The sequence below is a fragment of the Streptomyces avicenniae genome (assembly GCF_000719135.1).
In the GTDB taxonomy this organism is placed as follows: domain Bacteria; phylum Actinomycetota; class Actinomycetes; order Streptomycetales; family Streptomycetaceae; genus Streptomyces; species Streptomyces avicenniae.
Map to the genome: position 1 here is coordinate 113,318 of NZ_JOEK01000006.1, position 55,526 is coordinate 168,843.

At 73.6% G+C, this 55,526-nt stretch carries 53 protein-coding genes and 1 pseudogene (2 of these 54 running past the window's edge); 29 read left to right on the forward strand and 25 right to left on the reverse strand.

What is annotated here, in order from left to right:
- The 3 genes from IF27_RS11880 to glnA form a co-directional block, all read right to left on the reverse strand.
- Positions 1-2,136, reverse strand: partial view of a bifunctional [glutamine synthetase] adenylyltransferase/[glutamine synthetase]-adenylyl-L-tyrosine phosphorylase gene (locus IF27_RS11880; protein WP_052849454.1) — the 5' portion only. The gene continues 849 nt to the left of window position 1, outside the view; 2,136 of the gene's 2,985 nt are visible here — the first part of the coding sequence; its start codon is at positions 2,134-2,136; its stop codon lies off the left edge, out of view.
- A 618-nt stretch (positions 2,137-2,754) separates the two neighbouring features.
- The gene (locus tag IF27_RS11885) at positions 2,755-3,159 is read right to left on the reverse strand and encodes a hypothetical protein (protein WP_052849455.1); all 405 of its coding nucleotides are present in this window, start codon (positions 3,157-3,159) and stop codon (positions 2,755-2,757) included.
- 898 nt (positions 3,160-4,057) lie between these two features.
- The gene (gene glnA / locus IF27_RS11890) at positions 4,058-5,419 is read right to left on the reverse strand and encodes a type I glutamate--ammonia ligase (protein ID WP_052849456.1); all 1,362 of its coding nucleotides are present in this window, start codon (positions 5,417-5,419) and stop codon (positions 4,058-4,060) included.
- A 341-nt stretch (positions 5,420-5,760) separates the two neighbouring features.
- Here glnA and IF27_RS11895 point away from each other — a divergent pair, with 341 nt between their 5' ends.
- The 5 genes from IF27_RS11895 (at position 5,761) to IF27_RS11915 (ending at position 10,350) form a co-directional block, all read left to right on the forward strand.
- Complete coding sequence (locus IF27_RS11895; RefSeq protein ID WP_052849457.1) at positions 5,761-7,275, forward strand: sensor histidine kinase; 1,515 nt, start codon at positions 5,761-5,763, stop codon at positions 7,273-7,275.
- Positions 7,276-7,363: 88 nt separating this feature from the next.
- Entirely contained in the window at positions 7,364-7,801 is a 438-nt protein-coding gene (locus IF27_RS11900; RefSeq protein ID WP_110945785.1) for a roadblock/LC7 domain-containing protein, read from the forward strand.
- Positions 7,798-8,235, forward strand: coding sequence for a DUF742 domain-containing protein (locus IF27_RS11905; RefSeq protein WP_110945786.1), 438 nt, complete (start codon positions 7,798-7,800; stop codon positions 8,233-8,235). Before IF27_RS11900 ends, IF27_RS11905 begins: the two co-directional genes overlap by 4 nt.
- Positions 8,216-8,863: a GTP-binding protein gene (locus IF27_RS11910; RefSeq protein WP_052849459.1), complete on the forward strand. Its 648-nt coding sequence runs from the start codon at positions 8,216-8,218 to the stop codon at positions 8,861-8,863. Before IF27_RS11905 ends, IF27_RS11910 begins: the two co-directional genes overlap by 20 nt.
- Positions 8,860-10,350, forward strand: a complete 1,491-nt coding sequence (locus IF27_RS11915) for a cytochrome P450 (protein ID WP_190232910.1) — start codon at positions 8,860-8,862, stop codon at positions 10,348-10,350. The genes IF27_RS11910 and IF27_RS11915 overlap by 4 nt, the downstream gene beginning before the upstream one ends.
- Here IF27_RS11915 and IF27_RS30985 read toward each other — a convergent pair.
- Positions 10,271-11,347, reverse strand: coding sequence for a terpene synthase family protein (locus IF27_RS30985; RefSeq protein ID WP_052849460.1), 1,077 nt, complete (start codon positions 11,345-11,347; stop codon positions 10,271-10,273). The genes IF27_RS11915 and IF27_RS30985 overlap by 80 nt on opposite strands.
- A 396-nt stretch (positions 11,348-11,743) precedes the next feature.
- Between IF27_RS30985 and IF27_RS11925 the strand changes: the two genes are divergently transcribed.
- Positions 11,744-13,507: an NAD+ synthase gene (locus IF27_RS11925; RefSeq protein ID WP_052849461.1), complete on the forward strand. Its 1,764-nt coding sequence runs from the start codon at positions 11,744-11,746 to the stop codon at positions 13,505-13,507.
- A gap of 59 nt (positions 13,508-13,566) precedes the next feature.
- On the opposite strand, the gene pspAB is transcribed toward IF27_RS11925, so the two are convergent.
- From pspAB to IF27_RS11940, 3 genes are all read right to left on the reverse strand, one after another.
- On the reverse strand, positions 13,567-14,154 hold the full coding sequence (gene pspAB / locus IF27_RS11930) for a PspA-associated protein PspAB (RefSeq protein WP_052849462.1): 588 nt from the start codon (positions 14,152-14,154) through the stop codon (positions 13,567-13,569).
- Positions 14,155-14,221: 67 nt separating this feature from the next.
- On the reverse strand, positions 14,222-15,115 hold the full coding sequence (htpX, locus tag IF27_RS11935; protein WP_052849463.1) for a zinc metalloprotease HtpX: 894 nt from the start codon (positions 15,113-15,115) through the stop codon (positions 14,222-14,224).
- 202 nt (positions 15,116-15,317) lie between these two features.
- Entirely contained in the window at positions 15,318-16,349 is a 1,032-nt protein-coding gene (locus IF27_RS11940; protein WP_052849464.1) for an endonuclease/exonuclease/phosphatase family protein, read from the reverse strand.
- A gap of 259 nt (positions 16,350-16,608) precedes the next feature.
- Here IF27_RS11940 and panB point away from each other — a divergent pair, with 259 nt between their 5' ends.
- Positions 16,609-17,490 (forward strand): 3-methyl-2-oxobutanoate hydroxymethyltransferase, encoded by an 882-nt coding sequence (panB, locus tag IF27_RS11945; protein WP_052849465.1) that lies wholly within the window; start codon positions 16,609-16,611, stop codon positions 17,488-17,490.
- Between the two features lie 64 nt (positions 17,491-17,554).
- On the opposite strand, the gene IF27_RS11950 is transcribed toward panB, so the two are convergent.
- From IF27_RS11950 to IF27_RS11960, 3 genes are read right to left on the reverse strand one after another with little or no spacing between them, the layout of a single operon-like run.
- The gene (locus IF27_RS11950) at positions 17,555-17,788 is read right to left on the reverse strand and encodes a hypothetical protein (protein WP_052849466.1); all 234 of its coding nucleotides are present in this window, start codon (positions 17,786-17,788) and stop codon (positions 17,555-17,557) included.
- Positions 17,789-17,838: 50 nt separating this feature from the next.
- The gene (gene npdG / locus IF27_RS11955; protein WP_052849467.1) at positions 17,839-18,525 is read right to left on the reverse strand and encodes an NADPH-dependent F420 reductase; all 687 of its coding nucleotides are present in this window, start codon (positions 18,523-18,525) and stop codon (positions 17,839-17,841) included.
- A gap of 45 nt (positions 18,526-18,570) precedes the next feature.
- Positions 18,571-18,888, reverse strand: a complete 318-nt coding sequence (locus tag IF27_RS11960; RefSeq protein WP_223291019.1) for a hypothetical protein — start codon at positions 18,886-18,888, stop codon at positions 18,571-18,573.
- Between the two features lie 33 nt (positions 18,889-18,921).
- Between IF27_RS11960 and map the strand changes: the two genes are divergently transcribed.
- The 6 genes from map to IF27_RS11990 all read left to right on the forward strand — a co-directional run bounded on the left by map (position 18,922) and on the right by IF27_RS11990 (position 25,640).
- Positions 18,922-19,788, forward strand: a complete 867-nt coding sequence (gene map, locus IF27_RS11965) for a type I methionyl aminopeptidase (protein ID WP_052849468.1) — start codon at positions 18,922-18,924, stop codon at positions 19,786-19,788.
- A 133-nt stretch (positions 19,789-19,921) separates the two neighbouring features.
- Positions 19,922-20,602 (forward strand): biliverdin-producing heme oxygenase, encoded by a 681-nt coding sequence (locus IF27_RS11970; protein WP_052849469.1) that lies wholly within the window; start codon positions 19,922-19,924, stop codon positions 20,600-20,602.
- Positions 20,603-20,715: 113 nt separating this feature from the next.
- Complete coding sequence (locus IF27_RS11975) at positions 20,716-21,999, forward strand: ABC transporter substrate-binding protein (protein ID WP_052849470.1); 1,284 nt, start codon at positions 20,716-20,718, stop codon at positions 21,997-21,999.
- 55 nt (positions 22,000-22,054) lie between these two features.
- Positions 22,055-23,134, forward strand: a complete 1,080-nt coding sequence (locus IF27_RS11980; RefSeq protein ID WP_223291020.1) for a carbohydrate ABC transporter permease — start codon at positions 22,055-22,057, stop codon at positions 23,132-23,134.
- A gap of 49 nt (positions 23,135-23,183) precedes the next feature.
- Positions 23,184-24,023: a carbohydrate ABC transporter permease gene (locus IF27_RS11985; RefSeq protein WP_052849471.1), complete on the forward strand. Its 840-nt coding sequence runs from the start codon at positions 23,184-23,186 to the stop codon at positions 24,021-24,023.
- 27 nt (positions 24,024-24,050) lie between these two features.
- Positions 24,051-25,640: an alpha-amylase family glycosyl hydrolase gene (locus IF27_RS11990; protein WP_052849472.1), complete on the forward strand. Its 1,590-nt coding sequence runs from the start codon at positions 24,051-24,053 to the stop codon at positions 25,638-25,640.
- Between the two features lie 46 nt (positions 25,641-25,686).
- Here the strand turns inward: IF27_RS11990 and IF27_RS11995 are convergent, their stop codons facing one another.
- Entirely contained in the window at positions 25,687-26,361 is a 675-nt protein-coding gene (locus IF27_RS11995) for a TetR/AcrR family transcriptional regulator (RefSeq protein ID WP_052849473.1), read from the reverse strand.
- Between the two features lie 101 nt (positions 26,362-26,462).
- Here IF27_RS11995 and IF27_RS12000 point away from each other — a divergent pair, with 101 nt between their 5' ends.
- Complete coding sequence (locus tag IF27_RS12000) at positions 26,463-27,170, forward strand: NAD(P)-dependent oxidoreductase (protein ID WP_052849474.1); 708 nt, start codon at positions 26,463-26,465, stop codon at positions 27,168-27,170.
- Positions 27,171-27,208: 38 nt separating this feature from the next.
- On the opposite strand, the gene IF27_RS12005 is transcribed toward IF27_RS12000, so the two are convergent.
- A complete protein-coding gene (locus tag IF27_RS12005; RefSeq protein ID WP_052849475.1) occupies positions 27,209-28,225 on the reverse strand; it encodes an alcohol dehydrogenase catalytic domain-containing protein in 1,017 nt (338 codons plus the stop codon).
- A gap of 203 nt (positions 28,226-28,428) precedes the next feature.
- Entirely contained in the window at positions 28,429-29,349 is a 921-nt protein-coding gene (locus tag IF27_RS12010) for an SDR family NAD(P)-dependent oxidoreductase (protein WP_052849476.1), read from the reverse strand.
- Positions 29,350-29,524: 175 nt separating this feature from the next.
- On the opposite strand from IF27_RS12010, the gene IF27_RS12015 reads away from it, so the two are divergent.
- On the forward strand, positions 29,525-30,526 hold the full coding sequence (locus tag IF27_RS12015; RefSeq protein ID WP_052849477.1) for an aldo/keto reductase: 1,002 nt from the start codon (positions 29,525-29,527) through the stop codon (positions 30,524-30,526).
- A 59-nt stretch (positions 30,527-30,585) separates the two neighbouring features.
- On the opposite strand, the pseudogene IF27_RS31555 reads toward IF27_RS12015, so the two are convergent.
- Positions 30,586-30,753, reverse strand: a pseudogene (locus IF27_RS31555) (IS5/IS1182 family transposase); the annotation flags it as partial.
- A gap of 408 nt (positions 30,754-31,161) precedes the next feature.
- Here IF27_RS31555 and IF27_RS12020 point away from each other — a divergent pair.
- Positions 31,162-32,826, forward strand: a complete 1,665-nt coding sequence (locus tag IF27_RS12020) for a TlrC/CarA/OleB/SrmB family ABC-F type ribosomal protection protein (protein WP_052849478.1) — start codon at positions 31,162-31,164, stop codon at positions 32,824-32,826.
- 352 nt (positions 32,827-33,178) lie between these two features.
- On the opposite strand, the gene IF27_RS12025 is transcribed toward IF27_RS12020, so the two are convergent.
- From IF27_RS12025 to IF27_RS12035, 3 genes are all read right to left on the reverse strand, one after another.
- Positions 33,179-33,682 (reverse strand): SRPBCC domain-containing protein, encoded by a 504-nt coding sequence (locus IF27_RS12025; RefSeq protein WP_223291021.1) that lies wholly within the window; start codon positions 33,680-33,682, stop codon positions 33,179-33,181.
- A gap of 166 nt (positions 33,683-33,848) precedes the next feature.
- Positions 33,849-34,460: a TetR/AcrR family transcriptional regulator gene (locus tag IF27_RS12030; protein ID WP_052849479.1), complete on the reverse strand. Its 612-nt coding sequence runs from the start codon at positions 34,458-34,460 to the stop codon at positions 33,849-33,851.
- A gap of 527 nt (positions 34,461-34,987) precedes the next feature.
- Positions 34,988-36,457: an MFS transporter gene (locus tag IF27_RS12035; protein WP_052849480.1), complete on the reverse strand. Its 1,470-nt coding sequence runs from the start codon at positions 36,455-36,457 to the stop codon at positions 34,988-34,990.
- A 150-nt stretch (positions 36,458-36,607) separates the two neighbouring features.
- Here IF27_RS12035 and IF27_RS12040 point away from each other — a divergent pair, with 150 nt between their 5' ends.
- From IF27_RS12040 to IF27_RS12045, 3 genes are all read left to right on the forward strand, one after another.
- Positions 36,608-37,174: a TetR/AcrR family transcriptional regulator gene (locus IF27_RS12040; RefSeq protein ID WP_052849481.1), complete on the forward strand. Its 567-nt coding sequence runs from the start codon at positions 36,608-36,610 to the stop codon at positions 37,172-37,174.
- A gap of 93 nt (positions 37,175-37,267) precedes the next feature.
- Complete coding sequence (locus tag IF27_RS30170) at positions 37,268-37,366, forward strand: CGNR zinc finger domain-containing protein (RefSeq protein ID WP_420822004.1); 99 nt, start codon at positions 37,268-37,270, stop codon at positions 37,364-37,366.
- Positions 37,367-37,371: 5 nt separating this feature from the next.
- A complete protein-coding gene (locus IF27_RS12045; RefSeq protein WP_052849482.1) occupies positions 37,372-37,767 on the forward strand; it encodes an SRPBCC family protein in 396 nt (131 codons plus the stop codon).
- A gap of 204 nt (positions 37,768-37,971) precedes the next feature.
- Here the strand turns inward: IF27_RS12045 and IF27_RS12050 are convergent, their stop codons facing one another.
- On the reverse strand, positions 37,972-38,190 hold the full coding sequence (locus tag IF27_RS12050) for a DUF397 domain-containing protein (RefSeq protein WP_052849587.1): 219 nt from the start codon (positions 38,188-38,190) through the stop codon (positions 37,972-37,974).
- Complete coding sequence (locus IF27_RS12055) at positions 38,190-39,053, reverse strand: helix-turn-helix domain-containing protein (RefSeq protein ID WP_110945792.1); 864 nt, start codon at positions 39,051-39,053, stop codon at positions 38,190-38,192. The genes IF27_RS12050 and IF27_RS12055 overlap by 1 nt, the downstream gene beginning before the upstream one ends.
- A gap of 137 nt (positions 39,054-39,190) precedes the next feature.
- Here IF27_RS12055 and IF27_RS12060 point away from each other — a divergent pair, with 137 nt between their 5' ends.
- Positions 39,191-39,589: a hypothetical protein gene (locus IF27_RS12060; RefSeq protein ID WP_190232911.1), complete on the forward strand. Its 399-nt coding sequence runs from the start codon at positions 39,191-39,193 to the stop codon at positions 39,587-39,589.
- A gap of 54 nt (positions 39,590-39,643) precedes the next feature.
- Here IF27_RS12060 and IF27_RS12065 read toward each other — a convergent pair whose 3' ends face one another.
- On the reverse strand, positions 39,644-40,417 hold the full coding sequence (locus tag IF27_RS12065) for a glycosyltransferase family 2 protein (RefSeq protein ID WP_052849485.1): 774 nt from the start codon (positions 40,415-40,417) through the stop codon (positions 39,644-39,646).
- A 128-nt stretch (positions 40,418-40,545) separates the two neighbouring features.
- Between IF27_RS12065 and IF27_RS12070 the strand changes: the two genes are divergently transcribed.
- The gene (locus IF27_RS12070; RefSeq protein WP_052849486.1) at positions 40,546-41,103 is read left to right on the forward strand and encodes a TetR/AcrR family transcriptional regulator; all 558 of its coding nucleotides are present in this window, start codon (positions 40,546-40,548) and stop codon (positions 41,101-41,103) included.
- A 73-nt stretch (positions 41,104-41,176) separates the two neighbouring features.
- Entirely contained in the window at positions 41,177-42,838 is a 1,662-nt protein-coding gene (locus IF27_RS12075; protein ID WP_052849487.1) for an alpha/beta fold hydrolase, read from the forward strand.
- On the opposite strand, the gene IF27_RS12080 is transcribed toward IF27_RS12075, so the two are convergent.
- Entirely contained in the window at positions 42,835-43,137 is a 303-nt protein-coding gene (locus IF27_RS12080; protein ID WP_052849488.1) for an ArsR/SmtB family transcription factor, read from the reverse strand. The two genes, IF27_RS12075 and IF27_RS12080, sit on opposite strands and share 4 nt — an antisense overlap.
- 156 nt (positions 43,138-43,293) lie before the next feature.
- Between IF27_RS12080 and IF27_RS12085 the strand changes: the two genes are divergently transcribed.
- Complete coding sequence (locus IF27_RS12085) at positions 43,294-44,238, forward strand: alpha/beta fold hydrolase (protein ID WP_052849489.1); 945 nt, start codon at positions 43,294-43,296, stop codon at positions 44,236-44,238.
- A gap of 58 nt (positions 44,239-44,296) precedes the next feature.
- The gene (locus tag IF27_RS12090; protein ID WP_052849588.1) at positions 44,297-45,037 is read left to right on the forward strand and encodes a class I SAM-dependent methyltransferase; all 741 of its coding nucleotides are present in this window, start codon (positions 44,297-44,299) and stop codon (positions 45,035-45,037) included.
- Positions 45,038-45,043: 6 nt separating this feature from the next.
- Here IF27_RS12090 and IF27_RS12095 read toward each other — a convergent pair whose 3' ends face one another.
- Positions 45,044-46,033, reverse strand: a complete 990-nt coding sequence (locus IF27_RS12095) for a threonine ammonia-lyase (protein ID WP_052849490.1) — start codon at positions 46,031-46,033, stop codon at positions 45,044-45,046.
- Between the two features lie 94 nt (positions 46,034-46,127).
- Between IF27_RS12095 and IF27_RS12100 the strand changes: the two genes are divergently transcribed.
- Positions 46,128-47,030 (forward strand): LysR family transcriptional regulator, encoded by a 903-nt coding sequence (locus IF27_RS12100; protein WP_052849491.1) that lies wholly within the window; start codon positions 46,128-46,130, stop codon positions 47,028-47,030.
- A 96-nt stretch (positions 47,031-47,126) separates the two neighbouring features.
- Here IF27_RS12100 and IF27_RS12105 read toward each other — a convergent pair whose 3' ends face one another.
- Together IF27_RS12105 and IF27_RS12110 are read right to left on the reverse strand one after the other, a co-directional pair.
- A complete protein-coding gene (locus tag IF27_RS12105) occupies positions 47,127-48,608 on the reverse strand; it encodes an HtaA domain-containing protein (protein WP_052849492.1) in 1,482 nt (493 codons plus the stop codon).
- Positions 48,605-50,053: an HtaA domain-containing protein gene (locus IF27_RS12110; protein ID WP_052849493.1), complete on the reverse strand. Its 1,449-nt coding sequence runs from the start codon at positions 50,051-50,053 to the stop codon at positions 48,605-48,607. The genes IF27_RS12105 and IF27_RS12110 overlap by 4 nt, the downstream gene beginning before the upstream one ends.
- Before the next feature lie 125 nt (positions 50,054-50,178).
- On the opposite strand from IF27_RS12110, the gene IF27_RS12115 reads away from it, so the two are divergent.
- The 4 genes from IF27_RS12115 (at position 50,179) to IF27_RS12130 (ending at position 54,999) form a co-directional block, all read left to right on the forward strand.
- Positions 50,179-51,192 (forward strand): heme/hemin ABC transporter substrate-binding protein, encoded by a 1,014-nt coding sequence (locus IF27_RS12115; RefSeq protein ID WP_052849494.1) that lies wholly within the window; start codon positions 50,179-50,181, stop codon positions 51,190-51,192.
- A complete protein-coding gene (locus IF27_RS12120; RefSeq protein ID WP_052849495.1) occupies positions 51,189-52,319 on the forward strand; it encodes an iron chelate uptake ABC transporter family permease subunit in 1,131 nt (376 codons plus the stop codon). Before IF27_RS12115 ends, IF27_RS12120 begins: the two co-directional genes overlap by 4 nt.
- Positions 52,316-53,152 (forward strand): heme ABC transporter ATP-binding protein, encoded by an 837-nt coding sequence (locus tag IF27_RS12125; RefSeq protein ID WP_052849496.1) that lies wholly within the window; start codon positions 52,316-52,318, stop codon positions 53,150-53,152. The genes IF27_RS12120 and IF27_RS12125 overlap by 4 nt, the downstream gene beginning before the upstream one ends.
- 359 nt (positions 53,153-53,511) lie before the next feature.
- Entirely contained in the window at positions 53,512-54,999 is a 1,488-nt protein-coding gene (locus tag IF27_RS12130; protein ID WP_052849497.1) for an exopolysaccharide biosynthesis polyprenyl glycosylphosphotransferase, read from the forward strand.
- A gap of 32 nt (positions 55,000-55,031) precedes the next feature.
- Here IF27_RS12130 and IF27_RS12135 read toward each other — a convergent pair whose 3' ends face one another.
- Positions 55,032-55,526, reverse strand: partial view of a GDP-L-fucose synthase family protein gene (locus IF27_RS12135; RefSeq protein WP_052849498.1) — the 3' portion only. It continues 456 nt past the right edge of the window; 495 of the gene's 951 nt are visible here — the last part of the coding sequence; the start codon falls outside the window, past its right edge — the gene reads right to left on this strand; the stop codon is at positions 55,032-55,034.

The window sequence follows — 55,526 nt, forward strand, 5'->3', positions numbered from 1 at the left end:
GATGACGGCGAGGCGGCAGGCGGGGCCGTCCGGCCCTGTGGCCGCCGTGACGGCGGCGTCGAGGGCGCCGGTGAGGGTGGCGGCGTTGATGTCGGTGAGCGCGGCGCCCGGCTCGTCGGGCCCCTGGCCGCCGACGAGGTCGCCCGCCGCCGTGCGGAACAGCTCGCGGCGCCGCACGCCGCGCGCTGCGGCGACGGCCTGCGCCGGGTCGTCCGCGCGGCGGACGGCCGCCAGGACCTCCTGGGTGAGGGCGGCGCGCCCGCGCGGCCTCAGCTCCTCGGCGTCGCCGAGCAGGGCGACGGCCTCGGGGGCGCGCAGCAGCAGGTCGGAGGCGAAGCGGCCCGCGGACAGGACGCGGGCCAGGTTCTCGGCGGCGGCGCCCTCGTCCCGCAGGAGCCGCAGGTACCAGGGGCTGCTGCCGAGGGCGTCGGAGACCTTGCGGAAGCCGAGGAGCCCGGCGTCCGGGTCGGCCGAGTCGGCGAAGCGGTCGAGGAGGACGGGCAGCAGCGTGCGCTGGATGGCGGCCTTGCGGGTGACGCCCGCGGCCAGCGCGCCGAGGTGGCGCAGGGCGGCGGCGGGGTCGGCGTAGCCCAGGGCTTCGAGGCGTTCGCGGGCGGCCGACTGGCCGAGGCGTACCTCCTGGCCCGCGTCGAGGCGGGCGACGGCGTCGAGCAGCGGCCGGTAGAACAGCTTCTCGTGCAGGCGGCGGACGGCGGCGGTGTGACGGCGCCAGGCGGCCGTCAGCTCGGGGACGGGCTCGCCGAGGAAGCCGAGGGAGCGGCCGAGGCGGCGCAGGTCGGCCTCGTCGGTGGGCATGAGGTGGGTGCGGCGCAGGCGGTGGAGCTGGATGTGGTGCTCGACGGTGCGCAGGAAGCGGTAGGACGCTTCGAGGGACGTCGCGTCCTGGCGGCCGACGTAACCGCCCGCGTCGAGGGCGGCGAGCGCGTCCAGGGTGGTGGCGCGGCGCAGCTCCGGGTCGGTGCGGCCGTGGACGAGTTGGAGGAGCTGGACGGCGAACTCGACGTCGCGAAGACCGCCGGGGCCGAGCTTCAGCTCCCGTTCCGCCTGGGCCTTGGGCAGCGAGTCCTCGACGCGGCGGCGCATCCGCTGGACGTCGGGGACGAAGTTCTCGCGCTCGGCCGCCTTCCAGACGAGGGGGGCGAGCGCCGTGGTGTAGGCGGCGCCGAGGTCGGGGTCACCGGCGACCGGGCGGGCCTTGAGGAGGGCCTGGAACTCCCAGGTCTTCGCCCAGCGGTGGTAGTAGGCGAGGTGGCTGGAGAGGGTGCGGACGAGGGGGCCGTTGCGTCCCTCGGGGCGCAGGTTGGCGTCCACCGGCCAGATGGTGCCCTCGGCCGTGGTGTCGGAGCAGATCCGCATCAGGCGGGCGGCGAGGCGGGTGGCGGCCTGGAGGGCGGGGCCTTCCGTGCCCTCGGGGGGCTCGCCGCCGCCGGGGGGCGGGGGCGGTTCCGCGACGAAGACGACGTCCACGTCCGAGACGTAGTTCAGCTCACGGCCGCCGCACTTGCCCATGCCGATGACGGCGAGGCGGCAGGCGGCGGCGTCCTGCGGCGCCTCGTCGGCGGCGATGCGCAGGGCGGCGCGGAGGGTGGCCGTCGCGAGGTCGGCCAGTTCGGCGGCGGTCTCGGCGAAGCCGCTCGTGCCGGTGAGGTCGCGGGCGGCGATGGTGAGGAGGGCGCGGTGGTAGCGCACGCGCAGCGCGTCGGGGTCGGTCGCGGGGGCGAGGGCTGCCTCGAACTCCTCGGTGCCCGGGTGGAGGTCGGCGCGTTCGAACGCGACCAGGGCCTCCCAGTGGTCGGGGTGGCGGGCGAGGTGGTCGCCGAGCCCTTCCGAGGCGCCGAGGACGGCGAGCAGCCGGTCGCGCAGGGGCTTGGCCGCGAGGAGGGTGTCGAGGAGGCGGGGCAGGTCGGCTTCCGGCTGGGCCTCGGCGAGCCGGACGAGGGAGCGGAGCGCGAGGTCGGGGTCGGCGGTCGCCCCGAGGGCGTCCAGCAGGACACCGTCGGTCGCGACGGGCCGCAGCGCGGGGCTGTCCAGGAGCCGTGCGGTCGTCCCGACGTCGCTGAATCCGCGGCGCAGCAGCTGTCCCGACCTGCTGTCCCGTCGCCCCTCGACCGGCACGGATGGCTCATCCCCTTCCACGGCGCGGGCCGGGGGTGGCGGGTCCGGCCTGCCTAGAGCGTACGCCGCCGGGCCGCGGCGGGGCGGGGGGCGCCCCGGGCGGCGCGTTCGTGGCGTTGCCGGGAAGAGGCAACAACGGGCAACGCCCGCCGGAAGGTTGGGGCGCCCGGGCGCTCCTAGGCTGGACACCGCGTCATGGGGTGTGGAAGCGCGGGGCGGCGTGCGGGTCGTGCGCGCACCGCCCCCTGCCCACCGGGTGCCTTTCTCACCACGGGGGCACGGTCCGGGGAGCGGCTGAGCCGCGCTCCCCGGACCGTTCCGGCGTACGCCGGGGCGGTCAGAGCACCGGCCCGCAAGCGGACCCGCTCGCCAGCGGCTGTCTGGGCTGCGGGCGCGTGGCGTCTTCGGTCTGCGCGGGGGTGAAGAGCCGCTCCATGTGAGGAGGGGGGCCCGGGCAACCGACCATCCGGCGCCTTCCAAGGGGAACGAGCGTCTGGCGTGGGGACTTCTTCCCTCCTGAAGAGTTGCATGGTGCAACCCCCGTCGGAGTGCATCGCGTATGAGCGCTCACCACATGCCCTGGCAGGCTGCCCGGAGACTCGTCCGGGCAGCCTGCGTTCACACGGTCGGCAGTGCATCCCTCAGCCGGTCGGACAGGAGGACCTCGTAGGGCAGGTCCCGCAGATCGTCGGCTGAGACATCAATACCCCTGGCCTGCGAAAGCTCGGCGAGCCACTCCCACGGATGGTCACCCGGATAGTCATCGTCGTCGGGTAGCACCACGTTGAGGACGTTGTGCGTGAGGGACTCCACGTTGGCGGCGGCGAGAATGGACTCGTCTCCACTCCCCGGACCCCAGCGCAGACTGAACCCGCGCTCCGCATGAAGAATCACACGACGCCCGTCCCCCAACATCGCGAACTCGCTGACGAGAAAATTCTGGGACGCTGTATCGAGGGAGGGCTCCCCGAGATCGCAGATCGCGCCCAGACCGACGACCCGTAGTCCATCCTGCGCGCCCATTACGACGGGTAGCAGGGTCGGTCGATACCCGGCGGATACCGGTACCCGGAAGGATCTGACCGATCTGTCAGATCGACGTCAACGCGTGACCGATACCGGACAGTCCGGGAATCCGCATATATATTCCTGGCAGTGGCCCTCCGGCCACGCCCTCCGCGTTGAACATAGTCCCCGCTGGCCGTCGCGATGGTGCGCCAGCCGCAGTCTCCGTCAGACGAGCACCAGGCCGCCTGTCGGTACCGGCAACTCCCGGCCGTGACGGGATCAGACACCGCCATCGGCGTGACTTCCTCGTCCACTACGGCGGAGGCGGCGCGAAGTGGCCCTCTTCGGCCACTGAACTGTCCTGCTCTTGTCCACCATCTGCCGCTGAGGGAGCCGTCGGCGCCAAGCCGAACGGCGGCAGTGCCCGAACATAAGAAAAGCGCCCGGCCCCGCCTACTCCTGAATCTCTTCTCGCTCATCGCCCCTCCCGCTGAAGAGAATCGCATATGCCCCGCAGTGGTCGGCGGGGCACGAAGAGGTTACCCGCCGGGACACGTCCGCCCCTTGCTCTCTTGCTCCGGTCAGAGGTGATCTTTGCGTTGGACGACGCGTGATGGACAGGTGAGGACAGCGTCGCCGCCGTCCCGGACCATTCGCCAGCCCGACGGACCCGGTCGCGCCGAGGTCCGAAGATGCCGATAGCCCGCAACAGGGTCGATCCAGATGCGCATAGCGGCGAGACGATGCGGAGTTGCGAGCCGCCTTGATGGGCGTTCGCGGTGCCTCCCCGGCCCAGCTCGTACGGCAGACGGCCCGTAGGCGGCCCACGACCACATGTATCGGTGAGGATCAGCAATCCATGATCGCTGACCCTCACCGAGATGCGTGTGACGTGACGTACTCGGACCTGCGGCTACAGGACCGGGAGGCTCTTGCGGAGTTCGAACGCCGTCACCTCGGAGCGGTACTCCTCCCACTCCTGGCGCTTGTTGCGCAGGAAGAAGTCGAAGACGTGTTCGCCCAGCGTCTCGGCGACCAGCTCGCTGTGCTGCATCAGGTTGATGGCCTCGCCGAGGTTCTGCGGCAGCGGCTCGATGCCCAGGGCGCGGCGTTCGTGGTCGGTGAGGGCCCAGACGTCGTCCTCGGCGCCCGGCGGCAGCTCGTACCCCTCCTCGACGCCCTTGAGCCCGGCGGCGAGCAGCACGGCGTACGCCAGGTAGGGGTTGGCGCCCGAGTCGAGCGAGCGGACCTCGATGCGGGTGGAGCCGGTCTTGCCCGGCTTGTACATCGGCACCCGGATGAGGGCGGAGCGGTTGTTGTGGCCCCAGCAGATGTACGAGGGGGCCTCGCCGCCCGCGCCCGCGGTGCGCTGGGTGCCGCCCCAGATGCGCTTGTAGGAGTTGACCCACTGGTTGGTGACGGCGGAGATCTCGCCCGCGTGCCGCAGGAGCCCGGCGATGAAGGAGCGGCCGACCTTGGAGAGCTGGTACTCGGCGCCCGTCTCGTGGAACGCGTTGCGGTCGCCCTCGAAGAGGGAGAGGTGGGTGTGCATGCCGGAGCCGGGGAACTCGGAGAACGGCTTCGGCATGAACGTCGCCTGCACGCCCTGTTCGAGCGCGACCTGCTTCATGACCAGGCGGAACGTCATGATGTTGTCGGCCGTCGAGAGCGCGTCGGCGTAGCGCAGGTCGATCTCCTGCTGGCCGGGGGCGCCCTCGTGGTGGGAGAACTCGACCGAGATGCCCATCGACTCCAGCATGGTGATCGCCTGGCGGCGGAAGTCCATGCCGATGTTCTGCGGGGTGTGGTCGAAGTAGCCGGACGTGTCGGCGGGCGTGGGGCGGGTGCCGTCCACGGGCCGGTCGTTCAGCAGGAAGAACTCGATCTCGGGGTGGGTGTAGAAGGTGAAGCCGAGGTCGGAGCTCTTGGCCAGGGCGCGCTTCAGGACGTAGCGCGGGTCGGCGTAGGAGGGGGAGCCGTCCGGCATGAGGATGTCGCAGAACATCCGTGCGGTGCCGGGGGATTCGGCGCGCCAGGGCAGGATCTGGAACGTGCTGGGCGCGGGCTTCGCGATCATGTCGGACTCGTGCACACGCGCGAATCCCTCGATGGCGGAGCCGTCGAACCCGATGCCCTCGTCGAACGCCTGCTCCAGTTCTGCGGGGGCGACGGCCACGGACTTGAGGAAGCCCAGCACGTCGGTGAACCACAGACGCACGAAACGGATGTCCCGTTCCTCCAGCGTCCGGAGCACGAACTCCTGCTGCTTCTCCATTTCCACACCCATCCTCGCTGGTCAAGACGGCTCTGTCCCCCGCGGGGCACTCGGGGCTCCTGAGCATCCCATCACAGGATTTCCGCGGCGTTGCACATGCGCGACCGCCGGGCCCCGGGCCCACCCCCATTATTAATCTTTGGCCATGAGATGACGGGAGCGCGTCGGGCCCGCGCCCCTTACGCCACGACGCCGCCCCGCGTCCGCCCGACGCGCCAGGAGGGGCCCGTTCGGGGGACCTTTCCACAACTGCCTGCGGCACATACCGCCGTGCCTCTACTGTCCCTGCCACGTAGCGAGTTGCCCTCGCTACGCTCGGTCGCGACGGGTGAGGATGCTCCATGGTGCACGCCGGTACGTCACAGCGGAACCGCCGCCGCGCCCCCGCGGCGGGCCGGTGGCTGCTGCCCCCGGTGCTGCTGGCGCTCGGGGTCGCCGTGGCGGCGTTCCTCGTGCCGGGGGCGACGCGCGCCCCGCTGCTGTGGTGCGGGGCCGCCGCCGTGCTCGCGGCGGCCGTGACCTCGGGCGAGACCGTCAGGCGCGGCCTGCGCATCGCGCTGCTTGAGGAGCGCGTCGAGCGGCAGGTCGCCGACACCGACGCGCTCGCCTACCGGGACCTGCCGGTGGCGCTGCGCAAGCTCACGGCGGGACGTCTGGAGGAGGACGTCATGCCGCCGCCCGACCCCGGCACCGTCTCCGACCCCCGGCTGACGCGCGCGCACCGCGCGATGCTGCGCGCCATGCTCGACGTGCTGCGCGAGAAGGAATACCAGCGCGACTCGGGCAAGCGCGCCATCGTCAACATCGCGCACCGCATCCAGACCGAGATCCACCGCCTCCAGGGCGAGATCAGCACCATGGAGTTCCGGCACGACACGCCGGAGATGCTCGGCGACCTCATGCGGCTCGAACACGGCATCAACGTCGCGGGCCGCTTCGCCACCTCGCTGTCCGTCCTCGGCGGCGGGCGGCCGATCCGCCGCTGGGACGAGCCGATCACCCTGTACGACATCATGCGCGCGGGCAGCGGCCCCATCGTCGAGTACCGGCGCGTGGAGCAGCACCGCGTCATCGAGGTGGCCGTCCCCGGCCACGCCGCCGAGTCGCTGATCATGCTGCTGGCCGAGCTGCTGGACAACGCGACGCGCTACTCGCCGCCGGGCAGCAGCGTCGTCATGAACAGCGAGGAGGTCGCCCTCGGCATCGAGATCTCCGTCGAGGACAAGGGGACGGGGCTCACCGCCGACGCGCGCAGGCGCGCCGAGTTCCTGCTCCAGCAGGGCGTGGACGGCGTCGATCTGACCGACCTCGGCGAGACCGCGCGGATCGGGCTGCGCGTCGCGGGCGTCCTCGCCGAGCACTACGGCATCCGCATCTCGCTGCGCCCCTCCACCTGCGGCGGGGTGCGCTCGGTGGTGTTCCTGCCGAACGAGCTGATCGTCCCCGTCCCGCCGTCCCCGTTCGACGCGCCCCCCGAGCCCGCGGGCCAGGGCGCCCGCGGCTGGCCGGGACCGCCCCGCGGCCCCGCGCTGCCGCCCGACGAGGAGACGCCCGAGTACGAACTCGGCGCCAACGGGCTGCCGCAGCGCAGACGGCGGCGGCGGCCGACCGAGATCGTCCCGAGCCGCTGGTCACGCCCCGCGGACGGCGGCGCCCCCACCGCGCCCAAGGACCGGCCCTCGGGCTCCGCGCCGGGCGGCCAGGCCCCCGGCAGGACACCGGGCAGGAACGGTGCCGCCGCCGCGCCCGACCAGGAGCGCGGGCCCGGGCTGTGGGTGGACGCCTTCTTCGCCGGGCTGCGCGCCCCCGAGGACGCGCCGCACCCGGGCGACGGCACCGCCGCCCCCGGCGCGTGAGCGGGACGGGACGGCGGGACGGCGGGACGGCGGGACGAGCAAGCAGCCAGGCAGCCAGGCAGGTCGGAACGGTGAGGGTGAGAGGCACGTGACACAGCGACGGTTCAAGGACATGGACTGGATGCTCAGGGACCTGGCCGCCACGGTCCCCGGCATCCAGCACATCGTGGTCCTGTCGGCGGACGGGCTCTGCATGGCCCAGCACGGAGACGAACGGGACAGCGGCGAACGGCTGGCCGCCGCCGCGTCCGGCATCAAGAGCCTGGCCGTCTCCATCGCCCGCGAACTCCCGGGCGCCGACGAGGAGCTGCGGCTCGTCCTGCTGGAGCTGGCGGGCGGCTACTTCTACCTCATGTCGGCCGGGGAACGGTCCTACCTCGCCGTCACGGCCGCCCGCACCGTCGATCCCGGGATGGTCAGCCGGGGCATGCGCGACCTCGTCCTGCGCATCGGGGAACACCTCTCCAGCGGACCCAGGACCCCCGAACGGGCCCCGGAGCGGACCCCCGAGCGGACCGGCCGGTGACCGAACCCGACGGGCGGGACGACCCGGGGGAGGCCGCGCATCCGGAGGCCGGGCGCGCCGCCACGGGGCGCGGGACGAGGAACGGCCGCCCCGTCCCCCTGTACGTCGTCACCGGCGGGCGCAGCGGCACGCCGGGGCGGCGCGACCCGCTCGTCCTCGACCTCGTGACCCTGGTCGTCACCCGCACGTCCCCCGTCCCGCCCGGCATGCCGCCGGAGGCCGCGGCGCTGCTGCGGGCCTGCCGCTACCCGCTCTCGGCCGCCGAGATCTCCGCGCACCTCGCCCTGCCGTTCGGCGTGCTGACGGTCCTGCTCGCCGACCTGGAGGCGGACGGCCATGTCGAGCTGCGGCAGACGCGCGACGCGGAACGGGACGCCGCCGACACCGACATCGAGACCCTGAAGGCGCTGATCGATGGTCTGCAACGACTCTGAGCACCCCGCGCCGCCCGGGCCGCGCGTGGAGGACCGGCTGCCGGAATCGGCCGAGCGGTCGCTGAAGATCGTGGTCGTCGGCGGCTTCGGCGCCGGGAAGACGACGCTCGTCGGCTCGGTCAGCGAGATCAGGCCGCTGACGACCGAGGAGACCATGACGCGCGACAGCGTCGGCGTGGACGACCTCGCCGGTGTCGGCGACAAGACGGAGACGACCGTCGCGATGGACTTCGGCCGCATCACCATCGACCGGCGGCTGGTCCTCTACCTGTTCGGGACGCCGGGCCAGCAGCGGTTCTGGTTCCTGTGGAACGGCATCCTGGAGGGCGCGCTCGGCGCCGTGGTCCTGGCGGACAGCCGCAGGCTGGCCGACTGCTTCCCGTCGATGGACCGGCTGGAGGAGGACGGCATCCCCTTCGTCGTGGCCGTCAACGTCTTCCCCGACTCCCCCACGCACCCGCCGGACGAGCTGCGCGCCGCCCTCGACCTGCCGGACCACGTGCCGCTGGTCGCCTGCGACGCGCGGCTGCGGGCGTCGGGCCGGGACGTCCTCCTGACGCTGCTGCGCCACCTCTACGACTCCGCCACCACCGCCGTTTCCGCACCGGACCCATCGGAGGCACCGTGACCGCGCCCATGCCCGACTCGTTCCCGCCCGGCTCCTCCCTGAACGGCACGCCGCTCTCCGCGCCGCCCGCCGGCTGCCCCGCGCACGCGACGGGCCCGGACGGCGTGCAGCGGCTGTACGGCCCGGCGGCCTCCGAGGACCCGGCCGGACTCTACGAGCGGCTGCGCAGGGACCACGGGCCGGTCGCGCCCGTCCTGCTGGAGGGCGACGTCCCGGCCTGGCTGGTGATCGGCTACAACGAGGTGCTCGAAGTCGCCCGCAGCCCGCGCCGGTTCAGCCGCGACGGCCGCAACTGGGCCGCCTGGCAGGAGGGGCACGTCGGCAACGGCTCGCCGATCGCGCCCGTGCTGCTGTGGGGCCCTGACTGCACGCACCAGGACGGCGACGTGCACCAGCGGCTGCGCCGCGCCGTCAACGAGAGCCTGGACCGCTTCGACCGGCGCGGGCTGCGCCGCCACGTGCAGCGGTACGCGCACGGGCTCATCGACCGGTTCGCGGCGGACGGGCAGGCCGAGGTGCTGTCGCAGTACGCCCAGCAGCTCCCCATGCTGGCGCTCACGACGGTCCTCGGCCTGCCGGACGAGGAGGGCCCGCGCCTGGTGGAGGCGAGCCGCCAGCTCCTCATCGGCACCGAGAAGGCGGTCACCGCCGACGCGTACATCCAGGGCGCGCTGCGGACGCTGGTGGCCCGCAAGCACGAGGACCCGGGGCACGACCTGGCGTCCTGGCTGGTCGGGCACCCGGCCGACCTCAGCGACGAGGAGGTCGTCCACCACCTGCGGCTCGTCCTGATCGCGGGCAACGAGACGACGACCAACCTCATCGTCAACACGCTGCGCGTCGTGCTGACGCACCCCAAGTTCCGCGGCTCGCTGCACGGCGGCCGGATGACGCTCCCTGCGGCCGTCGAGCAGGTGCTGTGGGACGAGCCGCCGATCGCCGTGTGCCCCGGGGGATTCGCCACCCTGGACGTCGAGCTGGGCGGGCGCGCCGTCGCGAAGGGCGACGTGTTACTCCTCGGCCTCGCGGCGGCCAACGCGGACCCCGCCGTGCGCCCGACCCCGGGGGCGCCGATGAACGGCAACCGCTCGCACCTGGCGTTCACGTCGGGCCCGCACGAGTGCCCGGGCCAGGACATCGGCCGCGCCATCACGCAGACGGCGATCGAGGTCCTGCTCGCCCGGCTGCCCGACCTGGGGCTCACCGTGGGGCCCGACGGGCTGAGCTGGACCGCGTCCACCTGGTCGCGGCACCTGGACGAGCTGCCCGTCAGGTTCGGGCCGCGCCCGCCGGAGGAGGCGGCGGACGACCTGGAAGGGGCGGAGGGCCGCGTCCCGCCGGACGGCGCGGAGCGGCGGGAGGAGGACGGCGCCGGTGGCGCGGACGGCGCGGCGGGCGGCGAGCGGGTCAGGCGTCACGCCCCCGGCACCCAGGGAGCGACACCGCGGGGGCGGCGGGGGCTGCTCGCCCTGCTGCGGCGGCGCTGAGCGCGTCCGCGGCGGGCCCGACACCGGCGCCGCCGTCCCCGCCCGCGTAGCGGGCCGTGACGGAGCCCCAGCGCTGGTTGCCCGCCATCCAGGAGCGCAGCCCGTCGAGCTGGCGGGCGACTGCGGCGCGCCCGTGCCGGTCGAGGCGCCACTGCCCGGCGGCCAGCCGGGGCAGGCGCGCGGCCAGCGTCATGAACAGCTCCACGCGGTCGCGCACCAGCCCCGTCACGTCCTCCAGGGCCCGCGCCCGGGAACAGCCCCTGGCGCGCTGGCGGATGAGGACGAGGTTGTGCGGATCGCCCTGCGCCTCCTCGCGTTCGAGCGAGTGCACGTCGTTGCACAGGAAGACGACGTCGCCCGCGCAGCGGGTGAGCAGCCGCATCTCGCGGCTCTCGTACGCCTCGGCGGGGACCTCGAAGTGCCCGGCGCGCTCGATGAGGTCGAAGCAGGGCGCGGTGCCGACCGCGTGGCGGCGCAGCGCGACGTACGCCTTCTCGCCGAGCGGGACGCCGCGGGCGCGGTTCAGCGTCTCCTGGACGTAGGAGCGGAAGAAGCGGGCCAGGTTGCCCGCGGCGCGTGTGCGCCAGGCGGCGGACATGCCGAGGGCGCTGCGGCGCCACACGTCGGCGTAGGCGCGGGCGACCGGCGCGTCGAGCGCGGGGGGCGTGCCGGGCGGCTGGGTGGGGATGACGGCGAGCCCGGCCGCGAAGCGGGCCGCCGCCTCCGGGTCGCGGCCCAGGGGCCCGTCGAACTGGTCGTCCAGCGGGAAGCCGAGGCAGACGGCGTCCGTCACGAGGTCGAGGTCGTCGCCCGTGGCGTCCGGATAGGCGTAGGAGGCGAGGTCGGTGAGCCGCCAGTCGCGGTAGCGCCCCAGGGCGGCCTCGCCCGCGACGAGCCCGTGGGCGCGCACCCAGTCCAGGTGGTGGTCCCGCGCCCGGTCGGCCCCCGGGTTGCGGTGGGCGGCAAAGGGCAGGAAGAAACCGATGGTCTGCGGCATGGCGAGGCTCCCCTTCTCCACCGGTCCCGCTCGGTGGACACTGCTCGGTCGGCTGCTCGGTCGGCGCTGCGTGGCTGCCCGGTCCGGCTCGCGCGGCGCGCGGGTCCTGCGGGCAGGGCCGAGGTCCGCCGACCGGCACGGCGGAGCGGGGAAGCTCTGCCCTCGGGCACGAGTCCGCAATCCGGGCGGCGGTGATCCTGGCCGAATGCCGTAACGGCCGAGCGGTCCCGGCGGTTACGGATGCCACTCCCCCGGATACGGCGCGCGGCGGACGGGCGGCGCGGCGTCACGGCGCGCGTTCGCGGTCGCACGCCGTGGGTACGGCGGAGACGGCCGGAAACCGCCGAGGCCCCGCCGACCCCCCATTGCGTCACTCGGACGATTACACTCGACCCCGTGCCTCAGCTACGACTTGCTCTCCATCAGATCGACTCCACCGTCGGCGATCTGGCCGGCAACGCCGACGCCGTCGTGCGCCGGACCCGGGACGGCGTGGAGCGCGGCGCGCACCTGGTCGCCTTCCCGGAGATGATGCTGACCGGCTACCCGGTCGAGGACCTGGCGCTGCGTCCCTCGTTCGTCGAGGCCAGCCGGGTCGCGCTGCGCGACCTGGCGGCGCGGCTGCGGGACGAGGGGCTCGGCGAGGTGCCGGTGGTCCTCGGCTACCTCGACCGGTCGGAGCGGGTGCGCGAGCGCGCGGGCCAGCCCGCCGGTGCGCCGCAGAACGCCGCCGCCGTGCTGCACCGGGGGGAGGTGGTGCTGACGTTCGCGAAGCACCACCTGCCGAACTACGGGGTGTTCGACGAGTTCCGGTACTTCGTGCCGGGCGACACCATGCCGGTGGTGCGCGTGCGCGGCGTGGACGTGGCGCTGGCCATCTGCGAGGACCTGTGGCAGGACGGCGGCCGGGTCCCGGCGGCGCGGGCGGCGGGCGCGGGCCTGCTGCTGGTGATCAACGCGTCGCCCTACGAGGTGCACAAGGACGACACGCGGCTCGAACTGGTCCGCAAGCGGGCCGGGGAGGCGGGGTGCGCGCTGGTGTACCTGGCGATGGCCGGGGGGCAGGACGAGCTGGTCTTCGACGGCGACTCGATCGTGGTGGACCGGGGCGGCGCGGTGCTGGCGCGCGGGCCGCAGTTCGCCGAGGAGTCGATGCTCCTCGACCTGGAGCTGCCTGCCGCGGACGGCGGCCCCTCCTCCGGGCTGACGCACGACGGGCTGCGGATCGAGCACCGCACGCTGTCCGCCGAGCCGGTGCCCGCGTACGCGCCGGAGTACCCGGGCGGGCAGGCGGAGCCGCTGGAGGACGCGGAGGAGATGTACCGCGCGCTGGTGACGGGCCTCGCGGCGTACGTGCGCAAGAACGGGTTCCGGTCGGTGCTGATCGGGCTGTCGGGCGGGATCGACTCGGCGCTGGTCGCCGCGCTGGCCTGCGACGCGGTGGGCGCGGAGAACGTCCACGGGCTCGCGATGCCGTCGCGCTACTCGTCCGAGCACTCCCTCGGCGACGCGGCGGAGCTGGCGCGCCGTACGGGGCTCGACCTGCGGACCGTGCCGATCGGCCCGATGTTCGACGCGTACATGGCCTCGGTGGAGCTGACCGGCCTGGCGGAGGAGAACCTCCAGTCGCGGCTGCGCGGCACGCTGCTGATGGCGGTGTCGAACCAGGAGGGCCACCTCGTGCTGGCGCCCGGCAACAAGAGCGAGCTGGCCGTGGGCTACTCGACGCTGTACGGCGACTCGGTGGGCGCGTACGGCCCGATCAAGGACCTGTACAAGACGGGTGTGTACCAGCTGGCGCGCTGGCGGAACGCGGCGGCGGCCGGGCGGGGCGAGACGCCGCCCATCCCGGAGAACTCGATCAGCAAGGCGCCGAGCGCGGAGCTGAGCCCGGGGCAAGTGGACGCGGACTCGCTGCCCGACTACGACGTGCTGGACCGCGTGCTGGAGCTGTACGTGGACCGGGACCAGGGGCGCGAGCAGATCATCGCGGCCGGGTTCGACCCCGACCTGGTGACGCGGGTGCTGCGGCTGGTGGACACCGCCGAGTACAAGCGGCGGCAGTACCCGCCGGGCACGAAGATCTCCCCGAAGGGCTTCGGCAAGGACCGGCGGCTGCCGATCACCAACCGCTGGCGGGAGGACGGGCGGCCGAACTGACCCGGGTGCGGGACGCCGCGGCGCTGCGGGGGCACGCCGCGGCGGGGTGGGGCGTCCGGTCAGAAGCCGGGCGCCCCCCAGACCGGGAACCAGCGGGTGAGGTCCGACTCGATGCGCAGGTCGTCGGCGAGCAGTCCGCGGATGCGCAGTTCCAGGGCGTTGTCCCTGCGCTCCTCCGTGCCGGGCAGCGGGGCGAAGGGGTAGAACGTGCCGCGTTTGTAGAGGTAGACGAGGCCGAGGGGCGCGGCGTCGGCGGCGGCGCGGAAGCCGATCATGGAGCAGAGCAGCTGCGGCCCGAACCCGGAGTCCTGGAGCTGGGTGTTGACGGCGTGCAGGTCGTTGACGAGCGAGGCGACGTCGCCCGGCGCGTGCCGGGCGAGCACCCAGGTGTAGCCGTACGAGTCCTGGCTGAACTCGACGGGGGTGTCGCCCGTGGCGGTGTCGGCGTCGAGGAGCTGCCGCACCTCGTCCCGCACCCGGTCGAAGGCGCCGCCCTCGACGCTGGCGAAGCAGACGGAGCCGAGCCCGGTCGGCACGAAGCCGGCGGCAGCCTCCAGCGTGACGGCGGCCGAGGGCACGGCGAACAGCTGGTCGAGGTCGGGCCTGACGGGTTTGCTGCGGCCCAGGATCACGTCGAGGAAGCCCATGGGACGCCTCTCGGTCGGACGGTGGGGCGGGTGCGGCCCGGCCGGGCGGCCGAGGCGGCGGGCGGTGTCACGGCCGTCCCAGCTCGCCGGAGAGCCGCGCGAGGCGGTCCAGCCGCTGCTGGAGCGTGGGGTGCGAGGAGAGCAGCCTGCTCAGGCTCTCGCCGGTGACGGCCGGGGCGAAGAAGAAGGCGTTGAACGGCTCGGCCTGCCGCAGGTCGCGGGTGGGTATGCGCGCCATCTGCCCCGACACCTTGGTCAGCGCCGACGCCAGGGCCGAGGGGCGGCCCGTCAGCAGCGCCCCGGCACGGTCGGCGGACAGCTCGCGGTAGCGGGAGAGCAGCCGGGTGAGCAGGAAGCTGATCACGTAGACGACGGCGCTGACCAGCGGTATCAGGATGAACGCGAGGTTCTGGTTGTTCCTGGACCGGCCGAGGCCCGTCCACAGGGCCATCCGGGTGATCAGCCCGGCGAGGACGCCGAGGAACCCGGCGATGGTCATGACGGCCACGTCGCGGTGCGCGACGTGCGACAGCTCGTGCGCGAGCACGCCCTCCAGTTCGTCGGGCTCCAGGCGGCGCAGCAGCCCGGTCGTGGCGCAGACCAGGGACTTCTTCTGGCTGCGCCCGGTGGCGAAGGCGTTGGGCACGTCGGTGCGGGCGATGGCCACGCGCGGCTTCGGCATGTCGGCCAGGGCGCACAGCCGGTCCACGGCGCCGTGCAGCTCGGGGGCCTCCTGCGGCGTGACCTCGCGGGCGCCCATGCTGAAGGCGGCTATGCGGTCGCTGAACCAGAACTGGGCGACGAACACCGCCCCGGCGATCAGCACGATCAGCGGCCACGCCTTGCCGAGGGCGACGATCAGCACGCCGACGATGACGACGTAGAGCAGCCCGAGGAGGAACATGGTGAGCACCATGCGGTTCGTGAGCCCCCGGTCGGGGGCGAAGCGGGTACGCGCCATGCTCTCTCGTCTCCTCCCGGTGCCGAGCGGTCCGGCACCGCTGCTCCTGGGCCACCGCCGTCCCTCGGCTGCCCTGCCACCTCAAACGTAAGGCAGTCCGCATAAAAGCGGCGGAAGGAACTGTTCGGTCGCAAGAGGCGCGGGACGGACACGCGCCGTGGCGCGGACGGAGCGGACGGAGCAGGCGGCGTACGGCCCGCGGTCAGGGGTTCACGCGGGCGGCGACCGGCAGGTGGTCGCTCCCGGTGCCCGGCAGCGTCCAGGAGGAGACCGGCTCCAGCTCGCGCACGAGGATCTGGTCGATCCTGGCCATCGGGAAGGCCGCGGGCCAGGAGAAGCCGAACCCGGCGCCCGCCGCGCCCTGGGTGGAGCGCAGCTGGGACGTGAGCGGGGCGAGGGCGCCGTCGTTCATCGTGCCGTTGAGGTCGCCGAGGAGGATCGCGCGTTCCTCGTCCTCCGCGGCGACGGCCCGGCCCAGCATCTCGGCGGCCACGTCGCGCTGCTCGGCGGTGAACCCGGCCCTGAACTGCACGCGCACCGAAGGGAGATGCGCGACGAAGACGGCGACGTCCCCGAAGTCGGTGCTGACGGTGGTCCGCATCGCGCGCGTCCAGCCCATGCCGATGTCCACCGGCTCGCTCTCGCCCAGCGGGTCGCGGCTCCACAGCCCGACCGTGCCCTGCACCGCGTGGTACGGGTACGCGGCGGCGAGGGCCTCCTCGTACGCCCCGACCGTGTCCTGCGGGAGCTCCTGGAGAGCGATGAGGTCGGCGTCGGACGCGGCGAGCTGCCGCGCCGTGCCGGACGGGTCGGTGTTGTCGGCGTCCACGTTGTGGCTGACGACCATGAGGGCCCCGCCGCCGCCCGTCTTGTCGAGCAGCAGGCCGCCGAAGAGGTTCAGCCAGACCAGGAGCGGCACGAGCAGGGCGGCCACGGCCGTCAGCGAGCGCCGCAGCACGGCGCACAGCACGAGCACCGGCAGGGCGAGCCCGACCCACGGCAGGAACGTCTGGAGGAGGCTGCCGAGGTTGCCGATACGGTTCGGCACGCGGGAGTGCAGGAGCATCGGCAGCGCGAGCGCCAGCGCGAACCCGGCGGGCCACCAGCCGCGGCGCCAGCGCCCCGTCCGGTCGCTCCAGCGGGCCTTCGCCGGTCCACCGGACCCGTCAGCGGGCTCGCCGTCTCCCCCGGCGCCCTGTCCCTGCTGCGTCCCGGAGGTGTCCACGCGTGCCATCCACTGCCCTCGCTGCCCGTCGTGCTGTCCGCCCGGACCCTACGCGAGCCCCGGCTGCGTCGCAGCACAAGACGGTCACGGCGGTGCTCGGGGTTCCGTTATATCAGCCGTACCAGGGCGCGCAGTTGTCGGAGGCGGGCGTGCGGGAGCGGCCCCCGCGCGACCCCCCTTCCGGGCACCGGCGGACGGTGCGACGATGGAAAGCGATCCGGGGACGCCATCCGTGGCGCTTCGAGACGACATGGACAGGAGCAGCGTGATGACGCAGCACACGCCTGCCGGGGCGCCGGCCGACCGGCCCGCGACACCGGCCCTCTACGGCGGCAAGGGCAGCCGCCGGGTGACCGTACGTGACGTCGCCGCCGCCAAGGCGCGCGGCGAGAAGTGGCCGATGCTGACCGCGTACGACGCGATGACGGCCTCGGTGTTCGACGAGGCGGGCATCCCCGTGATGCTCGTCGGCGACTCGATGGGCAACGCGCACCTGGGCTACGACAGCACGGTCCCGGTGACCCTCGAACAGATGACGATGCTGTCGGCGGCCGTGGTGCGCGGCACGCGGCGGGCGCTGATCGTCGCGGACCTGCCGTTCGGTTCGTACCAGGAGAGCGCGACGCAGGCCCTGCGCAGCGCGACGCACCTGGTCAAGGAGGCCGGGGTCGGCGCGGTGAAGCTGGAGGGCGGCGAGCGGTCCGCCGACCAGATCAGGCTGCTCGTCGAGGCGGGCATCCCGGTGATGGCGCACGTGGGCCTGACGCCGCAGTCCGTGCACGCGTTCGGGGGCCACCCGGTGCAGGGGCGCGGCGAGGAGGCGGCGCACCAGTTGCTGCGGGACGCGAAGGCCGTGCAGGACGCGGGCGCGTTCGCCGTGGTGCTCGAACTGGTGACGGCGGAGCTGGCGGCCGAGGTCACCCGCAGTCTGCACATCCCGACCGTGGGCATCGGCGCGGGGCCCGACTGTGACGCGCAGGTCCTGGTGTGGACGGACATGGCCGGGATGACGGAGTGGCCCGGCGGCCGGACGCCGCGCTTCGTGAAGGAGTACGCGCAGCTGCGGACGGCGCTCGGCCGGGCGGCGCGGTCGTTCGCCGAGGACGTGGTCGGCGGCACGTACCCGGCCGAGGAGCACAGCTTCCACTGAGCCGTCGGCCGCCCGGCCGCCGCCCGGCCCCGGCGCGGGGGCCGGGCGGTGCCGCCTGGGCGTGTCAGACGGGCCCTGGGGCCTTCGCGCGGCGCAGGTAGTACCAGCCCATGTTGGACGCCAGGCCCGCCAGCGGGATCCAGATGAGGCCGAACCAGTTGCCCCGGGCGAAGGACAGCACGGCGGCGGCGACCGTCAGCACGAGGACGAGCAGGGCGTAACCGGCCAGGCGACGGGCGCGGCGTGCCGCCGCGGCGGCGGCGGCCGGGTCGCTGGGCGCGGGGGCGGCGGGGGGCATGGGGCGGCTCCGTGGTCGGGGCGGGTGGTACGGGCGGGGCGGCCGGGCGGTCAGACGTCGGTGACGCGGAGCCCGGCGTGGGCCTTGTAACGGCGGTTGGTCGAGATCAGGTTGGCGACCAGCGACTCGACCTGGTGCGCGTTGCGCAGGCGCCCGGCGAAGATGCCGCGCATCCCGGGGATGCGCCCGGCGAGCGCCTGGACGATCTCGCAGTCGGCACGCTTCTCGCCCAGGACCATCACGTCGGTGTCGATCTTCTCGACGGCGGGGTCCTGGAGGAGGACGGCCGAGAGGTGGTGGAACGCGGCGGTGACCCGGGAGTCGGGCAGGAGGGCTGCGGCCTGCTGGGCGGCGCTGCCCTCGTCGGGGACGAGCGCGTAGGCGCCCTGCTTGTCGAAGCCGAGCGGGTTGACGCAGTCCACGACGAGCTTGCCCGCCAGCTCGGTGCGCAGGCTCTCCAGGGTGGCCCGGTGGCCGTCCCAGGGGACGGCGACGATCACGACGTCGCTCTCCCTGGCACAGGCCGCGTTGTCGAGTCCGCGCACGCCGTGGCCGATCTCCTCGGCCGCCGTGGCGGCGCGGTCGGCGGCGCGGGAGCCGATGACGACCGGCTGGCCCGCGCGGGCCAGCCGGTAGGCGAGTCCCCTTCCCTGGTCTCCGGTGCCGCCGAGCACGCCGACGACGAGGTGGGAGACGTCCGGGAGGTCCCAGGGGTCCTTGGGTGTGGTCGCAGTCATGGGGAAATCCTCCCACCGTGCCGGGCACGGTGGTCGGCGGGGCGGCTACCCGTCGCCGTGGGCGCCGCCGCCGTCGAAGCCGCCGCCGAAGCCGCCGTCACCGGGGTGGTGGCCGCCGTGGTCGGGGCGGTCGCCGTCCGGGTCCGGGTCGTTCCAGCGCGCGTCGTTGCGCCAGTTCTCGTTCCGCTCGCGCGCCAGGTCCATGGCGTGCTCGGCGTCGGCGCGGGTGGGGTAGGGGCCGAGGCGGTCCTTGGCCGGGCAGTCGGGGCCTTCCTCGACCTGCTCGTGCCGCAGGCAGAAGAACCACTCGCCCTCACGCCCTGTGGCCGTTTTCCTGAAGATGCGTCCGAAGTTGGGGGCCATTCCCTCATCCTGCCCGCCCGTAGACTCCCATGCATGTCTGGCCAGTCTCTTCTTGTCCCCGGCACGCTCTCGCCGCCACGCTCCGTCCCCCCGGCCGTCCCGCGCCCCGAGTACGTGGGCCGCAAGGCGCCCGCGCCGTACAGAGGTCCCCACGTGCAGGACGCGGAGACGATCGCGCGGATGCGGGAGGCGGGGCGGATCGCCGCGCGGGCGATGGCGGAGGCGGCGCGGCACATCGCGCCAGGCGTGACGACGGACTCGCTGGACGCGGTGGCCCACGCCTACCTGTGCGACCACGGCGCGTACCCCTCGACGCTCGGCTACCGGGGCTTCCCCAAGTCGCTGTGCACATCGGTGAACGAGGTCATCTGCCACGGCATCCCCGACTCCACGGTGCTGAACGAGGGTGACATCGTCAACCTGGACGTCACCGCGTTCGTCGGCGGCGTGCACGGCGACACCAACGCGACGTACCTCGTGGGCGGCGAGGAGGCCGTGGACGAGGAGTCGCGGCTGCTGGTGGAGCGCACCCGCGAGGCGCTGGACCGGGCGATCAAGGCCGTCCGTCCCGGCCGCCGCATCAACGTGATCGGCCGCGTCATCGAGGCGTACGCCCGGCGCTTCGGCTACGGCGTGGTGCGGGATTTCACCGGTCACGGCATCAACACGGCGTTCCACTCGGGCCTGATCGTCCCGCACTACGACGACCCGGACGCGACGACCGAACTGGTCCCCGGCATGACGTTCACCATCGAGCCGATGCTGACGCTGGGCACGCACGAGTGGGAGATGTGGCCGGACAACTGGACCGTCGTCACCCGGGACCTCCGGCGCACGGCCCAGTTCGAGCACACGCTGGTGGTGACGGACGGCGGCGCCGAGGTCCTGACGCTGCCCTGAGGCGCGGGGCACGGGGCGCGCGGGGCCGCCACGGAATGGACACAACCTTGACTTAGGTAAGCCTAAGTAGACACCATGGCGGGGCGCGGCGACGTGTCGCGTTTCCGCCCGGTTGTCTCTTCCGGAGGTCCACGTGTCCGCACTCCCCGCCGCGCCCGCGCCCACCGCCGTCCCGTTCTCCGTCCAGATCCGGGAGACCTCCCAGGCCCAGCACACGCAGGCGGAGTCCTCCGCCTTCATGAGCCGGCTGCTCGGCGGCGAGCTGGGCGTCGCGGCGTTCCGCCGCTACACCGAGCAGCTGTGGTTCGTGTACCGGGCGCTTGAGGGCGCGGCGGACCGGCTGGCCGGTGACCCGGTGGCGGGGCCGTTCATCCGGCGGGAGCTGTTCCGCTCCGGCGCGCTCGGCCGTGACCTGGACCATCTGCACGGCGGCGCCGACTGGCGCACCTCGCTGCGCCCGCTGCCCGCGACCGAGCGCTACGCGGCGCGCGTCATGGAGGTCGCGCGCGACTGGCCCGGCGGCTACGTCGCGCACCACTACACGCGCTACCTCGGCGACCTCTCGGGCGGCCAGGTCATCAGGAGCACGGCCGAGAAGCTGTGGGGCTTCGAGCGCAAGGGCGACGGGGTGCGTTTCTACGTCTTCGAGGACATCGCGAACCCGGCGGCCTTCAAGCGGGACTACCGCGACCGGCTGGACGCGATCCCGGCGGACGGCCCCGAGCGGCTGCGGATAGCCGACGAGTGCAAGCGTGCCTTCGATTTGAACACGGCGCTCTTTGAAGACCTGCTTTCCGGTGACTTTTCACGATAAGCGCGTTTTCCCCTTGGGTGAGCTGTGCGGGCGCGGGAGGCTGAGGTCCACTTCCGCGCCGCACCCCCGAGGAGCACGTCCTGGGCACGTCCATCCGCAGCGCACGCACCTCAGTGTTCTGCGTCATCACGGTCCTGCTGGCAACGGCCTGCGGCGGCTCGGGTGGCGGTTCGGCAGCGGTCGAGCCCCGGGCGGTCGGTCCGGCGAAAGGTTCCCTCACCTGGTACGCCATCAACTTCGGCCCTGAGGGGTTTCCGCAGAAGCTCATCGACGCGTTCGAGGCGAAGCACCCCGGCATCTCGGTGACCTACCAGCCCGCGCCCAACAACACCGACACCATGCGGGCGACGCTGACCACCGAGATCTCGGGCGGCTCGAACGCCATCGACGTCTACAGCGGCGACCTCGTGTGGCCCGCGCAGTTCGGCGACGCCTCCCTGGCGATGCCGCTGGACGCGCACCTCCCCGACGACTTCTGGGACCGCTTCCCCGAGGAACGCTCCCGCACCGCCGAGTTCGACGGCGAACACCTCGCGGCGCCCCTGTACGGCGACGCCGGGTTCCTCTACTACCGCAAGGACCTGCTGGAGAAGCACGACCTCCCCGTGCCGAAGACCTGGGAGGAGGTCGCCGAGACGGCGGCGAAGCTCCAGGACGCCGGCGACGTGCGCTACGGCTACGTCGGCCAGTGGGCGAACTACGAGGGCCTCACCGTCAACTGGACGGAGATGTCCGCCGCCGCCGGGGGCAGGACGGTGTCGGCGGACGGCGAGCGGCCCGAGATCGACTCGGACGCGAACGCGCGCGTCCTCGGCTTCATGCGCGGCATGATCGAGGACGGTGTGGCGCCCTCGGCGACCACCAGCTTCCAGGAGCCGCAGTCCCTCCAGACCTTCATCGAGGGCGACGCCGCCTTCCACCGGAACTGGGCGCACGGCTGGGGCGAGTCCAACAACCCGGAGACGTCGCACGTCGTCGGCAAGGTCGGGATGTCGCCGCTGCCCGCGTTCGAGGGCGAGGAGGGGCCAGGCCCCTCGGCGTCCGGCGGCTGGAACCTGATGGTGAACCCGCACAGCGACGCGGTCGGCGCGTCCCTGGCCTTCATCGAGTGGATGACGGGTCCTGAGGCGCAGCGCATGCTCGCCGAGAACGCCGTGCTCCCGGTGCTCAAGGAGGTGCTGCACGACGAGGACCTCCAGAAGGACAACCCGGCGCTCGCCGCCGCGGCCGACGTCCCGGTGGTCTCGCGCCCGTCCGACACGCCGCGCTACCCCCAGGTCAGCCACGGCGTCTACACCAACCTCAACGGCGCCCTGGCCGGCTCCGTCACCCCGCGGGACGCCCTGGAGGCGGCGTCGGACGAGATCAGACGAGCACTCAACGGCCGGGCGCTGTGAAGACCACCGGCCGGGCGGACGCCCGCGGGCGGCGCCCCGGACACGAGGAGACCCCGTGAGCGACGACGTCCCCGAGGGCACGCCCCCGGCCGGTGGTCCACCGGAGGAGGACGCGGGCAGCACCGCGTACGTACCGCGCCGTGTGACCACGGGCGGCAGCACGACGGGCAGCACGACGCTGAAGGCCGCGCCGCCCGGCGGCCAGGGCCGCAGGAAACCGCGCGCCGGGCGGCACAACTCGGCGCTCGAACGCCGGTTCGCCCGGATGGGCTGGATCTTCACGGCGCCCGCGCTGGTCGTCGTCCTGGCGGTCACGCTCTTCCCGATCGCCTTCTCGGTCGCGATGAGCCTGAGCAACGTGACGGTCTCCTCCGGGGGCTTCCAGCTCTCCGGCGTCACGACCGACAACTACTCGCTGCTGCTGGGCTCGGCGCGCTGGCAGCACGCGCTGGTGTTCACCGTGCTGTACACGGTGGGCACCGTCGTCGCCGAGCTGGTGCTCGGCACGATGATCGCGCTGGTCCTGGAGCGCCTGTCCGGCAGCCGTGGCTGGATGATGGCGCTGCTGCTGCTGCCGTGGGCGATGATCACGGTCGTCTCGGCGCAGCTGTGGGCGTACATGTACAACGGCATCTACGGCGTGCTCACGGCCCTGTCGAACGGGCTGACGGGCGAGCCGCGCCAGTTCCTCGGCACGCCGGGCCCGGCGATCCTGTCCATGGCCGTCGCGGACGTGTGGAAGACGACGCCGTTCGTCGCCATCATCGTGCTGGCCGGGCTGATGATGCTGCCGACGGACGTCGTGGAGGCGGCCCGCGTGGACGGCGCGGGCTCGTGGACGGCGTTCTGGCGGGTGCGGCTCCCGCTGCTGCGGCCCGCGCTGACGATCGCCGTCCTGTTCCGCATCCTCCAGGCGTTCGGCATCTTCGACCTGCCGTTCGTCCTCACGGGCGGCGGCCCTGGCGACGCGACGGAGTCCCTGGCGCTGCTGGGCTGGCAGGTCATGTTCACCAACCTGGACTTCGGCCCGGGGGCGGCGGTCGCGGCCAGCACGGCGGCGCTGGTGCTGGTGGGCTGCCTGGTCTTCCTGCGGGCGTTCCGCGCCCGCGTGGGCGACGAGGAGACCACCGCGTGAGCGCCCCGCCGCCGTCCGCCCGCCGATCCGACCAGAAGGGACCCCAGTCATGACGCCGGTGCCACGCCTCAAGGTGCGGTTCACGTGGGTCCACGCCGCCGCGCTGCTGATCGCCGCGTTCGTCGCCGCGCCGCTGTACTGGATGGCGGCCAGCTCCTTCAAGCCGCAGAACGAGATCGGCGCCAACCCGCCGACGGTCTGGCCCGACAGCGGCACCTGGTCCAACTACCGGGACGCGTTCGTCACGAACAACTTCGGCACCTACCTGCTCAACTCGGCGATCGTCTCGATCACGGCGACGATCCTCGTCCTCGGGCTGAGCACCTTCGCCGGGTACGCCCTGGCCAGGCTGCCGCTGCGCGGCAAGGCGCCGGTGATGATCTCGCTGCTGATGATCTCGCTGTTCCCGACGATCGCGCTGGCCGCGCCGCTGTTCCTGCTGATGCGCGAGCTGGGCTGGCTCAACAGTTACCAGGGCCTCGTCCTCGTCTACGCGGCGCTCAACGTACCGTTCGCCGTGTGGATCCTGCGGAACTTCTTCCTGGGGATCCCGAAGGAGATGGAGGAGGTCGCATGGGTGGACGGCGCCTCGCCCCTGCGCACCGTGCTCTCCGTGATCCTGCCGCAGGCCGCGCCCGGCGTCTTCACCGCGGCCATCTTCACCTTCACCGCCTGCTGGACCGAGTTCCTGATCGCGCTGACGCTCAACACCGCCGACAGCTACCGGACGATGCCGGTGGGGCTGGCGCTGTTCGGCAGCCAGTTCACCGTGCCGTACGGGACGATCTTCGCCGCGGCGACGGTCTCGGTGCTGCCGATCGCCCTGCTCGTCCTCGTGTTCCGCCGCGCCGTGGTCTCCGGGCTGACCGCGGGCGCCGTGAAGGGCTGACCCGCACCCGCACGAGAGAGGAACGCCATGCCGCCCCTGCGCAGCACCCCGTCCTGGCTGGCCGACGCCGTTCTGTACCAGATCTATCCGCAGAGCTTCGCCGACTCGAACGGTGACGGCGTCGGCGACTTCGCCGGGATCACGGCGCGCCTGGACCATCTGGCCTGGCTCGGCGTCACGGCCGTCTGGCTCAACCCCTGTTTCACCTCCCCGTTCCGCGACGCGGGCTACGACGTGGCGGACTACCTGTCGGTGGCGCCCCGGTACGGCACGGAGGACGACCTGGCCGCGCTGGTCGCGGCGGCGCGGGAGCGGGGCATCCGGGTGCTGCTCGACCTGGTCGCCGGGCACACCTCGGACGACCACCCGTGGTTCCGCGCGGCGCGGGACGACCCGTCGGACGGCCGCTACATCTGGGCGGACGGGCAGCCGCCGCGGTTCGTCGCCTCCCCCGGCACCCGGCCCGGCAGCTACCTGCCGAACTTCTTCGACAGCCAGCCCGCACTGAACTTCGGTTACGCGCGCACCGATCCGGCCGAGCCCTGGCGGCAGCCGGTGGACGCGCCCGGTCCGCTCGCCAACCGCGCCGCGCTGCGCGAGATCATGGACCACTGGCTGCGCCTCGGCCTGGCCGGTTTCCGCGTGGACATGGCGCACTCGCTGGTCAAGGACGACCCCGACCTGGTCGAGACCGGCAAGCTGTGGACGGAGCTGCGCGCCTGGCTGGACGAGGCGCACCCGGAGGCCGCGCTGCTGGCCGAGTGGGGCGACCCGGCCGTCTCGGTGCCCGCGGGCTTCCACGCGGACTTCTTCCTCCAGTTCGGCGGCCCCGCGAACGGGCTGCCGCTGCGCTCGCTGTGGAACAACGGGACCGGCACGGTGGACAGCCTGTGGGAGCCGCGGCAGGCGTACTTCGACGCGGACGGCGGCGGCTCGGCCGAACCGTTCGTGACGGCCTGGCAGTCCGTCGCCGCGGTGATCGGCGACCGCGGGTTCAGCGCGCTGCCGAGCGCCAACCACGACTTCTCCCGGCTCTGCTGCGGGCCGCGCACGGCCGAGCAGCTGCCCGCCGCGTTCGCGTTCCAGCTCACCTGGCCGACGCTGCCCGCGATCTACTACGGCGACGAGATCGGGATGCGGTTCGTGCCGGGGCTGCCCGACCACGAGGGGAGCGAGCTGGAGCCGGGCTACAACCGGGCGGGGTCGCGCACCCCGATGCAGTGGGACGACTCGGCGAACGCGGGCTTCTCCACCGCCCCTGCCGACCGGCTCTACCTGCCGATCGACCCCGACCCAGGACGGCCCACGGTGGCGGCGCAGCGGGCGGACGAGGGGTCGTTGCTGCACCTGGTGCGGCGGCTGGTCGCGCTGCGGGGCGCGACGCCCGAGCTGGGCGGCGGCGGGTCGGTCGAGGTGCTGCACACCGGCTACCCGCTGGTGTACGTGCGCGGGGACCGTTACCTGGTGGTCGTGAACCCGCGCCGCGACGCCGCGTCGCTCGCCCTGCCGCGCCCTGCGCTGGCCTCTGCGTCCCTGGTGGAGGGCTCGGGGGTCACGGTGGACGGGCGCGGCATCCGCGCGGACGGCTTCGCCTGGGCGATCCTCTCGCTCGCCTGAGCGGACGGCGGGGGGCGCGCCCGTGCCCCGTCCCCCGCCCCCGTTCTCAGACCTGTTCGGCGTCCACGGCGCGTTCGAGGGCGTCGAGGATGAGGTCGAGGCCGAAGGCGAACTCGTCGGCGTAGGCGTAGCCGGGGAGCAGGGCGTGCCCGGTGATCAGCTCGGTGAGGTGGGGGTAGGCGCCCGCGGGCATGTCCCGCAGGATGCCGTCGGCGACGGTGTCGAGTTCGCCCGCGCCGTCGAACGGGAGGTTCAGCTCCTGGAGCAGGAAGCCGTACAGGTAGCTGTCGAGCAGGGAGAACGCGTGGGCGGCCATCGGGAGGGAGAAGCCCGCTCCGCGCAGACAGCCGAGGACGGCGTCGTGGTGGCGCAGGGTGGCGGGCCCCGGGTCGGCGCGTGACTCCATCAGGCCGAGGGCCCAGGGGTGGTCGCGGAGTGCGGCGCGCACGGCGTGGGCCCGCTGCCGCATGGCCGTCTTCCAGGGGAGGCCGGGCGGGGGCAGCGCGATGCGGGCGAAGACGGTGTCCACCATGCCGTCGAGGATGGCTTCCTTGCCCGGCACGTGGTGGTAGAGCGACATGGCCTCCACGCCGAGCCGGTCGGCGAGGGCGCGCATGGTGAGCGACGCGGTGCCCGACTCGTCCGCGAGGCCGACGGCCGTGCGCAGGATCTGTTCACGGTCGAGCCTCCCGCGGGGGCCCGGCTGCCGTTCGGACGTCAACTCCCCCGCCTCACTTCCGGTCCCGACATGCGCACTTGACGGCCTTACGCCGTAAGCCTAGCTTCCCTTACAGCATAAGGTCGCGGTGGGGAGGGGTCGTCGTGGGAGTCGGGAAGAAGCCGAGGGTCTGCGTCGTCGGCGCGTCGGGGAAGCTCGGGCGGTACATGGTCGGGCATCTGCTGGGGCGCGGGTACGAGGTCGTCGGGGTGTGCAGGGAGCAGAGCGTCGGGAAGCTGGCCGCCTTCGAGGGGAGCATGACGGTCGTGCCGGGCGCGACGGACGACCGCGAGGTGATCGGGCGCGCGGTGGCCGGGTGCGACGGGGTGCTGACCGTGCTCGTGCCGTGGGGGGTGCGGCAGTATGCGACGGGCACGGCGCAGGCCGTCCTGGACCTCGCCCCGCCGGGGGCGCGCCTGGTGTTCTCCTGCGGCTGGCACATCAGCCGTGACGGGAAGGACGTCTACGGCCCGCTGTTCCGGGCGGCCCTGGCGGTCGGCGGGGTCCTCGCCAGGTGGGCGCGCTTCGCCGACCTGCGCGACCAGGTCGAGGCGTGCCGCCGGATCTTCGCCAGCGACACGCGCTGGACCGTGGTGCGGGGCAGCGCCCTGGAGGAGGGGGAGAGCCAGGGCCTGCCCGTGTGGAGTCGGCACGTCGGCGACCCCGTGCTGCGCAGCAACAGGACGCGGCGCACCGACTTCGCGCTGTTCATGGTGGCCGCGCTGACGGACGACGCGCTGGTGCGCGAGGCACCGGCGATCGTCGGCCGCCGGACACCGTCGGCCCTGGCGCACGGCGCCGTGGACGGCTGACGCGCGCCCGGCGGACGGGCGGTCAGGCGGACGGGCGGTCAGGCCGGGGTGAGGACCATGCGGAAGCGGGCCTTGCCCTCCGTCATCTTCGCGAGGGCGGCCCCGGCCTCCGCCAGCGGGCGCGTCTCGATCCAGGGGTGCACGCCGTGGCGGTGGGCGAAGCGCAGCGTGTCCTGCGTGTCGAGCGCGATGCCGGAGGCGTGGGCGTGGATCGTCCGGTTGTTCTCCAACAGCGCGAGGGCGGGGATCTCCAGCGGCTCGGGGGCGATGCCGAGGGCGATGAGCTGGCCGCGCCGTCCGAGCCCCGGCACGGCGGCGGCCATGACGGCGGCGTGGTTGACGGTCGCCAGGATCACCCGGGCGCCGCCGAGGCGCTGGAGGCCCTCGGCGATGTCCTCCTGGGTGCTGTCGATGTAGTGGTGCGCGCCGAGTTCGCGCGCGAGCGCGCCCTTCTCCTCGCCGCGCGCGACGGCGATCGTCTCGAAACCCATCGCGGCGGCGAACTGGACGCCGAGGTGGCCGATGCCGCCGAGGCCGAGGACGGCGACCGTGTCGTCGGGGCGGGCGTTGCTGCGGCGCAGCGCGTTGTACGCCGTCACGCCCGCGCACGCGAGCGGGGCCGCCTCCGCGGCCGGCATCCCCTCGGGGATCGCGGCGAGCGCGACGGCCGGGACGGTCACGGACTCGGCGTAGCCGCCGGGGTAGGCGACGCTCGGGATGCGCACCTCGGGGCACAGGATGCCGTCGCCCGAGCGGCAGGCGTCGCAGTGGCCGCAGCTGCCGCCGTACCAGCCGACGGCCACGCGGTCGCCGACGTCCCAGCCGGTGACCAGCTCGCCGAGGGCGTCGATGCGCCCGGCGATCTCGTGGCCGGGGGTCAGGGGGAAGGTCACGCCCGGCTGCTGTCCTGCGATGATCGCCCCGTCCGAGCCGCAGACGCCGCACGCCTCGACGGCGATGCGGACGTCCAGCGGCCCCGGCTCCGTGGTCTCCACCTCGGCCAGGGTGAAGTCCTCCCCAGGAGCGGGGATCTGCGCTGCGCGGTGACGAGCCATGGTGTGCCCTTCGTGCCAGGGGATGCGGACCGTGCCCTCACTATCCGCACGGCGGGGCACGGCGGGCGGCCCGTGCCGCACCGGCGGTGTCCGCCGCCCGGGGGCGTGCTCCACCCGGACGGCGCACGGGGACACGGCGCGTGGCGGCCGTACCGTGGAGTTGTGGCGGAGAGCGACGCCGACACCGACGGCGTCGGGCCGGGTCAGGGCAGCAGGGCCAGGGCCGTGTCCCACAGGCGGTCGGCGTTGGCCGGGTCGAGGGCGAAGGGGGCGACGCCTCCGGTGCCCATGGGGCCGCTGCGCTCCAGGACCGGCGACTCGTTGCAGTCCTCGAAGTACCGGCCGCCGATCCCGTCGAGCAGCGGGGAGGCCGCGAGCAGGACCGAGGTGGCCGCGCCCTGGGGCGGGGTCTTGCGGAACTGCTCGGGGCTGCGCAGGCCGCCGGTGTGTTTCTGGAGGTTGGTGGCGATGGCGCCGGGGTGCGCGGCGTTGGCGAGGATGCCCTCGCCCGACCAGTGGCGTGTGATGCCGACGGCGAGCAGCACGTCCGCCGTCTTCGACTGGCCGTAGGCGCTCCACGGGTCGTACGGCCGGAAGTGGTAGTGCAGGTCGTCGAAGATGACGGGCGAGAACAGGTGGCCGGTCGAGCTGAGGCAGACGACGCGGGCGCCCCCGGCCGCGGCGAGCGCGTCGTGCAGGGCCTGGACGAGCGCGAAGTGGCCCATGAAGTTGGTCGCGAACTGGGCCTCCCAGCCCTCGGGGCTGCGCTCCAGCTCGGGGAGGGCCATGATGCCCGCGTTGTTGACGAGGATGTGCAGCGGCCCCGACCAGCGTCCGCCGAACGCGGTGACGGAGGCGAGGTCGGCCAGGTCGAGCTGTTCGACGCGGACGTGGGCGTTGCCGGTCGTCGCGGTGATGTCGGCGGCGATCGGGCGGCCCGCCTCGGGGCGGCGTACGGCGAGCGTCACCTCGGCGCCCGCCCCGGCGAGGGCGCGGGCGGTCTCGACGCCGATACCGGAGTTGGCGCCGGTGACGACGGCGCGCCGCCCGGACAGGTCCACCCCCGCGAGCACCTCGTCCGCGCGGGTGGCGAAGCCGAAGCCGGTCTGGATGCGGTCGGTCACGATGCTGTTCTCCTCGGGTCGCCGGGTCGCGCCGACGGCGGGCGCGCTCCTTCCACGGTGCGGCCGACGTGCGGGAACAGCCACCGCTCCCGTGACACCGGTGGTGGCGCGCCGGACGGCCCGGCGGGCGGTAATGCCTTGTGGTCGAGTGCGCTCGAAGCGGCAGACTGCCCGCATGAGTACGACAGGCATATCCCGCCGCGCGCTGGGCCGCAGCGGCATCGAGGTCAGCGCCCTCGGCTTCGGCTGCTGGGCGATCGGCGGCGAGTGGCACGACACGGAAGGCAACCCGCTGGGCTGGGGGCCGGTGGATGACGCGGAGTCCGTCCGGGCGATCCACCGGGCGATCGACCTCGGGGTGACGTTCTTCGACACGGCGGACACCTATGGCGCGGGGCACTCCGAGCGGGTGCTCGGCAAGGCGGTCGCCGGGCGGCGCGACGGCGTCGTGCTGGCGTCCAAGTGGAGTTCGGTCTTCGACGAGGAGACGAAGACGGCGTTCGGGGAGCCGGGCCTCACCCCCGAGTACGCGAGGTCGGCGCTGACCGCGACCCTGCGGCGCCTGGGCACCGATCATCTGGACCTCTACCAGTTCCACTCGAACGCGGGCCCGCTGGAGGAGGCGGCGGTGCTGCGGGAGACGTGCGAGGAGTTCGTGCGCGAGGGGCTGATCCGGGCGTACGGCTGGTCCACGGACGACCCGGAGCGCGCGCGGCTGTTCGCGGAGGGCGAGCACTGCGCGGCGGTGCAGGTCAACCTCAACGTGCTCCAGGACGCGCCGGAGATGCTGGCGCTGTGCGACGAGGTGGACATCGCGGCGGTGAACCGGGGGCCGCTCGCGATGGGCGTGCTGACCGGGAAGTACGGCACCGGCGGCGACGTCACCGGCAAGGGCGACATCCGGTCGGTGCCGCCCGGGTGGCTGTCGTTCTTCTCGGACGGCCGGGTCGCGCCCGAGTGGCAGGCGCGGTTCGACGCGGTGCGGGACATCCTGACGTCGGGCGGCCGTACCCCGGCGCAGGGCGCGCTGGCGTGGCTGTGGGCCCGCAGCCCGCGTACGGTGCCGATCCCCGGGATCAGGACCGTGGCGCAGGCCGAGGAGAACGCGGGCGCGCTGGCCTTCGGCCCGCTGACCGCGGCGCAGATGGCGGAGATCGAGACGCTGCTGAAGCGCTGAAGGGCGTTGCGGAAGGTCGTGTTCGGACAGGTCAGGGCCGGACTCGTGGTCTTTCTGGTCATGTGGGCGACGGCCTGGACCGCATGGTGCAGGCCGTCGCCGCGCTGGCGGCGGCAGTCGCGAAGGATCTTGTAGTGCTTCATCCGGGCGAAGGTGTGCCCGACACGGGCCCTGACTCTGCGGTGCTCGGCGTTGCCCTCCTTCTCACCGGACAGGAGGGCTCGTCCCCGCCCTGTTCCCTCACAACCTTCCGCAACACCCTTCAGGCCGCGATGGGGAACCCGCCGCCCCGGACTGGGGCGACACCGGGGAAGTCGCCGTAAATCTCTGGGCAGTTGCCCTGCGCTCCGCTGTTGGGATCGCGGGGATCCGCCCGTCTCTGTCGCACCTTTCTGCCACCTCGCCGAAGAAAACGGCTTGAGCCCCGCGGCCCCCCCGCCTACAGTGCTGCGCATGGGTTCTCTGTGATAGTCCCCGCGCGGCCGTGTTGAGCTCGGCTCCGTCGTCGCGCGTTCTCATCCGTGCTTCCGTTCCTCCCGTGATGCCGTCTGTCCGGCGTGCGCGGAGTGGTTCCGGCGTGCGCGGATGCGTCTGTCCATCCGTGCCGATCGGCCCGGCCGAGAACAGGGGGCTCCATGCTCACCGCACAACTGTCTCTTCATCACGTCACCCGCCGCTACGACGACCACGTCGTGCTGGACGACGTGTCCTTCAGCGTCAAGCCGGGCGAGAGGGTCGGCATCATCGGCGACAACGGAACCGGTAAATCCACCCTGTTGCGATTGATCGCCGGGCAGGACCGGCCCGACAACGGCGACCTGACCGTGATCGCGCCAGGCGGCTCGGGCTATCTGGCCCAGTCGTGGGCCCTGCCCCCCGAGGCCACCGTCCAGGACGCGGTGGACACGGCTCTCGCCGACCTGCGTGAACTCGAAGCGCGGATGCACCACGCCGAAGCCGGACTCACGGGCCTGGCGGGGGCGGAGCTCACCGCCGCGCTGGACGCCTACGCCCGCATGGTCGCCCGGTACGAGGCGCGCGCCGGCTACGAGGCCGACGCCCGGGTGGACATCGCCCTGCACGGGCTCGGCCTGCCGGGTCTGGCCCGGGATCGGGCCCTGGGCACGCTGTCGGGCGGTGAGCGTTCACGGCTGGCGCTGGCCGCGACCTTGGCGTCGCAGCCGGAGCTGATACTGCTGGACGAGCCGACCAACGATCTGGACGACCAGGCGGTGAGCTGGCTGGAGGCACACCTGCGGGCGCATCGCGGCACGGTGCTCGCGGTCACCCATGACCGGGTGTTCCTGGAACGGGTCACCACCACGATCCTGGAGGTCCGCGAGGGCAAGGTGACTCGTCACGGCGACGGCTACAACGGCTACCTTGCCGCGAAGGCCGCCGAGCGGCGGCGGCGTATGCAGGAGTACGCGGACTGGTGCGCGGAGCTGGCTCGCAACCAGAAGTTGGCCGCCACGAACGTGGCACGACTGGAGGCGGTGCCTCGCAAGCTGCCGTTCGCCGTGTTCGGCCACGGCGGCTTCCGTGCCCGCGGCCGTGGTCACGGGGCGATGGTCCGTATCCGCAATGCGAAGGAGCGTGTCGAACGGCTGACGGACAGTCCTGTCGCGCCGCCGCCCGAACCGCTGGTCTTCGCCCCTCGGATGACCACCGCCGACGGCCGGACGTCGCAGGCCGTGGCGGAACTCACCGGCATCCGTGTCGAGGACCGGCTGCACATACCTTCGCTGCGGATCGGCGGCGAGGAGCGGCTGTTGGTCACCGGGCCCAACGGAGCCGGAAAGACGACGCTCATGCGGGTGCTGGCGGGTGAGTTGCGGCCCGATGAGGGGACGGTGCGCACGCGGGGCCGGGTCGGGCACTTGAGGCAGGAGGAGACACCGTGGCCGCCCGGCCTGACCGTCCCGCAGGCGTTCGCCCACGGCCGCGGAGGCGAACTGGACGAGCACATCGACCATCTGTTGTCCCTCGGCCTGTTCAGCCCTGCCGACCTGCGCCTGAAAGTGCGCGAACTGTCCTACGGACAAAGGCGCCGGATCGAACTGGCCCGCCTCGTCAGCGAACCCATCGACCTGTTGCTGCTGGACGAGCCCACCAACCATCTCTCCCCCGCCCTGGTCGAAGAACTGGAAGGAGCCCTGGCCCACTACCGAGGCGCGGTCGTCGTCGTCACCCACGACCGCCGCATGCGAACCCGCTTCACCGGCAGGCACGTCGAGCTGAACACAGGCCACATCGCACAGTCTGCGCCCTGTTCTCCCGAAGCGGTGGCGAAGCGATGAGTGGCTCCCCGTGATCACGGTGGCGCCCGGTCATGGCGTCGGTGACGGCCGGTGCCGCGTGGCTCGCCCTTGGGGGCAGTGGTGTCGAGCCCTTCCGGCGTGGACTCGCGGATGCGCCCCCGCTGTTCGCGGTCTTCGCCCTCTCGGCGAAGACCGCGAACAGCGGGGGCGCATCTCCAGGACCGAGCCGTGGGCGGTGAGGCGGTCGGCGAGCGCGGCGAGTCCGGAGGCGTCGCGGCCGAGCCGGGTCATCTCCGACATCGTGAAGATGACCCGGCAGTGCGGGGCGTGCGCCCTGACCTCCCCCGCTGTCCGCAGCACGCGGTGCCGGGTCGGCTGCCGATCATCGGGCTCAGTCCGGCGTGAGGGACGAGCCGACCCGCTGGGCGAGCGCCTGGTTCATCGCGTGGAACTGCGGGAGTGTGTCGCGCTCCAGCATGCCCGTGGCGAAGGGGACGGCGACGCCGGTGAAACGTTCGACCTGCGTCACCCGGACGCGGCCCGGGGCGATCTCCTCGATCGTGAAGCGGTGCTCCCCGTCCGCGATCCAGCCGGGGCCCATCCTCCCCAGCCAGCGCAGCTCCCGGCCGGGGTCGGCGGTCAGCACCTCGGGGGTGAAGGTGGTGTCGCCGCTCGCGTCGTGCATGACGATGCGCAGACGGGCGCCCTCCTTGAGGCCACCGGGTGAGGTCACCTGCGCCGAGGTCATGAACGGGTTCCACTCGGGGTAGGCGGAGAAGTCCGTCAGCACTCTCCAGACCTCCTCCGGGCTCGCCTGGATCTCGATGGAGGCGGTCATCCGGAAGGCGTGGAACTTCGCCCAGGTCGTGTAGCCGGCGAGGAGAATGACGAGCACCCCCAGGACGGCGTACAGCCGGGGGTGGCGCCGAAGCCGGGAAACCGGCCGCGGTCCCGCGTCTTTGGCGGTTATGGGTATGGCGGTGGCAGGCATTGCCGGTCCTTGTCTCGTGACGGTGACGGTGATGAGAGGGCGGGGTGTGCAGGGCGGCGTCGGCTCCGCGTCAGGCCGACGCACCGCGCAGCGCGCCGGCGAGCAACCGATCGACGTACTCGGCGTCGAGCGGGCCGCCGGTGATCAGCAGCCGGTAGTACAGGGCACCGGCGAGCTGGTCGAACAGCGCCTCCGGCTCGACGTCGGCACGCAACTCACCGCTTTCCCTGGCCTGTTCGAGCAGCCGCAACACCAGCGCGTTGCGTCGGCGGAACATCGCCTGGACGGCGGCCCCGACGTCGGCGTGCCGGGCGGCTGCGGCGACGACCTCCGCGACCAGCCCGGCGGAGCCGTCGCCCGACGTGGCGGGGCGGCCCGCCCGCCGCATCCGGTTCAGCCCCGCGACGATCTCGCCGAGGTAGCGGGTGAGGTCGGCGCGGACGTCACCGCTGTACTCGACCGGCACGGCGTCCTGCAGCCGGGCGACCACGGCGACGATCAGGTGGTCCCTGGTGGGCCACCGCCGGTAGAGCGTGGTCTTGGCAACCCCCGCCCTCCCCGCCGCCTCATCGACCGAGAACCGGTCGTACCCGCGATCGACCAGCAACTCCAGGGCGGCGTCGAGGATGCGCGCGTCCGCCCCCTCACTGCGTGGCCGCCCCCGCCGGGGGGTGGGTTCCATGGCGCACTCCTTTTCGCTACGACCGTTTCGTAAATAACAGTAGAGGACGGCCTCCATTTACGCAACGGCAGTAGCGAAATAAGTCCGGAGGCCACGGCACGCCCGGTCGCCGACCCCGACAGAGGACGGGGTTCCCTGGTCCACCGCCGGACGTCCTCGCCATCCGCACGATGTCGGGCATCGCGCCGTAGCAGTTGCTCAAGTCCCGCGCCTCCGCACTGCCCGACGGCCGCACCCGGGTCTGCCGCACGATCGGGTGACGTCCGGTCCGGCTAGCCCTTGTGGGGCGGGTGCCCTTGTGGGGCGGGTGCCCTTGTGGGGCGGGTGGGGAGGACGTCGCTGTGCCCGAGCCTTGTCCGGAGGAACCGCGGCCCGGCGTGAGGGGCGAGGGTCATGCGGCCGTACGGGAGCGGGGAGAGCCGGGCGACCGGTCCGGGGGCTTCAGGCCGAGCCGAGTCGGCCACGCGTCGGCCGGGCCGTGGGCGCTCCCGGCGCGGCACGGTGGCCATCCGAGGCGGCTGCGGTTGTCAACGGCTGTTCGCGAACGCCTCGTTCGGGGTGGTGACCGCATCCGGACCGGTGGAACGTCGCGGCGCCGAGGAATCTTCCACGGATCGGGACCTCGCCAGCCACAGGCCGGTGAACACGGCGGCGGCCGATGTGACGGCTCCGGCGGCGAGGAAGGCGCTGTTGAGGCCGGTCTCGAAGGAGGCGCCGCCGGATTGCCGGGTGCGGACGACGGCTCCGAGTACCGCCACGCCGAGCACCGCGCCGATCTGCCGGGTGGTGCTGCTGATGCCTGACGCGAGGCCGCCTTCCTGCGGGCTGACTGACTGGATGGCGGCTCCCGTCAGTGGGGACAGGGTCAGGGCGAAGCCGGCGCCGACGATTCCCAGCCGCCACCACACGTTCCCGTAGCCGGTGTCGGCGTGCACCGTGCCGAGCGCCAGCAGCCCCCCTCCGGCCAGGACCAGGCCGGTGGTGACCACGACGCGGAAGCCGTACCGGGCGGCGAACCGGCCCGCGAACGGGCTGACGATCACCATGGCGAGGGAGACGGGGAGGGTTTGCAGACCGGCGCGCAGGATCGAGCTGCCCTGGACGTACACGAAGAACTGGGAGAAGAAGAACGACGAGCCCATGAGCGCGAACCCCACCACGACCATCGCGGTGTTGGACACGGTGAACAGACGCTGACGGAAAAGCCGCAGCGGCAGCATCGGAGCGGAGCGACGCGCTTCGACCGCGACGAAGGCGGCGAGGAGAATCGCCGCGGCGGCGAAGCCGCCCAGGACGACCGGTGACGTCCAGCCGCGCGCACCGCCCTCGATCAGCCCGTAGGTCAGCGCCCCTACCCCCAGGACGGACAGCACCGTGCCCGGGATGTCGATGGCGGGGGCGCTCGGATTACGGGACTCGCCGAGGTGGCGCAGGCCGACCAGCAGAAGGAGCATGCCCATGGGCAGATTGACCAGGAAGATGGCGGGCCAGCCGTAGGCCCCTGTCAGCACGCCGCCGGCCACGGGGCCTGCGGCCAGACCGATTCCGCTGAATCCGGCCCACAGTCCGATTGCCTTGACCCGTTCCTGCGGCACGGGATAGGCGGCGGCGAGCAGGGCCAGCGAGGCGGGGCTCAGCGCAGCGGCCCCGATGCCCTGAAGCGCCCGGCCGGCGACCAGCCAGCCGACCGAGGGCGCGAGGCTGCACAGCACCGACGCGACGGTGAACACCGCCACACCGGTCAGGTACACCCGCTTGCGGCCGAACCGGTCGGCGAAGATGCCTCCGGACAGCAGCAGCATGGCGACCAGCAGGACGTACGCATCGACGATCCATTGCAGACCGGTCAGCTGCGTGTCCAGCCGGTGCTGCATGTCGGGCAGCGCCGCTCCGACGATCGTGTTGTCGAGCAGGACCATGAATTGGCCCAGGCAGGTCACCGTGAGCAGCACGGCCCGGTTGGATCGGCTGCCTACGGTCACACGTGATGCGGCGATGGGGATTCCTCTCGATCGTCAGGTGCACCCCGCCACGGTCAACGTGGGCGGCGATACACCCGAGCACCTTAAAGCAGTCCTCGACTGCGTTAGGAGACCATAGGGGAAGCTCCTCGTAAACGCAAGCCACGACTGCGTTAAGGTGGGAGGATGAACGAGCGACAGCAGGCCAGGCGGCCCGGCGGGCGCAGCGCCCGCGTCGGCGCGGAGGTGCACCAGGCCGTTACCGACCTGATCAGCGAGCGCGGCTACGGCAACTTCACCGTCGGCGAGGTCTCAGCACGTGCGGGCGTGGCCGACAGCAGCATCTACCGCCGGTGGGGCAGCCTGGAAACACTGCTCACCGATGTGGCGCTCACCCGTCTCAATGCGCAGTCACCGATGCCCGACACCGGGAGCCTGGCCGGCGACCTGCGCACTTACGCGGCCAACGTGGCCCGCGAGATCACCGGACCCGACGGCCTGGCGGTGGTGCGCCTGGCCGTCGCCCTGTCCAGCAGCGGTCAGCAGGGCCTGCAGGCCGGTGACGAGCTCCGCGCCGTACGCATGCGGCAACTCCAGGCCATGCTCGATCGCGCCCGCGAACGCGGCGAACACCCACCCGACGCGTTCAGCGTGCTGGACCACATCCTGGCCCCGATGTACATCCGCGTCCTGTTCGGCATGGTCCCGCTCGCCCCGGACTACGTCGATGGGCTGGTCGATCGATTGCTGTGACCCCGACCCGGTCCCGCGGGGTCGGCCCTCGGCAGCAGGCCGGGGCAACAGCTTGTCGAGGCCGCCGGGGGCTTCCACCTCGTCCACGTTGACATCTCACGCCCCGGCCGCCGCGGCTGGTGCTCCATGGAACACTGCGGCAACCGCCACAAGGTCAGGGCGCCGCGCGCCCGCCACTCCGAGGAAGGATGACTGTCGTGCCCAGAGGACTCACCAAGGACGCCGGCTGGCAGATCGGCGTGTCCCGCACCCTGCCCCATCCCGCACTTCTCGTGTGGGACTTCGTGAGCAGCCCCGAGGGCATCGCCCTGTGGCTCGGCACCGGCGCGGTCCTCACCCCGGAACGCGGCGCCCCCTACCGGACGACCGAAGGAGTGGCGGGCGAGGTGCGCAGCCACCGCCCCATGGACCGCATCCGCGTCACCCACGGCACCACCACGGTCCAGGTCGCCCTCGCCCCTACGGCCGACGGAGCCCGGACGACGCTCCGCTTCCACCAGGAGCACCTGGCAAGCGCTGAAGAGCGCGAACGGCAACGGGCGCACTGGCAACACGTGATGGACCAGGTCGCCGGCGCCCTCGACCGGCAGTGACGACGGCGCGCGACACCTGACCGGAGACGACGCCTCCGGACTCACCGCGCTCGCCGACCGGCTCGGGCCTGGAGATGCTCCCCGGGCCCGGCAAGGCCGCTGTTCGCGGTCTTCGCCGAGAGGGCGGAGATCGAGACGCTGCTCGGCCGCGTGGCCTGACCGCACGGCAGGGGGCCGCCGCCGAGGACGCGGCGGCCCCCTCCGTCAGGCGTCGGCGGGGAACCCGCCGTCGCGGACCACGGCGACGAACGACGCCCACCCGGGCGCGGCGAAGCGGAGAACAGGGCCGTCAGGGGATTTGCCGTCCCGGACCGGGACCACACCGGCGAAGTCGCCGGACGTCTCCAGGCAGTCGCCCTGCGCTCCGCTGTAGGAGCTCTTACGCCAGGCGGCGCGGGAGGTATCGGCGGGGAAGTCCTGCATCACCTATCGTCCTTAAGAACGCGCGAGATACGGTCCCGCGATTGTCGCACCCCGAGTGCGTCTGCTCTCAAGTGCTCGAAATGGTCGTCGTAGATCGCCCGGTCCTGGGCGCGCTCCAGGTAGTGGCTCCCGGCCTGCCCCTCGATGTACACGACGTCCAGGTCGCTGCGGATCGGAAAGCCGTAGATCACGAACGCGCCCAGCATCCCCAGGTGCGCGCCCGCGTCGAACGGGATCACCTGCACCGTGATGTTCGGCCGCTCGGAGATCTCCAGGAGCGTCTGGAGCTGCCTCTTCATGACGGCCCCGCCGCCGACGGCGCGCCGGATCGCCGCCTCGTCCACGATCGCCCGGAGCGTCACCGGGTCCTCGCGGGAGAGCGCTTGGTTCTGCCGCTGGAGCTTCACATCGACGAGTGCGTTCACGGCCTCGGGGCTGCTGCCTGGCTGAAGGGCCCGCGTGACGGCTCGCGCGTAGTCAGGTGTCTGCAACAGCCCCGGGATCAGCGCAAGTTGGTAGCTCCTTACCGAGCTGGCCTCCGACTCGAACGCGATCAGGTCGGTGTACTGGCGCGTGAGGACATCGCTGTACGGCCGCCACCACGTGCGCCGCTTCCCCTGCCGGGCGAACCCCTCCAAGGCGTCGCGGGTCTCCGCGTCGTCCTCCGGAACCCCGTAGAAGTCCAGGAGCGCCCGCACATCCTGCCCGGTCAGGCCGCTGCGGCCCGCCTCGATCCGCGTCATCTTCGACGGGTGCCACCCCATGGCCTCCGCCGTCGCCTCGGACGTGAGTGCGGCGGCCTCCCGGCGACCGCGCAACTCCAGGCCGAGCAGCCGACGCGTCACCGTCGGTTCCGCTGCCAACGTGTCACCTCCCTTGCTCCCACGGTGGTCACAGTATGTCGCTCTCCGCCGGGGCCTCCCCACCCGCCCCCTCCTAAGTGCAATTGCACTTGGCAAGTGATGGTTGCGCTACTCTCAGGCGGGGGAGCATCCGGGGGATGAGCCGTCCGACATGGCTCACGGGCGAGGAAAGAGGCAGGACAGTGGACGAGTTGACGAAGACGCGCGTGCGGGCGTGCGGTGGCTGGACGTACGCACCGGCACGGCTGGGCGCGCTGCTCGGCGAGCACGCGGAGGAGTTGCGGCCGGGGGTGGTGCGCTGTGAGCTGGGGGCGCACGGGGAAGGGCCGCACCACGTGTACGTGGCGGACCTCGACGGGCGGCACACGGGTTCCATCTGGGCGACCTGGCAGGCGGGGCAGCTGCTGGGCGTGACGGTCCTGCTCGACTGCCCCTGCCGCAACGGGGAACCGGGGCCGCAGGAGGAGGTCTGCTGCTTCTTCGCCGGGCACGGCGGCCCCTGCTCCTGGGACGTGGCCGACGGGCAGCCCGCCTGACGACACCCCCTGGGCCACGACGGGATCACCGCTCCGCGGCCGGGAACGGCGGGGTCAGATCCGGGAGTTGCGCAGCGACTGCCAGACGGCTCCGGCCAGCGCCCGTGTCGCGCGGGGGACGGACAGGCCCTCCTGGTCGCGGTAGAGCGTCCAGTTGTACTGGACGAGCGACATCTTGTTGGAGGACAGCGAGCCCGCCTGGTGGGCCCGGTACACCGCGAGGGGTTCGGCGAGGCCCCGGGCGTCGTGGCCGTCGCGCATGATGGACAGCCACAGGGCGTAGTCCTGCCGCTTCAGCATCTCGGGCATCAGCCGCGTGCCGAGGACCGTCCGGTCGTACATGGCGGTGAGCGCGCCGATGTGGTCACGGACCAGCATCGCGCGGTAGTCCACGTGTTCACGCGCGTGGATCACGCGGCCGTTGGGGACGAACTCGGTGCTCTCGCCGTCGTGTTCGGCGTCCATCTTGTAGTAGGACGTGAACGTCAGCGGGGCGTCACCTGCCGCGGCGAACGCGAGCTGCCGCTCGGTCTTCTCCGGGAGCCACATGTCGTCGCTGTCGAGGAACGCGACGTAGTCGCCCCGCGCCCGTTCGATGGCGAGGTTCCGGGCCCGCCCGGCGCCGCCCCGCTCGGGGGCCGACCTCGGCAGGACGCGTTCGTCCTGCCGCGCGAGGTCCGTGAGCAGGTCCATGGAGCCGTCGGAGGACTTGTCGTCGGTGACCAGCAGTTCCAGGTCACCGTGGGTCTGCGTGAGCACCGACCGGATCGAGGCGCCGAGAGTGGCCGCCGAGTTGTAGACGGGCATCACGACAGACACCAGGGGCACGGGGCTTCTCCTTGCCGGACCAGCGACGACGGTTCGTTCGATCGGCGCAAGTGTAGTGGCGGTCGCCCGGGGCGCCGCCGCCTGACCTCGCCTTGCAGGGAATATGCAGATCGGTCTACTGTCGCGTCATGGGACAGAAGGGCACCGAGACGCGGAACCGGCTGCTGGACGCGACACGGGAACTGGTCGAGACGGGCGGGTACGCGGGCGCCGGGCTGAACCAGGTGGTCGCGGTGAGCGGGGCGCCGCGCGGTTCGCTGTACTTCCACTTCCCCGGCGGCAAGGACCAGTTGGTCGGCGAAACCCTCCGGCGGGCCGGGCGGGCGATCGACGGCGACCTCGCGGAGCTGGCCGCCGCGAGCGCGTCGGCGGAGGAGTTCGTCACCGGCGTGCTGCGGCACCTCGGCGACCAGCTGGAGGCGTCGGGCTGGCGCCGGGGGTGCCCGGTGGCCACCGTCGCGCTGGAGACCGCCGCCACCAGCGATCCGCTGCACGCGGCGTGCTCCGACGTCTACGCGTCCTGGGAGGCGACGCTGCGCGCGCGGCTCGCGGACCGCGCGGACGCGGACGACCTCGCCCTCACGGTCCTGGCGCTGGTGGAGGGGGCGCTGCTGCTGGCGCGGGCGCATCGCAGCCGCGCGCCGCTGGACGCCGTCGCCCGCCGGATCGGCGCCCTGCTCGCCTGACCCACGGCCCGCCGCGACCGGCGGGCCGTTCCCTCGTCCGAAAAATATGTAGACCGATCCAGTGAGGATTCCCATGGACGCGCTCGTCTTCGGCGCCACCGGCTTCGTCGGCCGCTCCCTCGTCGCCGAACTGCTCACGCGAGGACGGCGGGTGACGGCCGCCGTGCGCACCGACACCCTCACGCCCTGGCTCGCCGCCCAGGGCGTGGACCCCGGCGGCCTCGACGTCGTCACCGCCGACATCACCCGCCCGCTCACCGGGCTGCCCGCGGCGCGCGACGTCTACAACACCGCAGCCCGCTACGCCTTCGGCCTCGGCATGCGGGAGGCGCGGGCGGCGAACGTCACCGGCGCCCTCCACGTGCTCGAATGGGCCGCCGGGCTGCCGGAGTTGCGGCGCCTGGTGCACCTCAGCGGCTACCGGGTGGCCGCCGCCGAGGCCACGCCCGACTACGCCGCGCTCGGCGCGTACGAGGCGTCGAAGGTGGAGGGGCATCACGCGGTCGTGGCGCGGGCGCGCGAGCTGGGGGTGCCGCTGAACGTCGTCAATCCCAGCAGCGTGATCGGGCCAGGCCAGTACATCGGCCTGGCCTCGCTCGTCCAGGACCTGTGGCGCGGACGGCTGCCCGCGCTGCCGGGCGGGCCCGACACGTTCGTGCCGATCGTGACCGTCGGCCACCTCGCGCGGTTCCTGGCCGAGGTGCCCGCGTCGCCCGCCGGGGTCGATCACTGGGTGCTGGACGACGCCACGCCCCCGCTGCCCGAGCTGATCCGCGCGCTCGCCGCGCACCTCGGCGTCCGGGCGCCACGGCGGACGGTGCCCGTGGGCCTGCTGCGGCGGCTGCCGAGCAGGCTGACCGGCGCCGACCCCGAGACGCTGTCGTTCCTCTCCACCGACCGCTACCCGACCGCGTCCGCCCGCGCCCTCGCGGAGAGCGCCGGTCTGGAGATGCCCCCGGCCGCCGACGCCCTGCGCGCCTGGGCCGACGACCTGGTGGCGGCCCGGTTCGGCGCCGCGCCCGCCCGGCAGGGCCCGCACGGCTTCCACGCCGTCGCGGGCAGCCGCACGTGGGTGGCCGGTGAGCGGCGGAGCCCGTCGCACGTCCTGCTGCACGGGCTGCCGATGAACGCCGACCTGTGGGCACCCCTCGCCGCCCGGCTCCCCGGCCCCACGCTGGCCGCCGACCTGCCGGGCCTCGGCCGCTCCTCCCCCACGGAACGGTCCACCGCCACGTGGCTGGCCGAGCTGCTTGAGCCCGTACGGACCCGGCCGACGCTGGTCGCGCACTCCTTCGCCTGCGTGCCCGCGCTGCGCTTCGCCACCGAACACCCGGACCGGATCGGGGGCCTCGTCCTCGTCGCCCCGGCGTTCCTCCAGGCGCCGGGGCCCAGGCCGCCCGCCGCGGCGGTGCTGCGCCGGGTGTCCGCCGCGCGGCTGGCCAGGACGCTCGGCGTGCCGGAGGGGCCCGAGGTGGACAGCGCCGTGGCCGACCTGCGGCGCCCCGGGGTGGCGCGCCGGACGGTCGCGGCGCTGCGGGCGGGCGGCGCGGAGCGGCAGCGGGCGCGGGAGCTGCTGGACGGCGTACGCGTGCCGGTGCTGATCGTCGCGGGCTCGGCCGACCCGCTGACCGAGGCCGTCCGCCACCCGGTGGCCGTGATACCCGGGGCCGGGCACTACCCGCAGCTGACGCATCCGGCCGACGTCGCGCGGCATCTGGCCGACGCTGAACGCTAGTCGGGCTGCGCGAGGACCAGGTCGAGCAGGCCGGGGAAGCGGGCGTCGAGGTCGGCGCGGCGCAGCGTGAGGTAGAGGCGGCGCCCCTCGGGCCGCTGGCGGATCACGCCGCTCTCGCGCAGCGCGCGCCAGTGGTGGGTGAGGGAGGAGCGGGGCAGGTCGGGGACCAGCTCGCCACAGTACGTCTCCTCGCCGGTCGCGAGGGCGCGGACGACGGCGAGCCTGACGGGGTGCCCGAGGGCCGCGAGCACGTGGACCAGGTCGAGCTGGTCGGTGTCCGGGTGGTGGAGGACGGCCATGCCCCCACTGTACGGATTTCGCGTAGGGAGTGACCCGGCGGCGTCGGCGGGCGGTTGACAGGACCGGTACGACCGTACGAAAGTATCGTACAGATCGACCGTTCGATCATCTCGTACGGTCGTAACGACACCCCGCCCCCGACCCGAGGACCGGCCATGCCCGCTTCCCCCCTCCCCGACCTCCCCGACGCCGACCTGTCCGACGCCGCGCTCGCCCGCTCCCTGGACGGCGGCTTCGCCAGCCACCACGCCGACGTGGGCGACGTGCGCCTGCACTACGTCGAGGGCGGCAGCGGCTCGCCGCTGGTCCTGCTCGGCGGCTGGCCGCAGACCTGGTGGCAGTGGCACAAGGTCATGCCCGCCCTCGCCCGCGACCACCGCGTCATCGCCGTGGACCTGCGTGGCATGGGCGCCTCGGACAAGCCCCAGGGCGGCTACGACAAGCGGACGATGGCCCGCGACATCCTCGGCCTCCTCCGGCACCTCGGCCTGGAGAGCGCCGACCTGGTCGGCCACGACATCGGCGCCATGGTCGCCTACAGCTTCGCCGCCAACCACCCGGAGGCCACCGGCCGCGTCGCCCTCCTCGACGTGCCGCACCCCGACGAGGGCTGGACGGACTTCCGGCTGCTCCCCGAGCCGGACCAGCGCGCGGACGGATCGCCCGAGCCGGGGATCCGCTCCTACCTGTGGTGGTTCGCGTTCAACCAGGTCCCGGGCCTCCCCGAGCAGTTGCTCGACGGCCGCGTCCGGCTGCTGATCGACTGGCTGTTCACGCGCCAGGCCCTCGACCCCGGCACGGTGGACGAGCGCGCGCGGCAGGTCTACACCCGCGCCTACGGGACGGCCGACGCGGTGCGCGCCGGGAACGCCTGGTACCGCGCGTTCCGGCAGGACGTCGAGGACCAGCGCGCGTACGCCCCCGTCGCCGCGCCGCTGCTCGGCCTCGGCGGCGACCTGAGCAACTACGCGTATCTGCGCGACGTCCTGCCGGGCAGGGGCACGGACGTACGCGTCGCCGAGATCGCCGACTGCGGCCACTACCTCCCCGAGGAGCAGCCGGAGGCCGTCCTCGCGGAACTGACCGCGTTCCTGTCCTGAGCAGGACCGGCCCGAAATTCGGGCGCGCCGCGGCGTGTTCACGCAGTACGGTCCGGCGATGGACGAGACGGACGGTTACTTCGGAGAGCGTGTCGCGGCGGCCTACGACCGGTCGTCGGCGGAGATGTTCGCCCCCGGCGCCGTGGACCCGGCGGTCGATCTGCTGGCGGAGCTGGCGGGCGGGGGCCGGGCGCTGGAGTTCGGCGTCGGGACGGGACGGCTGGCGCTGCCCCTGGCGGGCAGGGGCGTCGAGGTCCACGGCATCGACCTGTCACGGGCGATGGTCGCCAGGCTGCGCGCCAAGCCGGGCGGGGAGGCGGTCGGCGTCACGATCGGCGACTTCGCGACGACACGGGTGGCGGGGACGTTCTCCGTCGTCTACCTGGTCTTCAACACGATCATGAACCTGACGACGCAGGCGGCGCAGGTGGCCGCCTTCCGCAACGCGGCGGCGCACCTGGCCCCCGGCGGCACGTTCGCCGTCGAGGTCCTGGTGCCCGAGCTGCGCAGGCTCCCGGCCGGGCAGACCGTGGTGCCGTTCCATGTGAGCCCGACGCGCTGGGCGTTCGACATCTACGACGTCGCGACCCAGGCGACCAGCTCGAACTACGTCGAGGTCGTGGACGGCCGCGGCGAGTACCGGTCGATCCCGTTCCGGTACGTGTGGCCGTCGGAGCTCGACCTGATGGCCCAGCTCGCCGGGCTGCGGCCGTACGGGCGCTGGGAGGGCTGGACGCGCGAGCCGTTCACGAGCGAGAGCACGCGGCACGTGTCCGTCTGGGAGAAACCGGCCGCCTGACCGGCGTCAGGAGGCGACGGCCTCGGCGGCCGGGACCGCCGGGGCCGTCACACAGGCGCGCAGTTCGCGCTCGGCCGCGTTGCCGCCGCTGCACATCACGCCGATCGTGCGTCCTGGGATGCGGTCCCGGTGCGTGAGGACGGCGGCCAGCGCGGTGGCGCCCGCGCCCTCGGCGAGCGTGTGGACGTCCCGCATCATGCGCCACTGCGCGTCCGCGATCTGCTCGTCGGTGACCAGCAGGAAGTCCGCCAGGTGCTCCCGCATGAGGCCCTGCGTCAGCGCGAAGGCGCAGCCGGTCGCCAGGCCCTCGACGCGCGTGCGGTTCGGCCGGGTCAGCAGCTCGCCCGCGCGCCACGAGTCGTGGGCGGCGGGCGAGGCGGCGGCCTGCACGGCGACGACGCGGCAGTGCGGCGCGACGGCCGCCGCCGCCAGACAGGCCGCCGCCGCCCCGCTGCCCCCGCCGACCGGCACGACGACCGTGTCCAGGCCCGGGGCCTGCTCGAACATCTCCAGGTACGCGGTCGCGACCCCCGCGACGAGTGCGGGCTCGTCGCCCGCGCTGATGAGCCGCATGCCGCGCGCGCGTGCCAGGTCGGCGGCGTGCCCGGCCGCCTCCGTCATGTCGGCGCCGTGCTCGACCAGTTCGGCGCCCAGGGCGCGCACGGCGGCGGCCTTGGCCGGGTTGGGGGCGGCGGGCATGACGATGACGCACGGCGCGCCGAGGCGGGCGGCGGCGTACGCGAGGGACTGCGCGTGGTTGCCCGTCGAGTAGCCGACGATGCCACGGGCCCGCTCCTGCGGCGACATGCCCGCGAGGAGCGTGAGGCCGCCGCGCACCTTGAAGGCGCCGGTCGGCTGGACGTTCTCGTGCTTGACGAGCACGGTGGCGCCCACGGCGGCGTCGAGCGCCGGGTAGGACCACATCGGGGTCGGCGGGAGGTGGTCGGCCAGCAGGCGGCGGGCGTGGAGCGCGTCGGTGATGGTCGGTGCTCGCATGCCTCCAGCATGCGCGGCGAGGGACCGATAGATCTAATGCCGGTTTTCTCGACTTTCATCGATACCGTCTATGGATGCGGGCTACGCTGCGGGAATGCTGGATCTGACACGGTTGCGGGTGCTCGTCGCCGTCGCGCGGGAGGGCTCCGTCACGGCGGCGGCCGAGGCGCTGCACTACGCCCAGCCGTCCGTGAGCCATCACCTGGCGAAGCTGGAGGCCGAGGCGGGGGTGCCGCTGGTGCGCCGGGCCGGGCGCGGCGTCCTGCTGACGGACGCGGGCCTGCTGCTCGTCGCGCGCGCCGAGGAGATCCTCGGCCGGGTGGAGGCGGCGCGGGCCGAGCTGGCGGCGCACGCGGGGCTGCGTACGGGCCGGGTGCGGCTGGCGGCGTTCCCCTCGGCGCTCGCCACGCTGGTGCCCGACGCGGCGGCGCGGCTGGCGGCCGACCACCCGGGGGTCGCGCTGGCACTGACCGAGGCCGAGCCGCCCGAGGCGCTGACCGCGCTGCGGAACGCCGACGTGGACGCGGCGCTGATCTTCGAGCACGACGACCCGCTGCCCGGCGACCGCCGCAACACGACCGTCCTCCCGCTGCTGGACGAGCCGATGTACGTCGTGACCCCCGCCGCGCGGCGCTGGCCGGGAGCGGGGGGCGACCTGGCGACGTACCGGGCCGAGAACTGGATCGCCGGGTGCGAGCGCTGCCGCCTGCACCTGGTCGCGATGTGCGGCGGCCTCGGCTTCGAGCCGCGCATCACGTTCGAGACGGACGACCATGTGGCGGTGCAGGCGCTGGTGGCGGCGGGGCTCGGCGTGAGCGTGCTGCCCGGCCTGGCGCTGCGGGCGCACCGGCAGGACGGCGTGCGGATCGGCCGTCTCCCGGCCGACCGGCGGCGGATCTCCGTCGCCTACTACGGCGCGCCCCCGGCCCCCGCACCGGTGACGGCGCTGGTCGGCGCGCTGACGGCGGCGGTGGAGGTGCTGACCGACTGGCCGTGACGGTGGCCGGCGCGGGGCGGCGGCCGGACGTGAGGCAGCCCGCCCCTGTGGCGGGGGGGCGGGCTGCCGGTCGGTGCGGGTCGTGCGTCGTACGGGTCAGGCGGTGCGGCGGCGCGTGGCCGTGCGCCGCAGGAGGACGCCGCCCGCCGCGAGGGCCGCCGCCGTGCTCAGCGCGGCTGCCGCGCCGATCCCGGCGCCGGTGCTGGCGAGGGCGCCGCCGGTCGCGCCGCCCTGCGGGGAGGCGCCGCCGGTACCGCCGGTGCCGCCGGTACCACCCGCGCCACCCGCGCCGCCGTCGTCGTCACCGCCGCCGGGCCCGGCCGGGGGCACGGTGGCGTCGTCGCTGAGGGTGACGCGGACGCTGACCGGGTCGAGCGCGGTGCCCGCCGGGTACATCGGCGTGCCGTTGTACTCGAACGCCTGGGCGCCGTCCGCCGTGAGCGTGGCCGGGAGCGCGTCGAGGGTGAGGACGTCGCCGTCCGCCGTCAACGCGCCTTCGGGCACGTCGAGTTCGGCGACGGTGATGTCGTCGTACTCGGTGACCTCGCCGCTCTCGGCGTCCGTCGCGGCCACGTCGGCGACGAGGGAGCCCTCGGTGCCGTCGAGGTCCACGTTCAGGTCGCTGAAGGTGAGGTCGAGCGCGCCGTGGTGGCCGGTGAAGCGGACGCTGCCGTCGAAGCCCGCCTCCAGCGCTGGGGCGGCCTCGTCGAAGGCGCCCTCGGCGTTCGGGAAGCTGTAGCCGGACGCGTTCTCCGTGGCGCCGCCGGTGAGTTCGACGCTGCCGCCCGCGATCGGGCCGGTGATGTAGGAGCGGAACGACGCCTTGACGCCCCAGTCCAGGGTGCCGTCGTGGACGACGCCCGGGTCTTCCGCGTCACCGGGGTCGGTCGGATCGGTCGGATCGGTCGGGTCCGTGGGGTCCGTCGGATCGGTCGGATCCGTCGGCTCCTCCTCCACCGGCGACACCGTCAGCGTCGCCGGGTCGAGGACGGTGCCCTCGGCGTACATCGGCGTGCCGTTGTACTCGAACGCCTCCGCGCCGCCCGCCGTCAGCGTGGCGGGTATGTTCGCGAACACCATCGCGCCGCCCTCGCCCGAGCCCGGCCGGATGCCGGTCAGGTCCAGGGTGGCGAACTCGACGTCCTGCGTCGTCTCGCCCGCGACCGTCACGTCCGCGACGATCGCGCCGCCGGTGCCCTCGGTCTCGACGCGCAGGTCGGACAGGCCGAGGTCGAGTTCGCCGTGGTGGCCCTCGAAGTGCACGCCGCCCTCGAAGGCGGTGTCCACGCCGTGCGTCGCCAGGTCGTAGCTGCCGGTGCCGCCGGTGAACCGGAAGGTGCCGTCCGTGTTGCGCTCGGCGCCGTCCGCCACCGTGATCTGGCCGTTGGCGATGGGGCTGGTGATGTAGTTGCGGAACGAGGCTTTCAGGCCCCAGTCGAGCGTGCCGTCGGTCAGGCCGATGGTGGTCGGCGGGGCGGCGGGGGCGGCGGGGGCCGCCAGCGCCGGGCCCGCGAAGGCGGTCACGCCGAGCACCGTCGCCGTGGCGGCGGTGAGCAGCAGGGATCTGTTCCGGGTCATGACGGGTCGTTCTCCTCGGGTGTGGTCGCGACGCGCGGCGCACGGCGGCTGCGTCGGGTGAGAGTGACGGCTGCGGCGGCGAGGACGAGCAGTGCGCCCACGCCGGTCGCGATGAGGGCGACCGGGGTACCGCCCGTGTCCTCCGACGCGTTCTCGGTGTCGGTGGCAGCGGGTGCGGGGTCGTCCGTTGGGGTGGGTTCTGGTGCCTGGGCATCGACGGGGTCGCTGCCGAGGTCGGGGAGCGCGGGGAGTTCCGCGCCGTCGTCGAGGGCGACGGCGAGGGTGAGCGGGTCCATGGCGGCGCCCGCCTGGTAGAGGCCGCCGAACGCCTCGGCGCCCTCCTCGGTGAGCGTCGCGGGCACCTCGGCGAGCAGCAGCAGGCCGTCGTCCGGGGTGAGGGCGTCGGTGGCGGCGGGAAAGGTGACCAGCGGCCGGTCCTCGGCGGTGTCCCCGCCGGTGGTGACGTCGGCGGCGAGCGTGCCGGTGCCGTCCGCGACGGTGACGGTGACGCCGCCGAGCGTCAGGTCGAGGTCCGTGCCGGTGAAGGTGACCGTCCCGGCGAACGCGGCGTCCAGCGTCCCGGCTTCGGGGTCGGCCGTGCCCTCGCCCTCGGGGAAGCGGAAGACTGCGCCGCCGTCCTCGGCGCCGTCGCCGAGCTCCCAGCCGCCTTGGGCGATGGTGCCGCTGACGTACTCGCGGAAGGTGCGGCGGACGCCCCAGTCCACGGCGGCGGTGGCGAACGCCGCCTCGCCGCCCGGCTCCTCCTCGTCCTCGCCCGTGTCGGCGGGCGGCTCGTCCGTGGGGTCCTGCGTCGGCTCGGCGGGCTCGGGGGCGGTGCTGTCGGCGCTGAGCGTCACCGGGTCGAGCGCGTCGCCCGCCGCGTAGTACCCGGCGAAGGCGACGGCGCCCTCGGCGGTGAGCGTGGCCGGGATGCCGGTGACGGCGATGCCGGTGCCGCCGCGCAGGTCGATGCCGCCGAGGTCGAGCGAGGCCAGCGGCACCTGGCGGCTGTCGGTGATCGCGCCGCTCTCCCGGTCCTTGCTGCGCATGTCGGCGTAGAGGGTGCCCGAGCCGCCGGAGACGGAGACGGACGGATTGCTGATGGTGAGGTCGAGTTGGAGGTTGCCGTCCGCCTCCTGGTGCCCGGTGAAGCGCACGCCGCCCTGGTAGCGCGCCGTGAACGCGCCGCTGTCCGGGTCGTACGTGCCCTGCGCGGAGTGGAAGCGGAACTGGCTCTGGCCGACCGTGGAGGCGCCCCCGTTCAGGCTCCAGCTGCCCTGGGCGATCGGGCCGGTGATATAGGTCTGGAACGAGGACTTGACGCCCCAGTCCAACCGGCCCCCGGCGATCGTCCGTTCGGCCGCCTGCGCCGTGCCGGGCAGCAGGGCCGCGAACAGGGCGGCCAGCAGCGCGCAGGCGCACAGCCGCAGAGTTCTGGGCAGCATCGAGAAGTCCTCCCTGGTGGACCGGACACGGACGCCGGGCGTGAAGTGAGGTTAGGCTAACCTAACAGTCGCATGATGCGAACACGGTCCTCCTGCGGGACGCGAAGTGAAGGGGTGCGGAACCGGTGAAGCGCCACTCTCGGGGAACTCTCGCCGCGCTGCTGGCCGTCGGCCTGCTGGTCGGCGGCTGCGGCGGCGGTGACAGCGGGGGCGGGGACGGGGACGGCGGCAGCGCCGTGACGGCCCTCGTGGACCGCGTCGAACCGCTCGACGGCCCCCCGCCCACGCCGGAACTGCCGGTGACGGTCCCCTCGTCGGACGGCGGCGAGGTCACCGTCGAGGCGGCGGACCGCATCGTGCCGCTGTCGGGGTCGCTCTCCGAGATCGTCTGGACGCTCGGCCTCGGCGACCGCGTCGTCGCCCGCGACGTGACCGCCACCTTCGAACAGGCTTCGGAACTCCCGGTGGTGACCCGCGGTCACGACGTCTCGGCCGAGGGCGTCCTGTCCCTGCACCCCGACGTCGTGCTCGCCGAATCGACCACCGGGCCCGCCGAGTCGATCGACCAGATCAGGGCGGCGGGCATCCCCGTCGTCGTCCTGGACGCCGCGCTGTCGCTGGACGACGTCGCGCCCCGCATCGACGCGGTCGCGGCGGCGCTCGGCGTGCCGGGCGCGGGCGACGAGCTGAACGACCGCACGGCGGAGCGCATCGCGGCGGCGCAGGAGGGCATCCCGGCGGACGGCGACCGGCCGCGCGTCGCGTTCCTCTACCTGCGCGGCACCGCGTCCGTCTACCTCCTCGGCGGCTCCGAGTCGGGCGCCGTCTCGCTGATCGAGGCGGCGGGCGGCGTGGACGCGGGCTCCGAGTCCGGCCTCGAGAAGGACTTCACGCCCATCACCAGCGAGGCCCTGGCCGCCGCCGCGCCCGACGTGATCCTCGTGATGACCAAGGGGCTCGACTCGGTCGGCGGCGTGGACGGCCTGCTGGAGATCCCCGGCGTCGCGCAGACCCCGGCCGGGATGGACCGCCGCGTCGCGTCCGTCGAGGACGGCATGCTCCTCAACTACGGCCCGCGCACGGACGAGGTGCTGGCGTCGCTCGCCGAACAGCTCCACCAGGGCGGCGTGGCGGGATGACCGGCACGGAACACGCCCCCGCCCCGGGGGCCTTCCCGTCCGCAGCGGCGGAGGAGGCGCGGCGGGAGCCGCCGCCCCGGGAACGCCCCCGCGCCCGCGTCCTCGTCCGGCAGACGCTGCTGCTCACCGGCCTGACGTCCGCGCTGGTCGTCATGGCGCTGGTCTCCGCGTCGGTCGGCGCGTACGACATCCCGCTGCCCGACCTGCTGGCGTCCGTCGCGCACCGCCTCGGCGCGGGCGGCGAGCCGCTCGACCGGGTCGGCGAGAGCGTGCTGTGGGACGTACGGCTGCCGCGCGTCGTGCTGGCCCTGCTGGTCGGGGCGTCGCTCGGCTGCGCGGGGACGCTGATGCAGGGCGTGTTCGGCAATCCGCTGGCCGAGCCCGCCGTCATCGGCATCTCGCCCGGCGCGGCGGTCGGCGCGGTCGCCGCCATCGCGTTCGGCCTCGACTTCCTCGGCAACTGGACGCTCACCGTCTTCGCGTTCCTCGCCGGGCTCGGCACCGTCCTGATCGTCTACACCCTCTCCCGCTCGGGCGGGCGCACCGAGGTCGTGACGCTCATCCTCACCGGCATCGCCGTCAACGCGTTCGCGATGGCGCTGATCGGCCTGTTCATCTTCTTCGCGGACAACGCGCAGGTCACGCAGATCACGTTCTGGCAGCTCGGCTCCCTCGCACAGGCGACCTGGCCGACGGTCCTCGCCGTCCTGCCGTGCGCCGCGCTCGGGCTGCTGCTGGCGCCCGCGTACGCCCGGCGGCTCGACCTGCTGGCCCTCGGCGAGCGGCCCGCGCGGCACCTGGGCGTGGACGTGGAGCGGCTGCGGCTCGTCCTCGTGCTGCTGGTCGCGCTGCTGACGGCGGCGGCGGTCGCGGTGGCGGGCGTCATCGGCTTCGTCGGCCTGGTCGTGCCGCATCTGCTGCGGATGGTGGCCGGCCCCGGGCACCGCTTCCTCATCCCGGCCGCCGCCCTGGGCGGCGCGCTGGTGCTGCTGTCGGCCGACCTGTTCGCGCGGACGGCGGCGCAGCCCGCCGAACTGCCGCTCGGCGTGCTGACGGCGCTGCTCGGCAGCCCGTTCTTCTTCTGGCTGCTGCGCAGGACCCGTAACCGGCAGGGAGGCTGGGCGTGAGCTGGCGAAGGCTGTTGGGCGAGCGGCAGGTCGAGGTGCCGGTGCCGCCCGCCGCCGGGCAGACGGCCGCCGCCGCGCGGGGGGTGTCGCTGGCCCTGGGCGGCCGGACGGTGCTGGACGGCGTGGACGTCGCGGTGACGGCCGGTGAGGTGCTGGCGCTGGTCGGCCCGAACGGCGCCGGCAAGTCAACCCTGCTGTCGGTGCTCGCGGCGGACGAGCAGCCGGACGGCGGCGAGGTCCTGATCGCCGGGCGCTGGGCCGCCGAGTGGACCGCTCCCGAACTCGCCCTGCGGCGCGCCGTGTTGCCGCAGGCGGCGACGCTGTCGTTCCCCTTCACCGTGGCCGACGTCGTCCGCATGGGGCGCGCGCCCTGGGCCGGGACGCGTGCGGAGGACGAGGACGACGCCGCCGTGGCCGAGGCGATGGCGGCGACGGAGGTGACGCGGTTCGCCGACCGGCCGTTCTCCGCGCTCTCGGGCGGCGAGCGCGCGCGGGTCGCGCTGGCGCGCGTCCTGGCGCAGCGCGCGCCCCTGCTGCTGCTCGACGAGCCGACTGCCGCACTGGACCTGCGGCACCAGGAGTTGGTGCTGCGCGTCTGCACGGAGCAGGCGGCGGCGGGCCGTGCCGTCGTGGTCGTGCTGCACGATCTCGGCCTCGCCGCCGCGTACGCGGACCGGGCCGCCGTGCTGCACGAGGGGCGCGTCGCGGCGTCGGGGCAGCCGGGCGAGGTGTTCACGGAAGACCTGCTCAGCCGCGTCTACCAGCACCCGGTGGAGGTGCTGCCGCATCCGGTGACGGGCACCCGCCTGGTGCTGCCGCGCCGGGTGGGGTGAGCGGCGCGGCGAGCGGAACCGGAGATTCCGGCCACGGAACCGGGCGGTTTCGGAAAGTTCCAACAAACAGCGGCCAAACGCCGTGCGCATGCCCTAGCCTCTTCTGCGGCACCGGGCGCGCACTCACGGGGAGATGAGGACACGCCTTCCTCACACCATCCACCCATTTCTCCGCCGCTCCGCCACCGCTCCCCGACCGTTCGCCCGAACGGTCCGCCGCCCGTTCCGTCTTCCGCGCCCGCGCCTGTCAGGCCGTCCCCACCGGGCGCCCCGCCGCACGGCGCCGCCGCCGTCGCGCGGGTGGCGCCCCGCGGCGCCGCCGTTCCCGTGCCGCCGTTTCCGCACCTTGGGGGTCGATCATGCGTCGCCAGGACTCTTCACGCTTTGGAATCGTGCGCGAACAGGCGGTCCCGGTCCGCCGGGTCGTCCCCCGGTCGGGGCAGTCCTCCTGGTACGCACCGGTCGCCGTCGGCGCCGATGCCGCCGGCGCCTTCTTACCGGTCCTCGCGGTCTACCAACTCGCCGACGAGCCGCACCCGTTGGCCGCCGCGACCGTCGCCGCCGTCTCCTGGACGGCCGTCCGCGCCGTCCACCGCCGCTACCGGCCGCGGTCCCTCGGCGAGCGGCGCGGGCTGCTGTCCGCCGCGCACGACTGGCTCATCCTCCTCGGCCTGCTGGCCGCCCTGCGCGCCGTCACCGGCGAGTCGTCCTCGCCCGCCTCCGCGCTGCTCGCGCTCGGCGCCGCGCCGCTCGTCACCGGGGCGACATGCGCCGCGATCCACCGCCACCTCACCCGCAGACGGCACCGCGCGCAGTCCGTGCGGCGCGTCCTGGTCGTCGGCGAGCCAGGACCGGTGGACGCCGTGGCCGCGCAACTCGCCGCGCGCACCGACCACCCGTATGTCGTCATCGGCACGGTCCTGGTCGGCGAGACGGCCGAACTGCCCTGCGGCGTGCCCCGGTTGGGGAGACTGGCGCCCGCCGTCCCCGACCTGATACCCGGGGCCCAGGACGGGCCCACCGTACTCGCCGCCGCACGCGGCCAGGCCGCCGACGTCGTCCTCGCCGTCCCCGGCGCCGCCCTCGCCGGGGAACGGCTGCGGCACCTCGGCTGGTCCGTGCAGGACGCCGGACTCTCCCTCGTCGTCGCCTCGGGGCTCACCGAGGTGGCGCTGCGCCGCGTCACCGTCTCCACCGCCGCGGGGCTGAGCCTGCTGCACGTCGCCCCGCCGCTGCGCAGCGGCCCGCAGCCCGCCGTCAAGACGGTCATCGACCGCACGGCCGCCTTCCTCGCCCTCGCCCTCCTCGCCCCGCTCCTGCTGCTGCTCGCGCTGGCGGTGCGGATCGACTCGTCGGGGCCGGTGCTCTACCGGCAGACCCGCGTCGGCCTGCGGGGCGAACCGTTCACGCTCTGGAAGTTCCGCACGATGGTCGCCGACGCGGAGCTGCGCCGCCCCGCGCTCGAAGGGGCCAACGAGCACCGTTCAGGGCCCCTGTTCAAGATGCGCCGCGACCCGCGCGTCACCCGTGTCGGGCGGCTGCTGCGCCGCACCTCGCTGGACGAACTCCCGCAGCTCGTCAACGTGATGAACGGCGAGATGGCGCTCGTCGGCCCCCGGCCACCGCTGCCTGACGAGGTGGCGCGCTACGGCGCGGTGGAGCTGCGGCGGCTCGTCGTGAAACCGGGCCTCACCGGGCCGTGGCAGGTCGGCGGCCGGGCCGACCTGTCGTGGGACGAGGGCCTGGCGCTCGACCTGGACTACGCCGACAACTGGTCGGTCACCGGCGATCTCGACGTGCTGGCCCGCACCGTCCGCGCGGTCCTCGACGGGCGCGGCGCTTACTGATGGGCCGTCAGAACACTTGCGCCACGCGCCGGTTACGCACGCACGCGCGTGCCGTGCGCCAGCCACCAGCGGTACGTGTCGGCGATCCCCTCGGCCAGCGGCACGCGCGGCGTGAAGCCGAGCGCCCGCAGCCGCGTGACGTCCAGCAGCTTGCGCGGCGTGCCGTCCGGCCTGCTGGTGTCCCAGGCGATACGGCCCGTGTACCCCACGGCGGCGGCGACGGTCGCGGCCAGTTCCGCGATGGTCAGGTCCTCGCCGCAGCCGACGTTCACCGCCACCTCGTCGTCGTGCTCGCGCAGCAGCGTCACGCAGGCGCGCGCCAGGTCGGCGCTGTGCAGGAACTCGCGGCGCGGCGTGCCGGAGCCCCACAGCGTGATCTCGGGGCTCCCCGCCTCCTTCGCCTCGTGGAAGCGGCGGATCAGCGCGGGCAGGACGTGCGACGTCTCGGGGTCGAAGCTGTCGCCGGGGCCGTAGAGGTTGGTCGGCATGGCGGCGATGTACGCGCGGCCGAACTGCCGCCGGTAGGC

Bases quoted from the DNA above. Each gene is read 5' to 3' on its own strand.
- IF27_RS12050 (WP_052849587.1), bottom strand. From the start codon at position 38,190: ATGCAGGACTTCCCCGCCGATACCTCCCGCGCCGCCTGGCGTAAGAGC.
- IF27_RS12090 (WP_052849588.1), top strand. From the start codon at position 44,297: ATGGACGAGACGGACGGTTACTTCGGAGAGCGTGTCGCGGCGGCCTAC.
- IF27_RS12110 (WP_052849493.1), bottom strand. From the start codon at position 50,053: ATGCTGCCCAGAACTCTGCGGCTGTGCGCCTGCGCGCTGCTGGCCGCC.
- IF27_RS12120 (WP_052849495.1), top strand. From the start codon at position 51,189: ATGACCGGCACGGAACACGCCCCCGCCCCGGGGGCCTTCCCGTCCGCA.
- IF27_RS12005 (WP_052849475.1), bottom strand. From the start codon at position 28,225: ATGGCTCGTCACCGCGCAGCGCAGATCCCCGCTCCTGGGGAGGACTTC.
- IF27_RS11990 (WP_052849472.1), top strand. From the start codon at position 24,051: ATGCCGCCCCTGCGCAGCACCCCGTCCTGGCTGGCCGACGCCGTTCTG.
- IF27_RS12075 (WP_052849487.1), top strand. From the start codon at position 41,177: ATGGACGCGCTCGTCTTCGGCGCCACCGGCTTCGTCGGCCGCTCCCTC.
- IF27_RS12020 (WP_052849478.1), top strand. From the start codon at position 31,162: ATGCTCACCGCACAACTGTCTCTTCATCACGTCACCCGCCGCTACGAC.
- IF27_RS11910 (WP_052849459.1), top strand. From the start codon at position 8,216: ATGGTCTGCAACGACTCTGAGCACCCCGCGCCGCCCGGGCCGCGCGTG.
- IF27_RS12100 (WP_052849491.1), top strand. From the start codon at position 46,128: ATGCTGGATCTGACACGGTTGCGGGTGCTCGTCGCCGTCGCGCGGGAG.
- IF27_RS12030 (WP_052849479.1), bottom strand. From the start codon at position 34,460: ATGGAACCCACCCCCCGGCGGGGGCGGCCACGCAGTGAGGGGGCGGAC.
- IF27_RS12105 (WP_052849492.1), bottom strand. From the start codon at position 48,608: ATGACCCGGAACAGATCCCTGCTGCTCACCGCCGCCACGGCGACGGTG.
- htpX (WP_052849463.1), bottom strand. From the start codon at position 15,115: ATGGCGCGTACCCGCTTCGCCCCCGACCGGGGGCTCACGAACCGCATG.
- IF27_RS12060 (WP_190232911.1), top strand. From the start codon at position 39,191: ATGAGCCGTCCGACATGGCTCACGGGCGAGGAAAGAGGCAGGACAGTG.
- IF27_RS12080 (WP_052849488.1), bottom strand. From the start codon at position 43,137: ATGGCCGTCCTCCACCACCCGGACACCGACCAGCTCGACCTGGTCCAC.
- npdG (WP_052849467.1), bottom strand. From the start codon at position 18,525: ATGACTGCGACCACACCCAAGGACCCCTGGGACCTCCCGGACGTCTCC.
- pspAB (WP_052849462.1), bottom strand. From the start codon at position 14,154: ATGGGCTTCCTCGACGTGATCCTGGGCCGCAGCAAACCCGTCAGGCCC.
- IF27_RS12040 (WP_052849481.1), top strand. From the start codon at position 36,608: ATGAACGAGCGACAGCAGGCCAGGCGGCCCGGCGGGCGCAGCGCCCGC.
- IF27_RS11950 (WP_052849466.1), bottom strand. From the start codon at position 17,788: ATGCCCCCCGCCGCCCCCGCGCCCAGCGACCCGGCCGCCGCCGCCGCG.
- IF27_RS11960 (WP_223291019.1), bottom strand. From the start codon at position 18,888: ATGGCCCCCAACTTCGGACGCATCTTCAGGAAAACGGCCACAGGGCGT.
- IF27_RS12085 (WP_052849489.1), top strand. From the start codon at position 43,294: ATGCCCGCTTCCCCCCTCCCCGACCTCCCCGACGCCGACCTGTCCGAC.
- IF27_RS11895 (WP_052849457.1), top strand. From the start codon at position 5,761: ATGGTGCACGCCGGTACGTCACAGCGGAACCGCCGCCGCGCCCCCGCG.
- glnA (WP_052849456.1), bottom strand. From the start codon at position 5,419: ATGGAGAAGCAGCAGGAGTTCGTGCTCCGGACGCTGGAGGAACGGGAC.
- IF27_RS12095 (WP_052849490.1), bottom strand. From the start codon at position 46,033: ATGCGAGCACCGACCATCACCGACGCGCTCCACGCCCGCCGCCTGCTG.
- IF27_RS11885 (WP_052849455.1), bottom strand. From the start codon at position 3,159: ATGGGCGCGCAGGATGGACTACGGGTCGTCGGTCTGGGCGCGATCTGC.
- IF27_RS12015 (WP_052849477.1), top strand. From the start codon at position 29,525: ATGAGTACGACAGGCATATCCCGCCGCGCGCTGGGCCGCAGCGGCATC.
- IF27_RS30985 (WP_052849460.1), bottom strand. From the start codon at position 11,347: ATGCCGCAGACCATCGGTTTCTTCCTGCCCTTTGCCGCCCACCGCAAC.
- map (WP_052849468.1), top strand. From the start codon at position 18,922: ATGTCTGGCCAGTCTCTTCTTGTCCCCGGCACGCTCTCGCCGCCACGC.
- IF27_RS11985 (WP_052849471.1), top strand. From the start codon at position 23,184: ATGACGCCGGTGCCACGCCTCAAGGTGCGGTTCACGTGGGTCCACGCC.
- IF27_RS11940 (WP_052849464.1), bottom strand. From the start codon at position 16,349: ATGGCACGCGTGGACACCTCCGGGACGCAGCAGGGACAGGGCGCCGGG.
- IF27_RS12070 (WP_052849486.1), top strand. From the start codon at position 40,546: ATGGGACAGAAGGGCACCGAGACGCGGAACCGGCTGCTGGACGCGACA.
- panB (WP_052849465.1), top strand. From the start codon at position 16,609: ATGACGCAGCACACGCCTGCCGGGGCGCCGGCCGACCGGCCCGCGACA.
- IF27_RS12130 (WP_052849497.1), top strand. From the start codon at position 53,512: ATGCGTCGCCAGGACTCTTCACGCTTTGGAATCGTGCGCGAACAGGCG.